General features: G+C 64.5%; 49 protein-coding genes and 1 pseudogene (2 of these 50 running past the window's edge). 21 read left to right on the top strand and 29 right to left on the bottom strand.

Going from position 1 to position 56,777, the window contains the following annotated elements:
* The 8 genes from ACRSCF_RS17435 to ACRSCF_RS17400 form a co-directional block, all read right to left on the bottom strand.
* Window positions 1–96: the start of a TolC family protein gene (locus tag ACRSCF_RS17435; protein WP_244386256.1), read on the bottom strand. Its footprint begins 1,158 nt before the window's first position; the window shows 96 of its 1,254 coding nt (coding positions 1–96); it begins with the start codon at window positions 94–96; the stop codon falls past the left edge of the window.
* Window positions 97–296: 200 nt separating this feature from the next.
* Window positions 297–2,387 carry a peptidase domain-containing ABC transporter gene (locus ACRSCF_RS17430; protein ID WP_244386254.1) on the bottom strand — a complete coding sequence of 697 codons (2,091 nt, stop codon included), beginning with the start codon at window positions 2,385–2,387 and terminating at the stop codon, window positions 297–299.
* Complete coding sequence (locus ACRSCF_RS17425; RefSeq protein ID WP_432675069.1) at window positions 2,384–3,646, bottom strand: S41 family peptidase; 1,263 nt, start codon at window positions 3,644–3,646, stop codon at window positions 2,384–2,386. The genes ACRSCF_RS17430 and ACRSCF_RS17425 overlap by 4 nt, the downstream gene beginning before the upstream one ends.
* Before the next feature lie 249 nt (window positions 3,647–3,895).
* Window positions 3,896–4,825 carry a cupin domain-containing protein gene (locus ACRSCF_RS17420; protein ID WP_082145292.1) on the bottom strand — a complete coding sequence of 310 codons (930 nt, stop codon included), beginning with the start codon at window positions 4,823–4,825 and terminating at the stop codon, window positions 3,896–3,898.
* Window positions 4,822–5,841: a radical SAM protein gene (locus tag ACRSCF_RS17415; protein WP_082145293.1), complete on the bottom strand. Its 1,020-nt coding sequence runs from the start codon at window positions 5,839–5,841 to the stop codon at window positions 4,822–4,824. The genes ACRSCF_RS17420 and ACRSCF_RS17415 overlap by 4 nt, the downstream gene beginning before the upstream one ends.
* A gap of 93 nt (window positions 5,842–5,934) precedes the next feature.
* Window positions 5,935–6,150, bottom strand: a complete 216-nt coding sequence (locus ACRSCF_RS17410; protein ID WP_152683555.1) for a hypothetical protein — start codon at window positions 6,148–6,150, stop codon at window positions 5,935–5,937.
* Between the two features lie 73 nt (window positions 6,151–6,223).
* Entirely contained in the window at window positions 6,224–7,498 is a 1,275-nt protein-coding gene (locus ACRSCF_RS17405) for an HlyD family efflux transporter periplasmic adaptor subunit (RefSeq protein ID WP_244386250.1), read from the bottom strand.
* Window positions 7,499–7,789: 291 nt separating this feature from the next.
* Window positions 7,790–8,476 carry a GntR family transcriptional regulator gene (locus ACRSCF_RS17400; protein ID WP_209800419.1) on the bottom strand — a complete coding sequence of 229 codons (687 nt, stop codon included), beginning with the start codon at window positions 8,474–8,476 and terminating at the stop codon, window positions 7,790–7,792.
* Window positions 8,477–8,704: 228 nt separating this feature from the next.
* On the opposite strand from ACRSCF_RS17400, the gene ACRSCF_RS17395 reads away from it, so the two are divergent.
* On the top strand, window positions 8,705–9,655 hold the full coding sequence (locus ACRSCF_RS17395) for a transglutaminase-like domain-containing protein (protein ID WP_061287799.1): 951 nt from the start codon (window positions 8,705–8,707) through the stop codon (window positions 9,653–9,655).
* A 54-nt stretch (window positions 9,656–9,709) separates the two neighbouring features.
* On the opposite strand, the gene ACRSCF_RS17390 is transcribed toward ACRSCF_RS17395, so the two are convergent.
* The 7 genes from ACRSCF_RS17390 to msrB form a co-directional block, all read right to left on the bottom strand.
* Window positions 9,710–11,869: a TonB-dependent siderophore receptor gene (locus tag ACRSCF_RS17390; protein ID WP_244386248.1), complete on the bottom strand. Its 2,160-nt coding sequence runs from the start codon at window positions 11,867–11,869 to the stop codon at window positions 9,710–9,712.
* Window positions 11,870–12,190: 321 nt separating this feature from the next.
* Window positions 12,191–12,877 (bottom strand): B3/B4 domain-containing protein, encoded by a 687-nt coding sequence (locus ACRSCF_RS17385; RefSeq protein WP_034364393.1) that lies wholly within the window; start codon window positions 12,875–12,877, stop codon window positions 12,191–12,193.
* Between the two features lie 84 nt (window positions 12,878–12,961).
* Window positions 12,962–13,789, bottom strand: coding sequence for an AraC family transcriptional regulator (locus ACRSCF_RS17380; RefSeq protein WP_244386246.1), 828 nt, complete (start codon window positions 13,787–13,789; stop codon window positions 12,962–12,964).
* Between the two features lie 13 nt (window positions 13,790–13,802).
* Entirely contained in the window at window positions 13,803–15,191 is a 1,389-nt protein-coding gene (gene chrA / locus ACRSCF_RS17375) for a chromate efflux transporter (RefSeq protein ID WP_244386244.1), read from the bottom strand.
* Between the two features lie 62 nt (window positions 15,192–15,253).
* Window positions 15,254–16,003 carry a peptide-methionine (S)-S-oxide reductase MsrA gene (gene msrA, locus ACRSCF_RS17370; protein WP_244386238.1) on the bottom strand — a complete coding sequence of 250 codons (750 nt, stop codon included), beginning with the start codon at window positions 16,001–16,003 and terminating at the stop codon, window positions 15,254–15,256.
* Between the two features lie 34 nt (window positions 16,004–16,037).
* Window positions 16,038–17,867 (bottom strand): cytochrome c biogenesis protein DipZ, encoded by a 1,830-nt coding sequence (locus tag ACRSCF_RS17365; RefSeq protein ID WP_034364395.1) that lies wholly within the window; start codon window positions 17,865–17,867, stop codon window positions 16,038–16,040.
* Between the two features lie 16 nt (window positions 17,868–17,883).
* Window positions 17,884–18,384: a peptide-methionine (R)-S-oxide reductase MsrB gene (msrB, locus tag ACRSCF_RS17360; protein WP_034364397.1), complete on the bottom strand. Its 501-nt coding sequence runs from the start codon at window positions 18,382–18,384 to the stop codon at window positions 17,884–17,886.
* Window positions 18,385–18,552: 168 nt separating this feature from the next.
* Between msrB and ACRSCF_RS17355 the strand changes: the two genes are divergently transcribed.
* From ACRSCF_RS17355 to ACRSCF_RS17330, 6 genes are all read left to right on the top strand, one after another.
* Window positions 18,553–19,269, top strand: a complete 717-nt coding sequence (locus ACRSCF_RS17355) for a response regulator transcription factor (protein WP_016448168.1) — start codon at window positions 18,553–18,555, stop codon at window positions 19,267–19,269.
* A 2-nt stretch (window positions 19,270–19,271) separates the two neighbouring features.
* Window positions 19,272–20,777, top strand: coding sequence for a sensor histidine kinase (locus ACRSCF_RS17350; protein ID WP_034364401.1), 1,506 nt, complete (start codon window positions 19,272–19,274; stop codon window positions 20,775–20,777).
* Window positions 20,778–20,864: 87 nt separating this feature from the next.
* Window positions 20,865–22,583: an FMN-binding glutamate synthase family protein gene (locus ACRSCF_RS17345; protein ID WP_034364403.1), complete on the top strand. Its 1,719-nt coding sequence runs from the start codon at window positions 20,865–20,867 to the stop codon at window positions 22,581–22,583.
* Window positions 22,584–22,671: 88 nt separating this feature from the next.
* A complete protein-coding gene (locus tag ACRSCF_RS17340; protein ID WP_016448165.1) occupies window positions 22,672–22,950 on the top strand; it encodes a hypothetical protein in 279 nt (92 codons plus the stop codon).
* 16 nt (window positions 22,951–22,966) lie between these two features.
* The gene (locus ACRSCF_RS17335) at window positions 22,967–24,640 is read left to right on the top strand and encodes a PepSY-associated TM helix domain-containing protein (RefSeq protein ID WP_432675068.1); all 1,674 of its coding nucleotides are present in this window, start codon (window positions 22,967–22,969) and stop codon (window positions 24,638–24,640) included.
* A complete protein-coding gene (locus ACRSCF_RS17330; RefSeq protein WP_034364405.1) occupies window positions 24,633–24,950 on the top strand; it encodes a DUF3325 domain-containing protein in 318 nt (105 codons plus the stop codon). Before ACRSCF_RS17335 ends, ACRSCF_RS17330 begins: the two co-directional genes overlap by 8 nt.
* Window positions 24,951–24,981: 31 nt before the next feature.
* Here the strand turns inward: ACRSCF_RS17330 and ACRSCF_RS17325 are convergent, their stop codons facing one another.
* Window positions 24,982–27,498 carry an Ig-like domain-containing protein gene (locus ACRSCF_RS17325; RefSeq protein WP_244386234.1) on the bottom strand — a complete coding sequence of 839 codons (2,517 nt, stop codon included), beginning with the start codon at window positions 27,496–27,498 and terminating at the stop codon, window positions 24,982–24,984.
* Between the two features lie 179 nt (window positions 27,499–27,677).
* Here ACRSCF_RS17325 and ACRSCF_RS17320 point away from each other — a divergent pair, with 179 nt between their 5' ends.
* From ACRSCF_RS17320 to ACRSCF_RS17305, 4 genes are read left to right on the top strand one after another with little or no spacing between them, the layout of a single operon-like run.
* Window positions 27,678–30,047: an ATP-binding protein gene (locus ACRSCF_RS17320; protein WP_244386232.1), complete on the top strand. Its 2,370-nt coding sequence runs from the start codon at window positions 27,678–27,680 to the stop codon at window positions 30,045–30,047.
* 4 nt (window positions 30,048–30,051) lie between these two features.
* Window positions 30,052–31,263 (top strand): EAL domain-containing response regulator, encoded by a 1,212-nt coding sequence (locus ACRSCF_RS17315; RefSeq protein WP_034364407.1) that lies wholly within the window; start codon window positions 30,052–30,054, stop codon window positions 31,261–31,263.
* 20 nt (window positions 31,264–31,283) lie between these two features.
* Window positions 31,284–34,556 carry a hybrid sensor histidine kinase/response regulator gene (locus tag ACRSCF_RS17310; RefSeq protein WP_034364408.1) on the top strand — a complete coding sequence of 1,091 codons (3,273 nt, stop codon included), beginning with the start codon at window positions 31,284–31,286 and terminating at the stop codon, window positions 34,554–34,556.
* Between the two features lie 18 nt (window positions 34,557–34,574).
* Entirely contained in the window at window positions 34,575–35,228 is a 654-nt protein-coding gene (locus ACRSCF_RS17305) for a response regulator transcription factor (RefSeq protein ID WP_016448158.1), read from the top strand.
* Between the two features lie 25 nt (window positions 35,229–35,253).
* Here ACRSCF_RS17305 and ACRSCF_RS17300 read toward each other — a convergent pair whose 3' ends face one another.
* Window positions 35,254–35,499: a hypothetical protein gene (locus tag ACRSCF_RS17300; protein WP_223275363.1), complete on the bottom strand. Its 246-nt coding sequence runs from the start codon at window positions 35,497–35,499 to the stop codon at window positions 35,254–35,256.
* A 372-nt stretch (window positions 35,500–35,871) separates the two neighbouring features.
* On the opposite strand from ACRSCF_RS17300, the gene ACRSCF_RS17295 reads away from it, so the two are divergent.
* The 3 genes and pseudogenes from ACRSCF_RS17295 (at window position 35,872) to ACRSCF_RS17285 (ending at window position 39,264) form a co-directional block, all read left to right on the top strand.
* The gene (locus ACRSCF_RS17295; protein WP_034364420.1) at window positions 35,872–38,022 is read left to right on the top strand and encodes a methyl-accepting chemotaxis protein; all 2,151 of its coding nucleotides are present in this window, start codon (window positions 35,872–35,874) and stop codon (window positions 38,020–38,022) included.
* 85 nt (window positions 38,023–38,107) lie between these two features.
* A pseudogene (locus ACRSCF_RS17290) lies at window positions 38,108–38,683 on the top strand (IS30 family transposase); the annotation flags it as partial.
* Between the two features lie 62 nt (window positions 38,684–38,745).
* Complete coding sequence (locus ACRSCF_RS17285) at window positions 38,746–39,264, top strand: hypothetical protein (RefSeq protein ID WP_017407927.1); 519 nt, start codon at window positions 38,746–38,748, stop codon at window positions 39,262–39,264.
* Window positions 39,265–39,504: 240 nt separating this feature from the next.
* Here ACRSCF_RS17285 and ACRSCF_RS17280 read toward each other — a convergent pair whose 3' ends face one another.
* The 3 genes from ACRSCF_RS17280 to ACRSCF_RS17270 form a co-directional block, all read right to left on the bottom strand.
* Window positions 39,505–40,317, bottom strand: a complete 813-nt coding sequence (locus ACRSCF_RS17280) for an AraC family transcriptional regulator (protein WP_244386230.1) — start codon at window positions 40,315–40,317, stop codon at window positions 39,505–39,507.
* Between the two features lie 15 nt (window positions 40,318–40,332).
* On the bottom strand, window positions 40,333–40,485 hold the full coding sequence (locus ACRSCF_RS17275) for a hypothetical protein (RefSeq protein WP_244386227.1): 153 nt from the start codon (window positions 40,483–40,485) through the stop codon (window positions 40,333–40,335).
* A gap of 91 nt (window positions 40,486–40,576) precedes the next feature.
* Complete coding sequence (locus tag ACRSCF_RS17270) at window positions 40,577–40,900, bottom strand: winged helix-turn-helix transcriptional regulator (protein WP_034367256.1); 324 nt, start codon at window positions 40,898–40,900, stop codon at window positions 40,577–40,579.
* Between the two features lie 149 nt (window positions 40,901–41,049).
* Here ACRSCF_RS17270 and gstA point away from each other — a divergent pair, with 149 nt between their 5' ends.
* Window positions 41,050–41,682: a glutathione transferase GstA gene (gene gstA / locus ACRSCF_RS17265; RefSeq protein ID WP_034367250.1), complete on the top strand. Its 633-nt coding sequence runs from the start codon at window positions 41,050–41,052 to the stop codon at window positions 41,680–41,682.
* A gap of 130 nt (window positions 41,683–41,812) precedes the next feature.
* Here the strand turns inward: gstA and ACRSCF_RS17260 are convergent, their stop codons facing one another.
* From ACRSCF_RS17260 to ACRSCF_RS17240, 5 genes are all read right to left on the bottom strand, one after another.
* A complete protein-coding gene (locus tag ACRSCF_RS17260) occupies window positions 41,813–42,823 on the bottom strand; it encodes a hypothetical protein (RefSeq protein ID WP_034367248.1) in 1,011 nt (336 codons plus the stop codon).
* A gap of 75 nt (window positions 42,824–42,898) precedes the next feature.
* Window positions 42,899–44,212, bottom strand: coding sequence for a hypothetical protein (locus ACRSCF_RS17255; protein WP_046240757.1), 1,314 nt, complete (start codon window positions 44,210–44,212; stop codon window positions 42,899–42,901).
* A 523-nt stretch (window positions 44,213–44,735) separates the two neighbouring features.
* Complete coding sequence (locus ACRSCF_RS17250) at window positions 44,736–45,227, bottom strand: response regulator transcription factor (RefSeq protein WP_034367246.1); 492 nt, start codon at window positions 45,225–45,227, stop codon at window positions 44,736–44,738.
* Window positions 45,228–45,604: 377 nt separating this feature from the next.
* Window positions 45,605–45,820 carry a hypothetical protein gene (locus ACRSCF_RS17245; RefSeq protein WP_158528295.1) on the bottom strand — a complete coding sequence of 72 codons (216 nt, stop codon included), beginning with the start codon at window positions 45,818–45,820 and terminating at the stop codon, window positions 45,605–45,607.
* A 97-nt stretch (window positions 45,821–45,917) separates the two neighbouring features.
* Window positions 45,918–46,472 carry a MarR family winged helix-turn-helix transcriptional regulator gene (locus ACRSCF_RS17240; protein ID WP_034367244.1) on the bottom strand — a complete coding sequence of 185 codons (555 nt, stop codon included), beginning with the start codon at window positions 46,470–46,472 and terminating at the stop codon, window positions 45,918–45,920.
* 117 nt (window positions 46,473–46,589) lie between these two features.
* Here ACRSCF_RS17240 and ACRSCF_RS17235 point away from each other — a divergent pair, with 117 nt between their 5' ends.
* Together ACRSCF_RS17235 and ACRSCF_RS17230 are read left to right on the top strand one after the other, a co-directional pair.
* Complete coding sequence (locus tag ACRSCF_RS17235; RefSeq protein ID WP_034367241.1) at window positions 46,590–47,441, top strand: EamA family transporter; 852 nt, start codon at window positions 46,590–46,592, stop codon at window positions 47,439–47,441.
* Between the two features lie 45 nt (window positions 47,442–47,486).
* Entirely contained in the window at window positions 47,487–48,122 is a 636-nt protein-coding gene (locus tag ACRSCF_RS17230) for a nitroreductase family protein (protein ID WP_016453668.1), read from the top strand.
* Between the two features lie 27 nt (window positions 48,123–48,149).
* Here the strand turns inward: ACRSCF_RS17230 and ACRSCF_RS17225 are convergent, their stop codons facing one another.
* Window positions 48,150–48,509: a hypothetical protein gene (locus tag ACRSCF_RS17225; RefSeq protein ID WP_016448140.1), complete on the bottom strand. Its 360-nt coding sequence runs from the start codon at window positions 48,507–48,509 to the stop codon at window positions 48,150–48,152.
* Between the two features lie 281 nt (window positions 48,510–48,790).
* On the opposite strand from ACRSCF_RS17225, the gene nikR reads away from it, so the two are divergent.
* From nikR to ACRSCF_RS17210, 3 genes are all read left to right on the top strand, one after another.
* On the top strand, window positions 48,791–49,249 hold the full coding sequence (gene nikR, locus ACRSCF_RS17220) for a nickel-responsive transcriptional regulator NikR (protein WP_016448139.1): 459 nt from the start codon (window positions 48,791–48,793) through the stop codon (window positions 49,247–49,249).
* An 89-nt stretch (window positions 49,250–49,338) separates the two neighbouring features.
* Window positions 49,339–51,402 carry a TonB-dependent receptor gene (locus ACRSCF_RS17215; protein ID WP_244386225.1) on the top strand — a complete coding sequence of 688 codons (2,064 nt, stop codon included), beginning with the start codon at window positions 49,339–49,341 and terminating at the stop codon, window positions 51,400–51,402.
* A gap of 26 nt (window positions 51,403–51,428) precedes the next feature.
* A complete protein-coding gene (locus ACRSCF_RS17210; protein WP_244386223.1) occupies window positions 51,429–52,136 on the top strand; it encodes a DUF4198 domain-containing protein in 708 nt (235 codons plus the stop codon).
* Window positions 52,137–52,194: 58 nt separating this feature from the next.
* Here ACRSCF_RS17210 and ACRSCF_RS17205 read toward each other — a convergent pair whose 3' ends face one another.
* Both ACRSCF_RS17205 and ACRSCF_RS17200 read right to left on the bottom strand, forming a co-directional pair.
* Complete coding sequence (locus ACRSCF_RS17205) at window positions 52,195–53,217, bottom strand: tripartite tricarboxylate transporter substrate binding protein (RefSeq protein WP_047328102.1); 1,023 nt, start codon at window positions 53,215–53,217, stop codon at window positions 52,195–52,197.
* Window positions 53,214–54,536 (bottom strand): arylsulfatase, encoded by a 1,323-nt coding sequence (locus ACRSCF_RS17200; protein WP_016448136.1) that lies wholly within the window; start codon window positions 54,534–54,536, stop codon window positions 53,214–53,216. Before ACRSCF_RS17200 ends, ACRSCF_RS17205 begins: the two co-directional genes overlap by 4 nt.
* A 150-nt stretch (window positions 54,537–54,686) precedes the next feature.
* Here ACRSCF_RS17200 and ACRSCF_RS17195 point away from each other — a divergent pair, with 150 nt between their 5' ends.
* A complete protein-coding gene (locus ACRSCF_RS17195) occupies window positions 54,687–55,583 on the top strand; it encodes a LysR family transcriptional regulator (protein ID WP_013802902.1) in 897 nt (298 codons plus the stop codon).
* 57 nt (window positions 55,584–55,640) lie between these two features.
* On the opposite strand, the gene ACRSCF_RS17190 is transcribed toward ACRSCF_RS17195, so the two are convergent.
* Window positions 55,641–56,777, bottom strand: the 3' portion of a protein-coding gene (locus tag ACRSCF_RS17190) for a D-amino acid dehydrogenase (protein WP_016448135.1). The gene runs 162 nt beyond the window's last position; only the last 1,137 of its 1,299 coding nucleotides appear in the window; its start codon lies beyond the right edge, outside the window; it ends in the stop codon at window positions 55,641–55,643.

The following is a 56,777-nucleotide window of genomic DNA, read 5'->3' as shown; positions in this document are numbered from 1 at the left end:
TGTTTGCGCGCGGGTTTGCGCCCATGCCAGACGCACGTTGGGGTCATTGCAAAGCATGCGCTCCACGGCCTCGGCGACAGGCAAAGGGTCGGGCATCGCAGCAAAGATGCAGGGTGTTGGCGATCCAGGCCGTGCGATGGCTGTTAGGGGCTGAACAACCCTCTCCTCAGCCTGAAAGATGTCCGTCGATGCCAGAGTGCACATCGGTACCACGCTCAGTAGCGCGGCCAGGCAGCCAGCTATACAGAGCAGCAAGCATCGCCATGGGCAGTTGCAGAGCAAGACGGGAGGTCGGCTCATGGAGCGGCTGCCTCCACGGCAATGGCGCTTGCATGCAATCGTGTGATGTCAATCACGCGCTCAGCCATGGCAATCGTGTCAGGACGATGTGCAATCGTGATACGTGTCACAGGCAGTCGGCCAATGGATTCGTTGACCTGCTGTTCGCGCTCCACATCCAGGTGGCTGGTGGCTTCGTCCAGAACCAGCACACAGGGTTCACGGTACAAGGCCCTGGCCAGCAGAAGGCGTTGCTTTTGGCCTCCGGACAAGGTGTTGCCCATGTCCCCATTGAGCGTGTCGTAACCCATCGGCATGGCAAGAATATCGTCATGGATGAAAGCTGCCCGTGCTGCAGCTTGGACCCGCCCCATGTCGATCACGCCATCCAGTCCCGCAATATTTTCCTTGAGGCTTGCAGAGAACAACTGATCGTCCTGCATCACGACGCCAATGCGCCGCCTCCAGTTCGACAAGCCAAGGTAGCTCAGCGGCTGCCCATCTACCCGAACGGTTCCCGAGGTCGGCTCCAGCAAGCCCAAGATGATCTTGGCCAGTGTCGTCTTGCCGCATCCGGTCGGGCCAACGATGGCTACATGTTCCCCTGCATGCAGCTTCAGGTCGATATCCTTCAACACCCATGGACCGCCTTCGGCGTACCGGAAGCTCACCTTGTCCAGATGGATTTCAGGCGGTGCCCAGCCTCTGGAGTCGAACTGCTCAGGTAAAGTGCCTGCGGTCTTTTCAGGCTCGGTCAGCACGATGTCGGACAGCCTCTCCACATGCAGCCGCAGCATGCGCATCGACATCATGTTGTCGATGAACCGCTGCATCCTGGAGGAAAACTCATTTTTGTAGGCAATGAAGGCCATCAACATGCCAACCGTCAATGCGCCCTCGATGGTCATGTACGCACCTGCCGCAAGCACGGCCACGGTTTCCAAGCCAAACAGCAAGCTGTAGCTCGACCCGAAGGTCAGCGTCATACGGTTGCTGAGCATGCGCCTGTTGGACGCCTGCACCATGCGGTTGGCCCAGTCGGATGCGCGATGTGCCTCCAAGCCCGCGATCTTGACGCTCTGCATGGCGCGCAGACTTTCCAGAAAATGGCTTTGTGCTGTTGCTTCATGAACCAGCGCTTCGTCGCTGAGCCGATGAAATGCCCCATGTGTGGACAGGCGTATGGCCGCATAGGCCACGATGGTGAACACGGCCACAGCAGCCAGCAGTGGGCTGTAGATCAACATCACGACCCCGGTGATGATGGCAAACAGGGCATCAAGCACGATATCCACCAGCTTGCCAGTCACGGTCTGCTGGATATTGTTGGCAGACTGGAAGCGCGACAGCACATCGCCGGTATGGCGGACTTCGTACCAATGCATCGGAAGCTTGAACAGGTGCCGCGCGATGCGCGAAGACCATTGGATGCCGAGCTGATACGTAGCAACGATCCCCAGCCAGCCGCGTGTCCACTCCAGCACCGTGCGCACTACAGTCAACAGTACAAAGCCGATGGCGATGACTCCTATGAGATCGAGCTCGCCAGAAACGACGGGACCGTCCATCAACCACTGCGTGAACAAAGGCAGGATGAGGGCCACCACTTGCAGGGCAGCAGCCAGCACGAACAATTGGAGCAGGCTGCGCCTGAGCCCTGTGATGGGGCCGATCAAATCCCGCCAGCCGATGGGCGGTTTTGGTTTGATCTGCTGAAAGGCCGGTGTCGGCCACATTTCCAGGGCGATTCCCGTGAAATGCTCGCTGGCCTCGGCCAGCGGCAAGGTGCGCAGGCCTTTGGCGGGGTCGTGAATGGTGATCTTGCGCCGGGAAACTTTGGTCAACACCACGAAATGGGTCAGATCCCAATGCAGGATGCAGGGCACGGGAAGCTTTGGCAGGCCTTTGAGATTCAGGCGCACCGCCCTGGCACCCAGACCAAGCATCTCCCCCATGTGAATGAGATCACGCAGGCTGGTTCCACGAATCGATACGGAAAATCGCGTGCGCAATTCGTTCATGGAAAACTCGTGCTTGTGGTGTGCGGCGATGTAGCCCACACAGGCCAGCCCACATTCACTCAACGTGGTTTGCAGGTAGAGGCTCACGGTGTTCCGATATTCTTGGCGACGAGGAGTATGGATTGCAAAACCCAGGCCTGCAACGCCTTCGTGTCATTGATGTCTTGGTGATATTTGATCTGCGGAATATATGGAACGTTGTCTTGACGTCGTCTACCGACCCATACTTTCAAAGGAATCCATATTTTCAGGCCGCTGGAAAGTACTGCTGAACCAATGTCCATATATCGTGTGTCCGCGTCTGTTGTACTTCCTACGTGCAACGCGCCGGGCACGCTCATAACCTCATCCACAAAATCCAGACAGGCACTGAAACAATATGAATCCGTAATCAAAATAAGCTTGCCTTGGAATGGTGGCCAGCCTTGCGGGATTTCTGTGTCATCTTCGCTTGTTATGTCAGCTTGCTCCACAAAATTTTCACCGCGTTGGGTGGCGACCTCCATGGATTCACGCAAGTCATTGAGCCATTTGTAAATTTGACTATCCTTGCCTTCAATCTTTAGAGCTGATTCTCTATGGCCATCTATGGTCGCCATCGATATAGGGGATATGCGCCAATATGCTTTTGAATTCTGATACGATGGTGCTGATTTTTTCAATGCTGCGGACAATATGGCAGATCCCACCATGGAGTTTCCACCATTATTTCCTCGTGTATCCAGAATGATGGCATCTGCGTTATCAATCGATTGAATATTATTAAGAAAATGGTCGAAATCGATATGCTCTTCAGTATTCAATTTGAAATTGGAGGCGTGAATCCAATAAATGCCTTTTTTGATCTGGTGCATACCCTGAGGAGGAGGAAGGGGGCGTTTGATTTTCAGGTTTTTGGGCTGTTTTTTCCATATTAAGGGGATTTCTTGATATTTCCCGCTGAGTTTCTGAAAAAGGCATTTCGTGGGGCGAAGAGTTTCCCAAAGAGGGCTATTGGCTTGCTCGATAGTTATGTATCTCGCCAGTTTATTAAGTGTGTTTTCTAGATGTATTCTCCTGTCTACAAAAGGTGCCACCTTGTTGTGTAGTATTTCATGAATCGAAATGCTGTCGCAGGATATTACTTCATCGCCTATCTGCGGTAAATCCACTGACCAGTCGATGGCTCGTGATGCTACCAAATACCGGCCATTGCTGTGTTCCATATGCCAGCCGGCCCAGGAAAGAGGATCTTTTTGATCAGCATATGTCCCAACTGATAAATGCTCATCCATGAATCCGGTGAGATAGAATTTCAATGCTGAGAAGGCTTGTTGTTCTGATTCGCTACGCTCGGCTAACAACATGGATTCTTTGTAGCCGACAAAATCCAGCCAATTATTGAATTCATGATTTGATGTGTCCAGTTTTGCCGGATGGGTTTCGCTTAATATTTCATGAATTCGCTTGATATCCTGGACAGCAGTATCACTCCAGTTTTTGTTTGATATGTTGAGGTCTTCCTTGTTTTTTTTCTGAATAAAATGCGCAGCCCTGAAGAAAAAAGCAAAAGAAAATATAGGTGATGAGAAGCGGAATTCGGTAGAATGTGGTACTCATGGGATTGGATGGGGTTCGAGAGGTTTGTCCAAGGAAGACAGGGAATTGAGAGAAAACGGTATTCTGGGTTTTATCCTTTTTACGCTTATTTCATCCATGAAATTTGAGAAAACTTCCGGATTATTGAGCTGATCCGTGAGAACTTGGCAAGCACGCGAAATTATGTCAGTGGTCACTGCATCTGGTCTGAGGCTGCGTCTTAGTTCTTCGTGGTTTCTGAGATTTTTTTCCAAAAACCAAGCTAAATAATTCAAAATATTGGGTGGGTATATTCCAACCGCTATATGAAGTGTTTCACCAACAGGCAGTACTTCATGCCACCAGCCTCTCGGGAGATATAGCAGATCACCCGCCTCTAACATGCCGTCAAAAATGGGCTCTGCAGGGCATGCGGCTTCAAACGACTTGGATGTATGTCCAGGTAGAGGAAATTGATAGGTCGGTGGATAAATGCGCCAATGTTTTTTTCCGATCAGTTGAATAGCCATTACGTCATGCGTGTCCCAGTGCGCGCCAAAGCTTCCTTCGCCTGAGAAAGCCAGGTATGCATTTGCCGTGGTATCTGCATCGGTGAAGCTGGCCACTTCCTCGCACAGTTTGCGAATCAACTCCTGCCTGACATCGATGCGATTCAGGATGGCGGTTGAGCCGGCTTCCAGCAGGGATTGTACGGCTTGAGTATTGAGTCGTTGTATGGTGCGGCTGCCTGATTTTAATTCTTCTATGTACTTCTCTGGTGGCACTACGCCATTTTTGTAGAGATGCATAAAGGGAGGCGCGATATCACTGTAATAGAGGGCCGAATCAATATCGGACCAATTCATTAGTTCGGGATCTACCGCGCCGCGTGCCAAGTGCATCTGGCGGTCTGCAACACATTCGTTGAATGTTTCTTTGGTGATGTCAAAAGTGATGAGGTTTTTCATGCAATCCTTACTATCGGAATAGTTTTGGAATTTCTGGCTTGTCCGATATTCGCGGCGGGACAACTCAGTGTTTTTAGATCACCTGTTGTATAGCCCCGCATCCAATCTCCCATCAAGTGACGATCAAGATGAATTTGTCCGTCGGGTGTGAGTTTTCCGACGGTATTGCGGTCGTTAGAAAGCAGGACCGTGCATTTTTGTACCCTACCATCTGCGCGTATCACCAGAGAGTTGGGCCTGCTGGCATAGCAGATGTAAATTTTTTTATCCGAGCTAAGCTCATGACTGGATTTTTTTCCATAAAGCAAATGCTCCAACTCTTTTTGGCGAGCTTGCCGATCTTGTTTATTAAGTGGATGGATGTTTTTACTGTTGGGGCCACCCAAGTTTTCTATGGGTTTTAGGAAGACCGAAAACCTGCTGTCATGCAGAAAATCAAGGCGCAGCATTTGCGCGAGTTCCTTGACTGATTCATGATTCTCCACAGAAAGGTGAACGCGCAGAAGCACTGATAGAGATAGATCACTGTCGCGTATCGCCATCAGATTGGAAATAATACGATCAAATGTCCCGTCGCCCGATGCCAATTTTCTTGTGTTGTTGTGCACGGCACCGAACCCATCCAGGGATATTTGATAGCCGTTTTGCCCAAGATCGTGTAAGCGCCTGACAGTTTTCATGTCCAGTAGATATCCGTTTGTGGTTATATTCCCACCAAAGTGAACACCATGTTTTTTGCATAGGCTCTGAGCGAATGTGCTGATGTCATACATGATGCCTTTCGCCGCCAAAGGCTCACCGCCAAACCACTGCAAATTTAATTGCTTAAGGTTTTTTATTCTGTTTGCCAGCAGATTTTTGATTGAATCAATGATTTGTTGGCTCATTTTTCCAATTGAGAAGTCCTCGTAGCAGTAGGTGCATCGAAAATTACATTGCTCTGTGGGTAGTAATGTGATTTCCAAATATCTCGGATCTACCGAGGAGATGAGTTGGTGATGAGTTTCGTGCGACATAATGGATTTTAAGTGAGTTTTCAATAGGGTTTAATTGATTCGTGGATTTAAAAGCCGAGTTTGCATTCGGCCTTTGTGAAAAATGGAAGTTAGTTAGATATTTGAATCATCGTCCTCATACGGTCCGTATTTTTTGCAGCCATTGTTGCGTTCACAGTCTTTGTTTACTTCGCATTTATTGGTAATGATGAATCCACCACTGATAAGATCAAGAGCGTCATCAGTCAATACTTCCTTGATTTCGTAATCTCCAAATTCGTCAAATTTCAGAGCATCAACGGCTAATGTGAGGGGATTGCTGGTTTTCATTTTTTACCTTTGAAGATTTTCCTGTATGCCATGGTTTGAATTGGCATGAAGTCTAGGGATAAGAGATTTTCGATTAAAGGTGCCGCATGGTACCGCCAATGATTGGCGCCAATATCCACTCGATCAGCCGACGCTTATCCTGCTGAATGTCTGCTTCGAGTGCGATTCCAGGGAAAAGATTTGTCTTCTTTCCGTGGGTGATGATGAATTGATTTTTGATTTTTACGGTGACACGGTACATTCCCTCCTGTTTGAGTGTGTTGGGAAAAATGGCGAGGTCTTCTGGTTGTAGTGGACTATTGGAAACTTCCATTACCGTTCCTTCGTGCATGCCGTAGGTTTGATAAGGGTAGGGCTCGTACCTCAATAGGACCGACTGCCCGGACTGGACGAAACCCAGTGCTTTGGAGGGAGCGAACAGATGCGCCATCAGGGGAGCATTCTCAGGAACGATGACAGCCAATGCCTGGGAAGATACTGACTGACCACGATTGGCATTGATGGCCGTCACGCGGCCTGAGATGGGCGCTGTAATCGCAAAGCCATCGCGAGACGCGATTTCCGTGGTTTCAAGTTCCAGGCTTGCGAGATCACGATCAATCTCAGCAAGTTGCCCAGCTACCTTGATGGGAGCCTGATGAATTTCACTCAAGAGATTTGCGGAGCTTCTGGTTAACTGCGAACGGCTGCGTTGAGCGCCCAGCAGTTGTGTTTCAAGTGAAGATAGTTGTTCTTCTTTGTCTTGAAGCTCCAAGTGTGAAATGTATTTTTTTTCTGCCAGCTCTCGGTGATTCGCGACTATTTTCGAGAGAGCCTGGATCCTCCGAGCATAAAGGTCCAGCTCTTGTTGATTGCGCTGGATTTCCTCGTTGATATTGTCGTGCTGCCTGCGCAAACCTGCTTCATTGGTCATGCCCAGTTGCTGTGTCGTCGTTCTGAGTCGCTTCAGGCTTTCTTGACGCTGGGCCAGCGAGGCAAGGCGTAAATCCGAGATTTTTGTGGTTTGCTGGTTGCCTGTCTGTGAGCGTTCATCCGCCATTACAAAAAGGACATCGCCCTGTTTTACCCGCTGGCCTTCCTGGATACGTAGCTCCGACACGATGCCGTTGACAGGCGCCATGACCTTTATCGCGCCATCCGCTGGAACCAGGATGCCACTTACAGTAGCGCGTGGCCTGTAGCTGCCAAGGAAGAGATAAAGCGTACAGAAAAAAGTGATGGAAAAAGCCAAACTAACCAGTAGCCAGCTGTGGTTTGAGCGTGCCAGCAGCATAGGGCCGTGCTCCTGTTGCTCAAATCGTTGCAGTGCTTCCTTGCGGAAAATGCTTGTGCGTTGTTTCTCATTCATCGTGTTCGCAGTCATTGGCACCGTTAGCGCAATACCTATGGCTGCTGATTAAGCACACGATAAAAATAGAAAATCAATCAGATCATTCTGAATTATTTCGCTAACTAACCGATTTCCCAGAAAATTCCTAGGAATAGAATTGGATGAATGAATGCAAAGCGCTTTGGACCCAGGCCCTCACGGGTGCGCTTGCTGGCAGGCGCGACTGTCCCGCTGGATGTAGCCTTGCCGCAGTGGTGAGATAGAAGAGCTGGCGAATGCGGTGCCGGGTGGCCGATTTGGCCTTTTGCTTCAGCGAGCCTTGCTGGAAACGCTCGCCTCGGCGCGCAGCATGGCCAGCACGGCATCGCGCTTGTGGTGCAGGTGGGTGACCAGCAGCTCGCGCAGGGCCGTGGCGTCGCGTGCGCCCAGGGCATCGATCATGGCCTCGTGCTCCTTGACGGCCTGCTTCCACTTGGCCGTGTCCAGGTTGGTGCGAAAGCGCAGCGACTGCACGCGGTTGTTGATGCGCTGGAAGGTCTCCGTCAGCACGGGGTTCTTGGCGGCGCTGTTCAGCGCCGCGTGGATGGCGGCGTTGAGCCGGTAGTAGGCAGACACGTCGGCGCGCGCCACGCTGGCCATCATCTCGTAGTGCAGGGCGCGGATTTCGGCGAATTCCTGGTCGGTGATGCGCTGGGCGGCCAGTTCGCCTGACAGGCCCTCGATGCCTGCCAGCACTTCGAAGGCGTGCATGACATCGGACTCGCTCAGCTTGACGGCGATGGCGCCGCGGTTGGGCAGCAGGTCGGCCAGGCCTTCGGCGGCCAGCAGCTTGATGGCCTCGCGCAGCGGCGTGCGCGAGACGCCGAGCTGCTCGCACAGCTCGCGCTCGTTGAGCTTGGCGCCCGGGGCGATGCGCCCCTCGATGAGCATGGACCGCAAACGGTCCGCCACCTGCTCGTGCAGCGCCGCCCGCGATATCTCGATGATCTCCGCCATCTAGCGGTCTCCTTGGCTGTTCCTGGCTGGTGGATGCCCCCGCCACAGGTATTGCGCCATGCGGGGCGGCGCCGATGTTAGCCGAGTTTGCATCCCCTGCGGGCCGCCGGGCGGGCGCACGCGCTGTCCCTGCCAAGCACTACAGGCTTTTCAGCAGGGGCCTACGGCCGGCGGAGACTCTTGATCCCACCATGGATGCCGATCCGACAGACCAACCAGGGAAAAACAATGGCCCAACCAGGAATCAGGCTGCAGATCCAGGTGGATCTTGCCTATGACATCCGCGATCCGGCCGGGGCCGACTTCGTGTTCAACATCCATGCGGCCCACACCTCGCACCAGACAGTGGAGAACGAGCGGCTGGTGCTCAGCCAGCCCGTGGAGCCCGACATTGCCACCGAGCCCGCCACCTCCACGCGCTTCATGCGCCTGCATGCCAACCCCGGCCCCCTGCACCTGACCTACACGGCCACCGTCTGCATCGCGCACCACCGCGAGGATCCGGCGGCGCTGGGCGAGGTTCCGGTGCGCTGCATCCCGCTGGAGGTCCTCCCCTACATCTACCCCAGCCGCTACTGCCAGTCCGACCGGCTGATGCAGCTGGCCTTCCGCAATTTCGGCCACCTGGCGCCCGGCTATTCGCGCGTGCTGGCCATACAGCAGTGGGTGCAGGAGCTGGTGACCTTCGCTTCGGCCACCAGCAACTCGTCGACCTCGGCCGTCGATACCCTGGTGGAGCAGGTGGGCGTGTGCCGCGATTTCACGCACCTGATGATCGCCCTGTGCCGCGCGCTGAACATTCCCGCCCGCATCGCCACCGGCACGGACTACGGTGCCGACCCTGCGCTGGGCCCGCCCGATTTCCATGCCTACGTGGAAGCCTACCTGGGCGACAGGTGGTACCTGTTCGATGCATCGGGCACGGCCATTCCCATGGGCTTCATGCGCTTTGGCACGGGCCGTGACGCGGCCGACGTGGCCTTTGCCACCATCTTCGGCAACGTGGTGGCCATGGCCCCCATGATCCAGACACAGGCCCTGGAAGACGAGCGCAGCCAGCTGCCCCGGCAGTGCAGCGAGGCGCTGTCGACCACTGCGCCTTCGCCCGCCGTGCTGTCGGGCTGCGCATCGTTTGGCAGCACGGCGGACCGAAGGAGCTTCAGGCAGCTGCCTGCCTGAGCTGCCTGCGCTGCGTGAAATGCCTGGGCTGTGCAAGGCGCGCTGCGGCGGTCCTCAGAAGCGGTGCGTTCCCGTCACCGCAAAGGTGCGCCGCTGGCCGTAGAAGCAGTCGCCGCGTGCCAGGCACTGCGTGATCTGCACCTTGTCGGTCAGGTTGACCACGTTGAAGGCCAGGCGCCATGGGCCGGCGTCATAGGACACCATGGCATCCAGCAGGGTGGCCGAAGGCGTGTCCACCAGGCTGGTGCCCGTCCACTGCGAACCCGTGTAGCGCACGCCTGCACCCAGGCTCCAGCCGCCGCGTCCTTCGCTGGCAAAGCGGTGGGTCAGCCAGGCCGACGCCGTGTGGCGCGGCACGCTGGTCACGCGCTGGCCCTGATCGCCGCCATTGCTGCGCGAGATGATGGCGTCGGTGTACGCATAGGCCAGGGTGGCGTCCCAGTGGCGGGCCAGGCTGGCGGTCAGCTCGGCCTCGAAGCCGTTGACCTTGACCTCGCCGATCTGCAGGCTGTTGAGCGGGTTGGCGGGGTCGGTGGTCTTGCGGTTCTTCTCGCGCAGCGTGTAGACGGCGGCGAAGGCCGACAGGCCCTGGCCCGGCGGCTGCCATTTCACGCCGGCTTCCCATTGCTCGCCGCGCTGCGCCTTGTAGGGCGTGCCGTAGACGTTCACGCCGCCCAGCGGCTGGAAGGACTCGGAGTAGCCCAGGTAGGGCGCCCAGCCACCATCCATCTGGTAGGTGGCGCCTGCGCGCTTGGTCCAGGCCTTCTCGTCCACGGCGGAGGCGGGACGGCCTTCGGTGTCCGTCTGCGCGCTGTCGTGGCGCAGGCCCAGGGTGGCGGTCCAGCGGCCCCACTTGATCTGGTCCTGGGCGTAGAAGCCCAATTGCTTTTGCGACACGCCCGGCTGGCGCACCAGCTGCGAGGCCGTGGGCGGCGTGAAGTTGCCGTAGACGGGGTTGTAGACGTCAAACGGCGCGGTCAGTCCGCGCCAGGTGGACTGGCTGGTGCTGTTGCGCTGTGCGTCCATGCCGGCCAGCACGGTGTGCTCGGCCGTGCCCCAGCGCAGCCGGCCTTCGAGCTGCGTGTCGATCACCAGCATGCGCCCGCCGTTGACCTGCCAGGAGGCATCGCGGTAGACGCTGCGGTTGTCGGGGTTGAAGACCGGGCGCGCAGGGCGGCCCTGGCCGGGGATGGCGGTGAAGCTGGTGTAGATGGAGCGGTAGTCCACGTCGCTGATGGTGCGCCGCAGGTTCTGGCGCACGGTCCAGTCCGCGTTCAGGCGGTGGCTGAACAGGTAGCCCCAGGATTTGTTCTCTGTGTCGAAAGAGTCCCAGCCGGGCTCGCCGATGAAGGTGCTGGTGGGAATCTGGCCGTAGGGGCTGGGCAGGCGCGTGCCCTGCCAGGGGAAGAAGCCGATCAGCGAGCCGCTCTTGTCCTTCTGGTAGAGCGCCTGCAGCGTGAGCGAGGTATCGGCGCTGGGCCGCCACGTCAGGCTGGGCGCGATGACCAGGCGGTCGTCGTTCACATGGTCCACCTGGGTGCCGCTTTCCCGGCCCACGGCCACCAGCCGGTACAGCCACTGGCCGTCTTCGGTGACGGCGCCGGTCAGGTCGGTGGCGATCTGCTTGCGCCCGTAGCTGCCCACCTGCACCTGCACCTCGCGCAGCGCCTCGGCCTGCGGGCGCTTGCTGGTGAGGTTGAGCACGCCGCCCACGCTGCCCTGGCCGTAGAGCACGGAAGAGGGTCCGCGCAGGAATTCCACGCGCTCCAGCGTATAGGGATCGGGCCGGCTGGTGTTGTAGGTGCCGTAGGTGCGCAGCAGACCGTCCTGGTACTGGCTCACGTTGCCGCCGCGTGCCGAGAAGCTGTCCACCCGGCTGTCAAAGTAGTTGGACACCACGCCGGCGCTGTAGGCGGTGGTCTGGCGCAGCGTCTGCACGCCCTGCGCCTCGAACTGGTCGCGCGTGACCACGCTGATGGCCTGGGGCGTCTCTATCAGCGGCGTGTCGGTCTTGGTGGCCGAGATGGCGCGCTTGGCGGTGAAGCCCACCACAGGGCCGGTGGGATTTTCCTTCTCGGTGCCTGCGTTCACGGTGACCGGGGCGAGCGTGGCCTCGGGGACCTTGTCAGGCTGGGCCTGTGCGTGGGCTGCGCCGCACAGGGCAAGCAGGGCGGCATGCGCAACTGCCGTGCGCGAGAGTCTTTGGGTAAGCATGGTCAATGGTCGAGAGCTGGGAAACCTGTGCCGTGGGGCGTGCTCTGGGTGCGTCGGCGCTGCTGCCGGCCCTGGGGCCAGCAGCGCAGCCTGTCATGGCGGGTGCGGATTCTAGAATGACAATGGGAATGATTTCTTTTTCTTTTCATTTGTATGTAGCATGCAACGCATTGTTATCAATTTGATAGCGTAGAAGCTTGTTCTGAAGGGACCTGTGGGTCGATGTGCAGGGCGGTGTGATACGCGTACGGTCTTGCTTGCGGGAAGTCCGCGCAGCGTGATAGTCCTCTTCGCGCCGGGGCGCCAACCGCCCCGGTCGCCTCAGGCCTGGGCGGCCTGCAAGGGGTTGCCTGGGTGTGAAACGGCCTCGGGCCACAGCCGACCGGCCGCCGCCTGCAACGCTTGCACCAACTGCTGCGTATCCGTCTTGCCGGTGGCGTGCAGCGCTTCGGTCACGATCAGCGCGTTGACGGTGGATTCGCGCACTGCCGAGTGGCCGCTTTGGCGGTTGCACCAGCGCCGGGCGTGGGCGCGGCCAGCCGTGTCGGCAAAGATGATTTCGCCGGGCTCGGGATATTCGATCTCGCCCGAGAAGGTCTCGTAGACCTCGCTGCCGGTTGCGGGGCGCACCTGCAGGCAGCCGCTGATGCGGTCCAGGTCGAAGACGGCCACGGGAATGGCAAAGGCCACCGAGGCCGCATTGCACAGGTCCACCAGCGGATGCAGGCCGGGAAGATCACCCTCCTTGCGCAGGCGGCGCAGCAGGGCCTCGGCGGCGCAGCGGTATTGCGTGGGCTTGAGGCCCATCCTGGCAAAGCCGCGCCGCCAGGCCTGAATGGATGGCATCTCGCTTTCCGGGGTGCAGGCCAGGTTCTGCCTGGCCTGTGCCATGAAGGGGGCGATCACGGCGTGTGCGGGCACGTCGGGCGACAGGCCGCGCAGCAGCAAGGTCTGCGTGGCCAGTTCAGGAAAGTCGCGGGGGATGGAGGGTGCGTAGGAGAACGGCAAGATCGGGCCTTGTGATTGGAGAGGGGATGTGATCCCCATCCTCGCCAGGCCGGTTTGCGTGGTCTTGAAGGAAATTGCAGCGCGTCACGCAGCGCAGGCGCTTGCTGCCCTGGCATAGAAGCCGGGCGCCATGCCGAAGCTGCGCACGAACAGGCGCGTCATATGGCTCTGGTCGGCAAAGCCGCTGTGCGCGGCGGCCTCGGCCAGCGGCATGCCGCTGGCGATGAGCCCGCGCGCCTGGTGCAGGCGCCGCTGCAGCAGATAGGCATGGGGCGTCATGCCTGTGGCGCGCGCAAAGGCGCGCAGGAACTGGTAGCGGCTCAGGCCCGCCTCTTGGGCCAGGGCGCCCAGGGTCAGGGGCGCGCCGGGATCGTCGTCCATCCGGGCGCGGGCCAGGGTGATGGGGGCCGGTGCGCGGGGCGCCGGGGCAGGGCGCTGCAGCATGCCGCCCAGCAGCTGCAGCAGGGCTTCGTCCAGGTCCAGGGCGTCCGCTGGCTCGCCGCTGCCGGTCATCCTGCGGTACAGGGTCTGAAAACACGCGGCCAGGCCCGGGTCGCGCACGGCGGGCTGGCGGAACTCGAAGCCGGCCGCCGGCCCTGCGCCATCCATGTCCGCCATGAGCCCGGCCACGACCCAGGGCTCCAGGTATAGCATGCGCCAGGCGCGACCGCCGTCGCCCAGGGGCATGCCGTCATGCAGCTCGCCGGGGTTGACCATGATGAGGTCACCAGCCCCGGCCTCGTAGAGACCTCGTCCGCTGGCGGACTTCTGCGCGCCACGCTCGATCAGGCCGATGCCGTACTGCTCGTGGGTATGTCGCCCAAAGTGCCTCGCCGTGTCGGCGGCCACGGCCTCCACGCCTGCGGTGCGGCAGCGCAGCCAGCTGAAATGCCCATCCGTGGTCGAAACCATGCCGCAGCCTTTCCTACCCACCCTGGCGTGCCAGCGTGATCGCCAGGCCGGCCAGCCCCGCGCCCACCACCACGGGGATCACGCCGACCTTCCAGCGCAGCAGCGCGGCCGCCGCAGCCAGGCCCAGCAGTGCGGACGGCCAGTCGAAGGGACCCGCCCAGCCCTGTGGCCACAGCACGTGCCAGGCAAAGAACACGGCCAGGTTGGCGATGACGCCCACCACGGCGGCCGTGATGCCCGTCAGCGGCGCGGTGAAGCCCAGCCTGCCATGGGTGGACTCGATGAAGGGGCCGCCCAGCAGGATGAAGGCGAAGGACGGCAAAAAGGTGAAGAAGGTCACGACCAGGGCGGCGGCGGCGCCGGCAGGCAGCAGCGCATCGGGGCCGAACACCTGCGTGCTCCAGCCGCCCAGGAAGCCCACGAAGGACACCACCATGATCAGCGGCCCCGGCGTGGTCTCGCCCAGGGCCAGCCCGTCCATCATCTGCGTGGCCGTGAGCCAGTGGTAGTGGTCCACGGCGCCCTGGTAGAGGTAGGGCAGCACGGCATAGGCGCCGCCAAAGGTCAGCAGTGCCGCCTTGGTGAAGAACCAGCCCATCTGGGTGAGCGCGCCCTGCCAGCCGAAGGCGGCGGTCAGCAGGCCCAGCGCCAGCGCCCACAGCCCCAGGCTGGCCGCCAGCACCTGGTTAAAAAAACGCCAGCTGAACCGTGCATGGGCCGGTACGGGCGTGTCATCGTCGATGACGGCCGGGCCGTGGCTGCCGCCACCGTGGCCGTGCCCGCCTGCAGGGGCGAAGTGGCGCGGCGCCAGCCTGCCCCCCAGGTAGCCCAGTGCGCCGGCCGCCAGCACGATCAGCGGAAACGGCAGCTTCAGCGCGAAGATGGCCACGAAGGCCGCCGCGGCAATGCCCCACAGCCAGCCGTTGCGCAAGGTGCGCGAGCCCACGCGCCAGGCCGCCTGCACCACCAGCGCCGTCACGGCCGGCTTGATGCCGTAGAAGATGCCGGCAATGGCCGGCACATGGCCGAAGGCCACATAGATCCAGGACAGGCCGATCAGCAGCACCAGCGAGGGCAGCACGAACAGCCCGCCGGCCACGATGCCGCCCCAGGTGCGGTGCAGCAGCCAGCCGATATAGGTGGCCAGCTGCTGCGCCTCGGGGCCGGGCAGCAGCATGCAGTAGTTGAGCGCATGCAGGAATCGGCCCTCCGATATCCAGCGCCGCCGCTCCACCAGGTCCTCATGCATGATGGCGATCTGCCCGGCCGGCCCGCCAAAGCTGATGCAGCCCAGCTTCAGCCAGTAGCGCAGGGCTTCGGCGCGGGTGGGGGCCACAGGGGCCACAGGGGCCGCGGGAAGGGGCGCGGGCGGGTTGGGTGCGGTCTGCAGGCTGGAGGGCATGCCGCAAATGTCTCATACGGCAGCCGCCCCCGATGCCTGAAGGCACCCGCGCTGCGCAGGCGCTACATCTGCCGCGCGGCCTGCTTGACCAGCACCGGCTCGGCCCGGTAGCTGTCCGGGAACAGGCGCTTGAGCTGCTCCACCTTGGGCAGGTCGTTGATGACGATGTAGGGATGGCGCGGGTTCTCGGTCATGAAGTCCTGGTGGTAGTTCTCGGCAGGGAAGAAGCTGGGCTTGTCCTCCAGCCGGGTCACGATGGGCTTGCCGAAGACCTTGGCGGCATCGAGCTGGGCCACATAGGCCTGGGCGGTCCTGAGCTGCGCGGCGTCGGTGGCGAAGATGGCCGAGCGGTACTGCGGGCCCGTGTCCGGCCCCTGGCGGTTGAGCTGGGTCGGGTCATGGGCCACGGAAAAGTAGATCTGCAGCAGTTGCCCGTAGCTGACCTGGGCCGGGTCATAGGTGATCTCGACCGACTCCGCATGCCCGGTGCGGCCGCTGCTCACCGCCGAATACGAGGCCTGGGCCGCCGTGCCGCCGCTGTAGCCCGAGACGGCGCGCTGCACGCCCTTGACATGCTGGAACACGCCCTGCACTCCCCAGAAGCAGCCGCCCGCAAAGATGGCTTTCTGCGGCCCCTGGCCCGTGGCCGGCATGTCCTGCGCGGGTGGCGGAATGCGCACGGCCTGCTCGGCCGCCTGCAGGTCGCTGCCCTGCCACAGCAGGGCGCCGCCCAGCAGCACGGCGCTGCCGGTCAGCAGTTGGAGAAGGCCGCGGCGGCGGGGTGCGGCGGCGAGGGGGGAATCGTTGGTCATGGTGTCTCTCCGGTGAAAGTGAAGCGGCCAGGGATCAGCCAAAGGTGAAGGCATAGGCGGAGATGCCGGGGTCCAGGAATTCGATGCTGAAGGTGCGCTCGGCTGCGCCGCCGTCCTGGCGCACCAGCTGGTACAGGCGCTGCGCGGTCACGCTGCCGCTGCCGTCGGCGGCCACGTCCATGCCGCGCGAGGCGCCGGGCGCCTTGCCGTCGATCAGTACCTTGAAGCGCACGGGCTTGCCATCGCTGCCGGGGCCCAGCACCAGGTGCAGGTCGCGTGCCTGGAAGCGGTAGGTGATGCGGCCGGTGGCGCCGTCCAGCGTGGCGCTTTCCGGGCCCACCGTCCATTGGCCGCTCAGGCCCCAGGCGTTGAGCGGCAGGCGCTCGGGCGTGGCATAGGCGGTGGCCTGGTCGTGCACGGCGGCAGGCGTGGCGGCAAATTGCTCGGCGCGCTCATAGCCCAGGTAGGTCTCGTGCGAGCGCACGGCTGCCATGTCGGCTGCCTGCTGCACGCCCTGGGCCTGCACGTCGATCAGGCCCAGGTCCACCTGCTTCGATCCGGCTTCCTGCAGCAGTTGCTGGATCACGCGCTCGGACTCGGCATAGCCGCCTTCGCCAAAGTGGTGGTGCCGGATGCGGCCCTGGGCATCGATGAAGTAGTGCGCCGGCCAGTACTGGTTGTTGAAGGCGCGCCAGATCTTGTAGCCGTTGTCCACGGCCACGGGGTAGCTGATGCCCAGGTCCTTGACGGCCTTTTCCACGTTGGACAGCTTGCGCTCGAAGGCGAACTCCGGCGCATGCACGCCCACCACCACCAGGCCCTGGTCGCGGTACTTCTCGGCCCAGGCCTTCACATAGGGCAGGGTGCGCAGGCAGTTGATGCAGGAATAGGTCCAGAAATCCACCAGCACCACCTTGCCGCGCAGTTGTTCGGCCGTCAGCGGGGTGGAGTTGAGCCAGTCGGTGGCGCCGTCCAGCGCAGGGGCCAGCCCTTCGTCCGGCAGGGCGGCGCGGGACGGGCCGCCGGCCATGCGCATGGCGCCGCCTGCGGCCATCATGGCCGGGCCAGCACCGGAGCCCCTGTCCACGGCGGCCATCATTGCGGGACCGGCCTGCATGGCCATGGCACCACCCTCGGGCCTGCCGCTCAGGCGGTCCACCAGCCTTTGCTCCAGGCCGCCGGTGGAGGCCGTGGACACTTGCGCCAGCACGCCCGTGTCCAGCCCCAGCGCAATCGCGCCCACACCGGCCAGCATGGCCGCGCCCAGCCCGCGCCGCACCCATTCGCCCGCGCCCAGCATGCGCTTGAGCGCCGCAAACACCTTGCCGCCCAGCAGCAGGGCCGCCGCCATGGAGGTGGCCGCACCGGCCGCATAGGCCAGCAGCAGCAGGCTGGAGGTGGTGTTGGCGCCCTGCAGTGCGGCGCCCGTGAGGATCAGGCCCAGGATAGGGCCCGCGCAGGGCGCCCACAGCAGGCCCGTGGCCACGCCCAGCAGCAGCGAGGCGCCGGGGCGGGCACCGCCGTCCGTGCCCTGGGCACGCTCGGACAGGCGCGAGCCTGCCGCCACCAGCGGCCGCGTCAGCCGCTCGGACAGGCCGGGCCACAGCAGGGTCAGCGCAAACACGGCGACCAGGCCCAGGGCCAGCCAGCGGCCGTATTCATTGGCGGCCACCACCCAGCCGCCGCCCACGGCGGCCAGCGAGGCCACCAGGGCGAAGGTCAGCGCCATGCCCGCCAGCAGCGGCAGGCCGCTTTTGGCGAAGGGCTGGTCGGCGCGTGCAAAGACGAAGGGCAGCACCGGCAGGATGCAGGGGCTGACGATGGTCAGCACCCCGCCCAGATAGGCCAGGACGATCAGCAGCATGGCGTGGCTCCCGGGTTCAGGCAGGCTGGGGCGTGAACGTCAGGGACAGCCCGTTCATGCAGTAGCGCAGGCCCGTGGGCCTGGGGCCGTCGTCGAAGACATGGCCCAGGTGGCCGCCGCAGCGGCGGCAATGCACCTCGGTGCGCAGCATGCCGTAGGTGCGGTCCTGGCGCGTGGCCACGGCCTTGTCCAGCGGCTGCCAGAAGCTGGGCCAGCCCGTGCCGCTGTCGAACTTGGTCTTGGACGAGAACAGGGGCAGCGCGCAGCCTGCGCAGGCAAAGGTGCCCGCGCGGTGCTCCTTGTTCAGCGGGCTGGAGCCTGCACGCTCCGTGCCTTCCTTGCGCAGGATCCGGTACTGCTCGGGCGTGAGCCGGGCACGCCACTCGGCGTCGCTGTAGCTCACCTCGAAGATTTCGCTGGAGGCGGCCGCTGGCGCGCGGCGCGGGAACAGGCTGGCCGCCAGCACGGCGGTGGTGCCGGCGCCTGCAGTCCACAGAAGATGGCGTCTGGTGGTCATGGTGTGCTCCTGAAGGTTGCGTGCGTCTGAAAACGATGCGATGCCAGTCAGGTTAGGGCGCCGGCCTCCCGAAGTCCTCACGCAGAGTTCAAAGATTCGTGATAACTCCCGGCCCCGGTATTGCGCACAATGGCAGCCACTCCCGCCACTTCCAGGAAACCGCATCCGATGACCGCCACGCGCCGCGTACTTCTCGTCGAGGACGACGCCCATATCGCCGACCTGCTCACGCTGCACCTGCGCGACGAAGGCCTGGAAGTCATGCACTGCGCGCGCGGCGACGACGGCCTGCGCCAACTGGAGCGCGGCGGTTGGGACGCGCTGGTGCTGGACATCATGCTGCCCGGCGTGGACGGCCTGGAGATCTGCCGCCGCGCCCGCGCCATGGCGCGCTACACGCCCATCATCATCATCAGCGCGCGCTCCAGCGAGGTGCAGCGCATCCTGGGCCTGGAGATCGGCGCCGACGACTACCTGGCCAAGCCGTTTTCGGTGCTGGAGCTGGTGGCGCGCGTCAAGGCGCTGCTGCGCCGCGTGGAGGCGCTGGCCCAGAACGCGCGGCTGGAGTCCGGCAGCCTGTCCATTGACGGCCTGGCCATGGACCCCGTGGCGCGCGATGCCCGGCTTCATGGTGCCCGGCTGGACCTGACCCCGCGCGAGTTCGACCTGCTGTACTTCTTTGCGCGCCAGCCCGGCAAGGTGTTCTCGCGCATGGACCTGCTCAATGCCGTCTGGGGCTACCAGCACGAGGGCTACGAGCACACCGTCAACACCCACATCAACCGCCTGCGCGCCAAGATCGAGGCCGACCCGGCCCAGCCCGCGCGCATCCTCACCGTCTGGGGGCGCGGCTACAAGTTCGCCGAAGCGGGCGAGGGCGCATGACCATGAAACTGCGCCTGACACTGACCCAGCGCCTTTCCCTGGTCTTTGCCGTGCTGCTGCTGGTGTGCAGCGGCACCTCGGCCTGGATGCAGCTGCGCGCCAGCCGCATGCACGAGCTGGAAGTGGTGCAGGGCCTGTCGCGCGACGTGGCCGAAAGCATTGCGCGCGACGCCCAGCTGACCGACGCCAACGGCCTCATGCCCGGCGCCGTGCGCAGCTTCTTCAACCAGCTCATGCTGGTCAACCCCAGCGTGGAGGTCTACCTGCTGGACGCCGACGGCCGCATTGCCGGCCATGCCGCCCCCGACGGCCGCGTGCGCCGCGAGCGCGTGGACCTGGCCCCCGTGCACCGGCTGCTGGAAGGCGGCACCCTGCCCATCCTGGGTGACGACCCGCGCAGCACCGAAGGGCGCAAGGTCTTCAGCGCGGCGCCGCTGCGCGTCAACGGCAAGGAAGTGGGCTTCATCTACGTGGTGCTGCAGGGCGAGGCGCATGACCAGCTGGTGGCGCAGGGCTCGGCCAACTCGGTGCTCAGCACGGCGCTGTGGTCCATCGGCCTGGTGGCGCTGCTGTGCCTGGTGGCCGGCCTGGTGGCCTTTGCGCTGATCACGCGGCCGCTGCGCCGGCTCACCGAAGAGGTGGCCGGCTTCGACATCCATGGCACCCCCCCGGACCTGCCGGCCCCCCAGCCCGGCGCCGCGCAGGACAGCCGCGACGAGATCGCCGTGCTGGACGCGGCCTACCGCCGCATGGTGGCGCGCATCGGCGAGCAGTGGCGCGCCCTCACGCGCCAGGACCAGGAGCGGCGCGAGCTCATCGCCAACGTCTCGCACGACCTGCGCACGCCGCTGTCGTCCCTGCACGGCTACCTGGAAACGCTGCTGCTCAAGGACGCCGTGCTCGACACCACCGAACGCCGCCGCTACCTGGGCATTGCCCTGGCACAGAGCCAGAAGGTGGGCGAGCTGGCGCAAAGCCTGTTCGAGCTGGCGCGCCTGGAATACGGCTTTGTCCAGCCCGAGCCGGAGCCGTTTTCCATGCCCGACCTGGTGCAGGACGTGTTCCAGAAATTCGAGCTGCGTGCCGAGGCGCGACAGGTGGCGCTGCGGGCCGACTTCCCAGCCCGCCTGCCCGTCGTCCAGGCCGACCTGGGGATGATCGAGCGCGTGCTGGGCAACCTGCTGGACAACGCGCTGCGCCACACCCCCGAAGGCGGCAGCATCCAGGTGGCGCTGGCGGCGGCGGGCAACGCCGTCGAAGTCACCGTGGCCGACACCGGCCCCGGCATCCCGGCCGATCTGCGCGAAGGCCTGTTCGAGCGCCCCTTCACCGTGGGCGGCGCCCGCCGCGGCGGCGGCCTGGGCCTGCGCATCGTCCACCGCATGCTGGAGCTGCACGGCTGCCGCATCGAACTGGTGGACCCGCCGGGGCAGGGGGCGAGCTTCCGGTTCGTGCTGCCTGCGGCCGCGCAGGCAACGGGCGCCGGCGCCCGGCCGCGCCAGGGCTGACGCGGATCGTGGGTTAACCTTGTGCACAGCGCGCCCTCGAAGGCGCGGCATGCACAAGATCGTCAACTCGTTCCGAGGACCCACGCCATGTCAACGTCTGCCTCTCCCGTTCATCGCCTGCCCGCATGGGTGCCGCTGCGCTACACCACGTTCTGCCTGAGCCTGGTCGGCAGCGCGGGGCTGCTGGTGGCGGCGCTGGTGTGGGGAGGGCTGTGGTGGTGGCTGGGCTTTGGCGTGTGCGCCGCGCTGGCGCTGCTGGGCGTGCGCGACATGACCCAGGTGCGCCATTCGGTGCTGCGCAACTACCCCATCATCGGCCACCTGCGGTTTCTGCTGGAGTTCATCCGGCCCGAGATGCGCCAGTACTTCATCGAGTCCGACCATGAGGCGCTGCCGTTCTCGCGCGCCCAGCGCTCCCTGGTCTACCAGCGCGCCAAGGGCGACCCGGACAGCCGCCCGCTGGGCACGCAGCTCAATGTCACGGCCCAGGGCTATGAATGGGTGAACCATTCCATGCAGCCCACCAGGCTGGCCTCGCATGATTTCCGCATCACCATCGGCTGCGCCGATGAAGGTGCCTCGCCCTGCACCCAGCCCTACAGCGCCAGCATCTTCAACATCTCGGCCATGAGCTTTGGCGCGCTGTCGGCCAATGCCATCCTGGCGCTGAACAAGGGCGCGAAGATGGGCGGCTTTGCGCACGACACGGGCGAGGGCTCCATCAGCCAGCACCACCGCGTGCACGGCGGCGACCTGATCTGGGAGGTGGCCTCGGGCTACTTCGGCTGCCGCAACGACGATGGCACGTTCAGCGAAGAGAAATTCATCGCCAATGCCACCGACCCGCAGGTCAAGCTCATCGAGATCAAGCTCAGCCAGGGCGCCAAGCCCGGCCACGGCGGCATGCTGCTGGGCGCCAAGGTCACCCCCGAGATCGCCGCCGCGCGCGGCGTGCCCGTGGGCGTGGACTGCATCAGCCCCTCCAGCCACAGCGCCTTCAGGACGCCGGTGGAGATGATGCATTTCATCGCCCGCCTGCGCGAGAAGTCGGGCGGCAAGCCCACGGGCTTCAAGTTCTGCGTGGGCCATCCCTGGGAGTGGTTCGCCATCGTCAAGGCCATGCAGGAGACGGACATCACGCCGGACTTCATCGTGGTCGATGGCGCCGAGGGCGGCACGGGCGCGGCGCCGGTGGAGTTCACCGACCACGTGGGCGTGCCGCTGCAGGAAGGCCTGCTGCTGGTGCACAACACGCTGATCGGCGTGGGCCTGCGCCACCGCATCAAGATCGGTGCGGCCGGCAAGGTGATCACGGCCTTCGACATCGCGCGCATGATGGCGCTGGGCGCCGACTGGTGCAACGCCGGGCGCGGCTTCATGATGGCCCTGGGCTGCATCCAGGCGCAGAACTGCCACACCGGCCACTGCCCCACGGGCGTGGCCACGCAGGACGCGGCGCGCCAGAAGGCCCTGGTCGTGCCCGACAAGGCCACGCGCGTGGCCAACTTCCATGACAAGACCCTGCATGCGCTGCAGGAGCTGGTGCAGGCGGCGGGCCTGGAGCACCCCTGCGACATCACGGCCCACCACATCGTGCGGCGCATCTCCGACACCGAGGTGCGCCAGCTCGCCAACCTGGTGCTGCGCGTGGAGCCCGGCGCGCTGCTGGGGCCGCTGGACAAGCAGCACAACGTGTTCAAGCTCTACTGGCCAGGGGCGCGCGCGGATACCTTCCAGTTCGTGCCGCCCACGCTCAAGCCTTCGGCACCGCAGGCCAAGGCGCAGGCGGCAGGCCAGCCCGCATAGGGACACCACGGCCGATCACGGGTTTTGACGGCGCTCGGGGATAATGCGCCCCGAGCACTTTGGTCCACGACTGTATTTTTCTTTGTAAATGAAAACTATTTTGGTTCGCATTGCAGCTGCCGTCTTCGGCGGCTATGCCTTCACCTGGGGCTTCATCGCCCTGGGCGTGGCGCTGATGTTTGCCGCCGGAATGGAGTTCCACGATGCCGAGCATCTGGGCTACATCCTCGGCTTCCTGGTGTTTCTGACGGTGTTCCTCTGGGCCTTTGCGGCGCAGAGCCTCCCGCGCGTCTGGGCCGTGCTGGCCGGCGGCGGCATTGTCATGACCGGTTGCGCATCGCTGCTCCAGCAGATGCTGCTGCCCTGAATCCGGAGAACGCCTCATGTTCCAGAACTTCCGCCTCTCCATGGCCTGGCTGCACACCTGGTTCGGGCTTGCGCTCGGCTTCGTGCTCATGGCCGCCTTCTTCTTCGGCGCGCTGTCGGTGTTCGACCGCGAGATCGACCGCTGGGCCATCCCGGCCTCGCGCTTCGAGCCCACGCCCATGTCCTCGTACGACCAGATCCTCAAGCCGGTCTTCGAGTCCATGCAGCCCAACGCCCAGGCGCGCGATGCCATGCGCGGCGAGGTCAACGGCCCGCTGCCCGAGCGCTTCGACACGCCCCAGCGCTGGGGCGCCTACACCACCCACCGCGATCCCGTGCTGGGCCTGTTCGCCGGCTACGAGGTGGCCAACGCCAAGAAGCCCGAGACCCTGATCTGGGCCATGCGCACCATCGACCCGCGCAATGGCGAGTCCCTGCCGGACGACCACCTCAAGATCGGCAGCCAGTTCTTCTACCCGCTGCACTACAGCCTGACGCTCAACTGGATGAACCTCGGCTACTGGATCGTGGGCTTTGCCGCGCTCATCATGCTGGCGGCCCTGGTCAGCGGCGTGGTCATGCACCGCAAGATCTTCCGCGAGCTGTTCACCTTCCGTCCGAAGAAGGCCACGCAGCGCAGCGTGCTGGATCTGCACAACCTTACCGGCGTGGTGGCGCTGCCCTTCCACTTCTTCTTCGCCTTCACGGGCCTGGTGATCTTTGCGGGCATCTACTTCCCCATCACCCATACCCAGCTGGAGCCCCTGCACGAGTTGCACGAGAAGATGGAGGCCGAGGAAACCGGCCTGCCGCACGACCGCGCCGGCGTGGCCGCACCCATGGCCTCGGTGGACGCCATGGTGGCCGAGGCGCAGCGCCGCTGGGCCGCCAAGGGCATGGCCGGCGACGTGGGCTTCCTGTCCGTCACCCATGTGGGCGATGCCAACGGCTACGTCAGCGTCTACCGCGCCGGCACCGACCGCATCGCGCTCACGGGCGAGGGCATCCACTTCAAGGCCAGCACGGGCGCCCTGCTGCGCGAAGATCCTCCGCGCACGGCCGTGGACAGCATCAACACCTTCCTCACCGGCCTGCACCTGCAGCACTTCCGCCACTGGCTGCTGCGCTGGCTGTACGTGCTGGGCGGCCTGGCCGGCTGCGTGTGCATTGCCACCGGCTTTGTCTTCTTCGTGGAAAAGCGCAAGAAGCAGCACGCCAGACAGGGCGTGCAGGGCGCGCGCGTGGTCGATGCCCTGGCTGTCACCACGGTCACCGGCATGCTGGTGGCCACGCTGGGCATGCTGATCGCCAACCGCCTGCTGCCCGAGGCCATGCCCCAGGGCTGGCCGGGCCGGGGCGACATGGAGCGCTATTTCTTCTGGGCCGCCTGGCTGCTGGCCATGGCGCATGCCTTTGTGCGCAGCGCCCCCGTGGCCCGGGGCCTGCCCAACCCCGCCTGGCGCGAGCAGTGCTGGGCCGTGGCCGCCATGGCCGTCACGGCCGTGCTGCTGAACTGGCTGACCACGGGCGACCACCTGCTCAAGACCCTGGGCGCGGGCTACTGGCCGGTGGCTGGCGTGGACCTGTTCATGCTGGCCAGCGCCGTGCTGGCCGTGGTGGTGGCACGCAAGCTCAAGAGCCGCGTGGCCACCGCCACGCCTGCACGCACGGCGGAGGTGGCCCATGTCTGAGGGACTGATGGACGCACTGCTGCTGGCCGCCGCCTTTGCCGCCTCGCTGGCCGGCATGGGCTGGTTTGCGCTGGCCAAGGACGTGCACTGGGAGCAGGTGCATGGCGACATGCCCCAGCCCGATGGCAAGGTCAGGCTGCTGCGCTGGCTGGGCGCCGCAGGCCTGGCCGCCTCGCTGGGCCTGTGCCTGGCGGTGGACCATGCCTCCATGGCCTCCCTGGTCTGGATCATGACGCTGGCAGCCGCCGCCCTGGCCATTGCCTTCACCCTGACCTGGCGGCCGAGCTGGCTGCGCTGGCTGCCGGCCTGACGTTTGCGCGGGACCTGCGCCCGCTGCGGGCTCAGGCCTGCCTTTTCCTCATCCTGCGGCTGGCCAGATAGGCCATGCCGCACAGCAGCGCCAGCATGCCACCCTGGCCCAGGCCGGGAACGGCCTGGACATTTCCGGGGCCGGCACCGGGTCCTGGGTCCGTGCCCGGACCGGGGTCGGGATCGGTGCCCGGGCCGGGGTCGGGAGGATCGGCAGCGATCACCTCGATGGACACGGATGCCGGTGCGGCAGCGCTCTGGTGCCCGTCGGATACCGTGAAGGCGAAGGTATCGGGCCCGGAGTAGCCGGCCGCCGGCGTGTAGACCAGCGTACCCGTCTGGGGATCGAAGCCGCTGATGACGCCATGGGCGGGGCCGGCGGTGATCTCGAAGCGCAACGGGTCCGACTCGAAGTCCGTGCCAGCGAGGGTGATGGACAGCGCCGTATCCTGCGGGGTCGTGACGGCTTGCGGCAGGGCCACGGGGGCGGCGTTGGCCGCCATCGCATTGGAAAAGCGCGAGGTGTCACCGGTGGAAATCCGGGTGGCGGTCGCCGTGACAGCGGCCTGGTCGCCCGGGGGCATGGCGCCCTTGAACACCAAGGGCGCATGGCCGGAGGCATCGGTGGTCACGGTCTGCGAGCCGAGCAGAACCTTGCCGGCGGCGCGCTCCACCAGCCCGTCGGGCAGCCTGGGCGTCGAGAAATACTCGATGCGCATGCTCTCGTTGGCGACGCTGTCCAGCGTGCCGGACAGGCCCTCGGGCGTCACCGTGAGCAGCACCGGCTCGGCAGGATCTCCGTTGGCCAGGCTGGTTCGTGCGATGCCTCCCTCGGTATTGCCGTAGATGGCATTGCCGAGCATGGAGACGCCCTTGACTTCGTCCCCCCGCAATCCCACGCCGAACAGCCTGTTGTGCGCAATCACGTTGGCATGTGCCGCGTCGTCACCGCCGACCAGGGTGTCATGGGCCTTCTGGAAAAAGGAAACGCCTTCACCGTTGGGCAGGGCGGTTCCCTGGGGACTGACGCCCACGTAGTTGCCCTGCACGAGGTTGTTCTTGCTGGCGCCCTGGAACTGTATGCCGGACGCCTTGCTGCCACCGACGATGTTTGCGCGCACGGTCACCTCGTCCGAATCCTTGATGACGATGCCCCATTGATTGGGCAGCATGGTGCTGGCATCCAGGCTGGTTCCCACGATATTCCCGGCAATCAGGGTATTCGGGTTGCGTGCGCCGTAGTTTCCATTCAATTCAATGGCCGTTTCCTTGTTTCCGGCAACCAGGTTGCCGTCCTCAGGGCCTGTGCCAATGCGATGTCCGCCCTCCGACGAAAAGAATACGGCAATGCCTGGCCCATTGTTGGGAATCATGGCCGTGCCGGCTGCATTGGTTCCGACTCGGTTGCGGGTCACCAGCGTGTGGGCGCCGGAAATGGAAATCGCGGAGGAGCCGCCTGTTTGCCTGACATTGCCGGAGACGAGGTTGCTGTCGATCAGCGTGCCGGTAAAGTCTGATGCCACGCTGATGCCGTTTCCCTGGTTTCCCAGGGCCACATTGCCGGTGATATCGGTGCCTATGTAGTTTCCCTGAATGATGTTTCCTGTACCCGCGCCTGGCCAGGAAAGCCATATTCCGGAATTCTCCGCCGCGGAAATGACATTTCGCCCGCCAATATCCAGATTCCCGATGCGGTTGCGGTTGCCGGAGTGGACAAGGATGTTGCTGCGATTGCCCATGGCAACCGTTCCCGATGCGTCAACGCCTATATGGCAGCCCAGCACGGTGTTGCCGTCGCCGGTCACCGCCAGGGCCGTATTGAAGCCGCCTATCGCCAGGCCGCGCACCGTGATGGCGCCTGCCAGCTCGAGCCCTATGCCGAACTCGGGGCTGCCTGACTGCAGCGTGATCAGGGGGCGGCGTGGCAAGTGGTCCTCATAGCCGGGCTGCGTGCTGGCGTCCACGGTGAGCGATGTGGCCGGTGCAATGGGCTGCATGAGCCTGCCATTCCAGTTGCTTTGGGCGACGATGGTCTGCTCTCCCCCCGCACCGATGCGGAACTCGATGCGGTTGTCGCCGCCTTGGTTGCGGTTGGCGTTGGCGTAGGTGATGGCATCGCGCAGGGTGCAGGGGCCCAGGCCGGTGCTGGCGCACGGGCCGGTTGCGTCGGCGGCGCTGTCCACCACGACGGTCCATGCGTGGGCCGTGGCGATGCAGCCTTGCGACAGCAATGCCAGGGCGAGCAGGCGCAGGGGCCTGCGTGCCGCCGTGGGAGTGAATCGTTGCCTGTATATGCTCATTGCCTTTTTACTTTCCCTGAAATGGACTGCCGAAACGCCTTGCGGGCATTGATTGCGCAATTGCTGGACAGGGCGCTGCAATTTCGCATGTGCGGCGTCTGTGTGGAATATCCCGGGGCCTGACCCAAGAAAATGAAGCAGCCCTTGTTGATGAATCAAGCCGGCAATGATCCCCGGGGCATCCGAGTTTGGGTCTAAGAATTTTCTTAAATCATCAAGACTGCTGAAATCGCTGAAGAGATCGGACAAGGTCTTTGATGACGAAGCGAGGCGGGCGATATTCCCGGGTGAAGCGGCGTGCACGGGTTTGCAGGATTAAGAAAATTCTTAGCCCTGTTTCTTCATCCGATTCCTATGATTTGGCAATGCGCCAGTTTCAAGACCTTCTGTTTTCTTCCCGCTCGACTCGGCACGGGTGGTGCCCGTCCATGGCACTGTGCGATTGGATGGCGTCGCTGCGTGATTGGACGGTATTTGCACTGGCAATCATGGCCATGCTGGCCTGCGCCTTGCACAGCGGCAGGGACGATGCCGCCCCGGCGCCGCCATCCCGCAGCCGCGCGCATGTGCCTGTGGGGGACATGCAGCTGTTTTTCATGGACCGGTATTTCCTGCTGCTGGACGCTGCCGTGGGCGCGACCCGCGCGGCCGTCCATTCCCAGGCCGGTCTGGCATGGCCGTGGCGCACCAGCGCACCGCAGGACCACCTCGTGCCGCTGTATTCGCTGATGCATGTGGGCCGGGGCCTTCCCGAATCGCTGCTGCTGCGCAAATCCGTGAACAACGCCGCATGGCTTGCAGACCGCTGGGAGCCCGTGCGGCAACTGGTCAGGGCCCACGCCTGGCTGCTGCTGTGGTCCGTGTCGCTGGGACTTGCCTTCATGGCTGCAATTGCATGGTGCGTGGGCCGGCTGCGACGCGGCGTGCCGGCTTCGGCCTGGAGCCGGGCAGGGGCCTGCGCCGCCGGTGACGCGCTCTGCCGAAAGCTGCTGGACACGGCACCCGTGGGCCTGGCGCTGGTGCGGTGCAGCGATCGCAGCCTGCTGCTGTCCAATGCGCTGGCCCGGCAGTGGGTGTGCAGTGATGCTTCCTGGTTCGAGCAGGCCGTGGCCGGGGGCACGCAGCAGGGCCCGCGTGAGCTGGCGCTGGGGGACGGGCGATGGGTGGAGGTCCGCACCACGCCCACGACCCACGGGGGCGAACCGGTGGTTTTCTGCCTGGTCAGCGATGTGACGGCGCTCAGGCAGGCGCAGGCAGCGCTGGTCGATGCCAAGCAGCGCGCCGAATCGGTGAGCCAGGCCAAGACGCAGTTTCTGGCCACCATGAGCCACGAAATACGCACACCGCTCTTTGGCATCCTGGGAACGCTGGAGCTGCTGGCCCTGTCCAGGGTTCCTTCCGAACAGACCCGCTACCTGGGGGCCATGCAGCAGGCATCGGCCTCCTTGCTGCGCATCGTCAACGACAGCCTGGATCTGTCGGCCATCGAGGCGGGCCGGCTGCAGCTGGAGGCCCAGGCGTTCTCGGCCACCGAATTGCTCGACAGCGTGGCCGCAGGCCTGCTGTCGCGTGCCGAGCAAAAGGGCCTGCAGCTGTATGCCGTCTCCGATGTGAAAACGCCGCCCCTGCTGGTGGGCGATGCCTTGCGGCTGCGGCAGATCCTGGACAACCTGGTGGGCAATGCCATCAAGTTCACGTTCTCCGGCCATGTGGCCCTGCGCCTGCAGGTCATGGGCGACAGCGAGGAAGGCACCGACCTGCGGTTCCAGGTGCAGGACACGGGCATCGGCATCGACCCGGAGCAGCAGCCCTTCCTGTTCGACCCGTACTTCCGTGCCCATGCGGCCACCCAGCAGCAGGTCCAGGGCGCGGGCCTGGGGCTGTCCATCTGCCTGCGCCTCAGCCAGGAGATGGGCGGGCGGCTGACGGCCGCCAGCCAGCCTGGACTGGGGACCTGCGTGTCATTCGAGCTGCGCCTGCCGCGCGAGAGCGCGGCAGGCTATGAGGCAGTGCCCAGTCTGTTGCCGCACACCGTCTACGTGGATGGCGCCATTCCGGAAGTCGTGCACAACCTGTGCGCCTGGCTGCGGCATTGGGGCGCCATGGCCCAGCCCTACCGGGACCAGGTGCAGGGTCCCAATGAACAGGCCGTGCTGGTGCAAGCCTGGCCGCGGTCGCTGCGCCGTCCGCAATGGACGGGCAAATGCGTTCTGGCGCTGGCGCCGGGCGAGAGCCCCCGCGAGACCGTGCAGGCCTGCGTGTGGGAGGCCAGCGCGCCTGGCGTGCCGGCAGTGGGCCATGCGCTGGGCCTGGCCCAGCAGGGCATTGCGCCGGGTGCGCGCCCCGACCTGTATGCCGCCGCCGCCCAGGTCCACGAGCCCCTGGGGCTGAGGGTGCTCATCGTCGAGGACAACCCCATCAACAGGATCATCCTGCGAGAGCAGCTGCAGTTGCTGGGCTGCGAGGTCCAGCAGGCCAGCAATGGACAGGACGCGCTGTCCCTGTCCGGCCTGCTCGAATTCGATGCCGTTCTCACCGATCTGCACATGCCGTTGCTGGACGGCCCGGCCCTGGCGCGTGCGCTCAGAAAGCGCGGGTATGTCCGCCCGATCGTCGGGCTGACGGCCAATGCGCAGCCGCAGACCCAGACCCAGACGCAGGCGCAAGAGCAATCGCAAGTGCAGGGGCAGGGGCAGGGCGACGGACTGCCGGCCGGCTTCGACAGCCTGCTGTGCAAGCCATTCACGTTGGCGGTGCTGCGCACCACCTTGAACAACATCAAGCAAGGCAGGACCTGAACCCATGCTGGCCCCATTCAAAGTACTCATCCTGGACGACCATCCCCTGTGCTGCGAGCACGCGCGCAGCCTGCTCATGGAGGCGGGACTCACGGACACGCACATGGCCTGCAACGCGCGGGAGGCCCTGGAGAAGCTGGGCGACGGCGGATTCCATCTCGTCATCACCGACCTGAAGATGCCTGACATGGACGGCCTGCAGTTCATCGATGAATTGAGCCGGCGCGACCTGCATCCCATGCTCGTGATATCCACCTCCTGCTCGCGCCGGCTGATGAACAGCGTCAGTCTCATGGCCAAGGAGTCCGGCTTTTCCGTCATCGGGATGTTCCAGAAGCCGTTCGGCACGGACCATGTCCAGGCGCTGGTCAGCCAACTCAGGTCCGTCCATGCAAACGAGGGGAAAACCGCTGCCGGCATCAGGGAGCGGCCGATTTTCGCCAAGGCCCACCTGGTGCAGGCGCTGCAGGAGAAAACCATACAGGCCTGGTTCCAGCCCAAGAAATCCCTGCTCACGGGCCACATCGTCGGCGTGGAAGCGCTGGCGCGCTGGAACGATCCGCAGTTCGGCTTCATGATGCCGGGCTCGTTCATGTCCGCCATCCGGTTCCATGGGCTGGACCATGCCTTGCTGGTGCGGATGATGGAAGATGCCATGTCGGCGCACCTGGCCTGGCGCAGTGCCGGACATGTCGTGCCTGTGTCCGTCAACCTGCCGGTACCGCTGCTGGACGATATCGGCCTGCCGGACGAGTTGCACGGCATGGCGGCCCGGTGCGGCATTGCTGCGGAGAACATCACGTTCGAGCTGCTGGAGGACCAGGCCGTCGGCATACCCGCCAACTACTACATGAGCGCGAGCCGGTTGCGCCTCAAGGGCTTCGGCCTGGCCCAGGATGACTACGGGCGCGGATACAGCTCGATGTACAGCCTCATCTCCACGCCCTTCACCGAATTGAAGATCGACCGGGCCTTCGTGGCCGGTGCGGCAGGTGACGAGGTGCGGACTGCGGCCTTGACGTCGTCGGTGCAACTGGGGCGGCAGCTGGGCCTGACGGTGACGGCGGAAGGCGTGGAGACCACCCAGGACCTGGAGTTGCTGCGCAGCATCGGCTGCGATTGCGTGCAGGGATATCTGTTGTCCGCCGCGGTGCCCGCCAGCGAATTTGCCCTTATGCTGGCATCCGAACCCCGACACCAAGGCAACCCCACCTGACCCAAGCACGCAAGGCGTCCATGCCCGACTCCCCGTTCAGCAAGATCACACGCACCACACGCTGGCAGAACCGGGTACTGTTTGGAGTGCTTCCCCTTGCGATCTTCCTCATCGCCGTGCTGCTGTGGGGTTCGGAGAGGATCTTCGAGCAGGAGCAGGGCCGCCTGGCCTTGAACTTCTCCGCCATCGTCGGCTCGCTGCAGGAGCAGGAGATCTTTCTTCGGCGGCTCAAGGGCCGCAACGAGTCCTGGAAAGCGCTGCCGGACCAGAGGATAGCCACCATCGTCGACGTGCCCGCTCCTGCGCAGGCGGACTACCGCATGTTCCGTGGCCGCGAGGCCATCGGCGGCATTCCCTTTTCATTGCAATGCTCTGCGCGCGTGGCCTGCGACACGCTCCCGGACCGGCTTTTCTCGCTGGGCAGCTCCCTGGCCGCAGGCTATTCCTCCTTCTGGGCAGGCTCCTACTTCCCGGCAGCCGCTGCCTTCTTCACCAAGGAGGACGGGGCGATCAGCATCGGCGTGCCGGCCATCGACGTGCCCATCGGCAACGAGAGTGTCACGCAGGAAATGTTCGACAGCACGATTGCCGCCGTCAAGGCGCATCTGCGGTCCAGGGCCGCCGATGCCCGGCCGGGCGCCGGCTCCACGGCGCCGACGCAGGAAATCGTCTGGTTCCGGTCGCCCCAGTTCCCGGAAAAGATGATCGGCATGGTCGCCGCCGGCTTTTCAAGCCATATCGAAGCCGGCGACGAAGCCGCCACAAGCCCGATCTACGCCGCCATCCTTTTCAGCCGCCAGCGCATCAGCGCCATAGAAAGAACCATCCATACGCTGCCCAGGCATCTTTTCTGGCTGGAGCACCGGGACTTCGGCGTGCTCATGGGCACCGGCCCCGTCCCGCAGGTGGACGACACGGGGATGCAGTACACGCGCAATGGCCTGATCCTCAAGACCGAGGATGCCTCCGGCCGGTGGACCGGCTACTACCAGGTGGACTACGCCACCTTTTTCCAGGGCAGGCTGTTCGCCCCTTCTGCCGGCCTGGTGCTGGCCCTGCTGCTGAGCCTGCTGGCCGGCGTGGCCTATACCCGGTGGTTCAACCGCAAGGTGATTGCGCCCGCGCAGGAGGCGCAGCGGGTCATCGTCGAGAGCAATGAATTCAACAGGACGCTGATCGAAACCGCTCCCGTGGCCATCTGCCTTGTGGCCTACGGCAGCGGGAAAATCATCTTCAGCAACTCGCTGGTGCAGGAGTGGCTGCACTCGGCCGATGGCTACCTGCGTCCCGGCTCGCCGGAGAACAAGGCGGCACTGGAGGAGATTGTCCATGCCCGGGCCGCAGGCACCATGGAGCGCCTGGTCACCGAGCAGGGCAGGACGCTTCATGTGGCCTATGCGCCCACGCGCTACCTCGGCCAGGATGTGACGCTGTGCATTTTTGCCGACGTCAGCGCGCGCGCGGAGATCGAGAGCAACCTGGAGCGGGCCAGAATCGCGGCGGACGAGGCCAACGAGGCCAAGTCCACCTTTCTGGCGACCATGAGCCACGAAATCCGCACGCCGCTGTATGGCGCGCTGGGCACGCTGGAGCTGCTGGGCATGACCGAGCTCACCCAGCTGCAGAGCAAATACGTGGACCGTATCGAAGCGTCCTCGTCCATCTTGCTGCAGATCATCAGCGACATCCTGGACACCAGCAAGATCGAGGCCGGCCAGCTGCAGCTGGAAAAGGCACCGTTCAATCCCCGGGAGCTGGTGCAAAACTGCACCAGTTCCTACGCCGCCATGGCGCAGCAAAACGGCCTGCTGCTGTTTTCCTGCGTGGACGCGCAGGTGCCCGAGTCGGTGCTGGGCGACGCGGTGCGCATCCGCCAGATCCTGGGCAATCTCATCAGCAACGCCATCAAGTTCACGGAGGCCGGCCATGTGATCGTCCGCCTGCGCAGCATGCCGGGCCCGGCCTCGCAGGCCCGGCTGGTGTTCGAGGTCTGCGACACGGGCGTGGGCATAGAGAAATCCCTGCATGGCGAGCTTTTCACGCCCTTTTATCTCGTCAAGAACAGCAGCCGCACCGCCCGTGGAGCGGGCCTGGGCCTGTCCATCTGCTGGAGCCTGGCCCGGATGATGTCCAGCTCCATCGAGGTCTGGAGCGAGCCCGGCCTGGGCAGCAGGTTCTGGTTCGAGCTGGGGCTGGAGACCGTCGCGCAGGAGCAGGGGCCGGAGCAGGAGGAGGCTCCCGCGCTGCAGGGCGCCCGGATCGCGGTGCGCACCCCCCACCCGGAACTGACGGACAACATCTGCGCCTGGCTGCGGCGCTGGGGCGGCCAGGCCCGCGCGGCGGCAGCCGCCCCGGTGGCGGCCCATGACGATGAGCTGCTGCTGGACGTCCTGCTGCCGGCGGACAGCCCCGCGCCGCAGTGGAAGGGGCGGCACCTGAACCTGTCCTCGCCGGACAACCGGGGCATCGACGGGCACAACGTCCTGAGCATCGGCCAGGGCATTGCGCAGGTGCTTGGCGGTGCGCAGCGCGCTGCCAGCGCCGGCACCGATCTGCCCCTGTTCGACCTGCGCGTGCTGGTCGCCGAGGACAATCCCGTCAACCAGGTGACGCTGCGCGGCCAGCTCGAGAGCCTGGGCTGCGAAGTCACGGTCGCCGACGACGGGGAGGAGGCGCTGGCGCTGTGGGACATCAGCCCGCACGACCTGGTGCTGACGGATGTGAACATGCCCTACCTCAACGGCTACGAACTCGCCGAGCGGCTGCGTTCGGAGGGGGTTGCCTGCCCCATCGTCGGCGTGACCGCCAATGCCATGCTGGACGAGGAAAACCGCTGCCTGAACGCCGGCATGAATGCCTGGCTGGTCAAGCCCATCCAGTTGCGCACGCTGGTCCGCACCCTGGAGAAGTTCGCGCCGAGAAAACGCCTGCGTCCGGCGCCTGCCCAGGCCGGCGCTGCGGCGGCGGACATTCCCCCGCCCCCGGCCCTGTCGGAGCCCAACGTTTTGCAGACGCACAGGCAGGTCTTCGTGCAGTGCATGAACGACGACATAGAAATGCTGGCCCGCGGCCTGCAGGAGCGCCGGCCCGACCTGGCCGCCCAGGCCCTGCACCGCATGCGCGGGGCCTTGCTGCTGGCCAGGATGCAGGAGCTTGCCGCCCGCACCCAGGCGCTGGAAGAGCGGCTCCTGAACGGCGCCCCGGAGCCCGGCCTGCAGGCCGCGCTGTCAGTCCTGCTGGACGACCTCCTGGCCGACCTTCGCGCCATGATGGCGCAATTGCCCCAGCCCTAACCCTTTGCTTGCGATCCCATGAAACTGAAACTGCGCATTGCTGTCGTGGACGACCACGCCGTGGTCCTGCTTGGCGTCAAGGACTTCCTGGAGCAGGACCCCAATCTCCAGGTCGTGGCCACGTTCGATACCCCGTCGTCCTTGATGGAATACGCCAGATCGAACCCCCTGGACGTGGTTCTGACCGACTACTCCATGCCGGGCGATGACCTCTACGGAGACGGCCTGCGCTACGTGGACTACCTGATACGCCATTTCCCGCACATCAAGGTGCTGGTGCTGACGACCGTCTCCAATCCCATGATCATCTCGGCCCTGTATGACGCGGGCGTCGCCGGCGTGCTGCTCAAGGAAGACCCGCTCAGCCAGATCATGGCGGCGCTGCAATGCGTGCGCCTCAACACGCGCTACTACTCGCCCTCGTTCCAGGCAGGCACGCCCAGGCAGGAGAGGACGGTTTTCCTGAGCGAACGCGCCAACAACCTCTCGCCGCGCGAATTCGAAGTCCTCAGGCATTTCGCCAAGGGGGAATCCATCACGGAAATCGCCGCACGCCTGAGGCGCAGCGTCAAGACCGTCAGCCTCCAGAAGAACTCCGCCATGCGCAAGCTGAACGTGGACAGCAACCAGGACCTGGCCGCCTTCTGCGCCGAGCACCATCTGTTCGACTGACCGGCCTGCGGGCTGCACCAGCCGGTCAACCTTCCAGCGCCTGGCCTTGCGCCTGGCTGCCGCCCTCGGCGTCCACCTCGCCCAGGCGATAGTGCGGTTCGGACGGCATCAGGCGAAACCCCAGAAGTGCCCCGCGCCGGCTTGTCTTCATCGCCAGGGGCGCCTGGCAATGCACGCAGCCATAGTTCACGAAATTGGCATCCTGCTCCAGCGAGTAAAAGCGGAACCTCAGTCCGGGGTGGGGCTTGGACAGGGATGTATTGCTCAGCAATTCGTAGCATGGGTCGCACAGTTTCTGGATTGTTTTCGGCTGCATTTCTGGAAATAAAACGGATCGATATACCGCTGTCCAGTCTTGCCAGAACCTGCGCAACCCAGGTTAAGACGATTCTTATCGTCGGCTGTCATATCCGTTGCAATGAATGCCGCCGCCGGCGGCAATCCGGCAGTTTCCGCTGCTGTTGCAACACTTGGTTACTTCCTTGACCCATCTCAAATCCCCCAGGCGGCGGCGCCGATACGCTTCGGCCCATGAATCGCCACGGCTTGACTTGGGTCAGCCTGGCCTGGCACGCAGGCATTCCATGCCGATACCGCGTGCGCACACAACAGCGGCGCCCTACGCCGCACAGGAGATGCATCAATGCACATCGGCCAACGTTTCTGGCGCCGCCAAGGGCTGGGCACCAAACTGTCCATCACCAATTTCGTCTGGGTCGCCTCCATCCTGGGCCTGCTGGTCCTGGGCATTGCCTGGGATGTCAGCAAGTCCCTGCAGTCCAGGATGAACAGCGACATGCAGCAGGGCATACGGACGCTGTACAACTTCATCGAGTCCAACGACAAGGAGCTGCGCCAGCGCACCCAGTTCCTGGCCGACAGCCTGGCGCACAGCCTGCAGGGCTCGCTCAGCCTGGACACCGGCGGCAGCGAGCCGGTGCTGAGCCTGGACGGCCAGCCGCTCAACGGCAACGATGCGCAGCTGCAGGCCTTCACGCGCAGCACCGGCGCCGTGGCCACCGTGTTCGCGGCCCAGGGGCAGGGCGACTTCGTGCGCATTGCCACCACCCTGAAGAACGACAAGGATGACAAGGGCGGGGCCGTGCTGGGCAGCCGCCTGGACCGCGCCCACCCCGCCTACGCCGCCATCCAGGCCGGCCAAAGCTACATGGGCCTGGCCCATCTGTTCGGCCGCCAGTACATGACGCACTACCGCCCGCTCAAGGACGCGGCGGGCGCCACCGTGGGCATTGCCTTCGTGGGCCAGGACTTCTCGCAACTGCTGGAGCACTTCAAGGACTCCATCCGCGCGCTCAAGGTCGGCCAGACCGGCTACTACTTCGTGCTCAACGCCGAAGACGGCCCCCAGCGCGGCCAGCTGGTGGTGCATCCCGCCATGGAGGGCAAGAACATCAGCGAGTCCAGGGACGGCAACGGCCGCTTCTTCATCCGCGACATGCTGGACCGCAAGCAGGGCAGCATCGCCTATCCCTGGACCAACCCGGGCGAGGAGCAGCCCCGCGACAAGCTGGTCGTCTTCAGCCACTACGCGCCCTGGAACTGGGTCATCGCCACCAGCGCCTACGTGGACGAATTCGTCTCCGAGACCCGCAGCCTGATCCTGCAGTTCGCCCTCATGGGCCTGGGCGCCGTGCTGCTGCTGTCGGCCGCGTGGTTCTGGCTCATCCGCCGCATGATCGTGCGCCCGCTCAAGCAGGCCAGCCACATGGCCTACGCCATTGCCGATGGCGACCTCACCTTGCGCGTGCACAGCGACCGCCATGACGAAATCGGCCACCTGCTGGAGGCCATGAACACCACCAGCACGGGCCTGACCCGCGTGGTCGGCAGCGTGAACGAACAGGCCCACAGCGTGGCCCTGGCCAGCGCGGAAATCGCCCAGGGCAACCAGGACCTGGCCGCCCGCACCGAAAGCGAAGCCAGCGCGCTGGAGCAGACCGCCGCCGCCATGGAAGAGCTGGGCTCCACCGTGGCCCACAACGCGGACCACGCGCAATCGGCCGACCGCATCACGCGCGAGGCCCAGCGCGTCGTCACCGAAGGCGGGCAGGCCGTGCGCAAGGTCGTGCAGACCATGCAGGGCATAGACGCCAGCAGCAAGAAGATCGCCGACATCATCGGCGTCATCGACGGCATTGCCTTCCAGACCAATATCCTCGCCCTCAACGCCGCGGTGGAAGCGGCCCGGGCGGGCGAGCACGGCCGCGGCTTTGCCGTGGTGGCCGAGGAAGTGCGCGCCCTGGCAGGCCGCAGCGCCGAGGCCGCCAAGGAAATCAAGCAGCTCATCAGCCACAGCGTCGCCGAAATCCACACCGGCAACCAGGAGGCCGCGTTTGCCGGGGAAACCATGGAACAGGCCATGGAGGAAATCCGCAAGGTCACCCAGCTCATCTCGGACATCAGCCACGCCAGCGCCGAGCAAAACAGCGGCGTCGCCCAGGTGGCCGAGGCCATCACCCACATCGACCAGACCACGCAGAAGAACGCCGCCCTGGTCGAGGAAATGGCCGGCGCCGCCGCAGGCCTGCGCCACCAGTCCGATCAACTGGTGCGCGTGGTCTCGGTCTTCCGGTTGCAGGGCGGCAGCAATGCCCAGGCACAGGCGGCGCCCCGTGCACCGTCGCTGGCGCCCGGCGCGGCCAAGGCATCTGTGCCCCAAGCCGCCCCGCCTGCCGTTGCCAAGCCTGCCGCGTCGGCTGTCTCGGCAAAACCGGCTGCCGCCAAGCCCATCGCCATGGCCTCCACGGCCGATGACGACTGGGACAGTTTCTAGGCGCCGCGCCCGCCTCAGTCGTGCCGCGCCATCAGGTCACGGCGGCGGCGCTCGTAGTAGTGCCGCTGGCACTCGGCCGCCTCCTACCAGAGGCATGCGTCGTTCACGGCACTACACGCAAAAGACCAGTATCCATGGCCGAATCGTCGGTGCCGTCCCCATCAGCGAACGTCCGGCCTGTATAGAAGATCGGGCCGTGCCAGGGCATTGGGAAGGAGACTTGCTGTTCGGCGATGCTCATAGCCAGATCGCGACCTTGGTGGAGCGACACACGCGCTATGTGATGCTGGTCAAGCTGGTGGACAAAGACTCGTACACCGTGGCTGCGGCCCTAGCCAGACATGCCAGGAGCCTGCCGCATGAGCTCTACCGCTCCTTGACCTGGGATCGCGGCTCGGAAATGGCGGGGCACAAGCGCTTCACGTTGGCGACCGACATCCAGGTCTACTTCTGCGACCCGCACCATCCATGGCAACGGGGCACCAACGAGAACACGAACGGGTTACTCAGGCAGTACCTTCCCAAAGGCCTGGATCTGTCGGGCTACTCACAGGAGAGCTTGGATGCGATTGCAAGGCAGTTGAACCAGCGTCCCAGGAAGACGCTGGGGTTCAGAACACCTGCTGAAATGTTTGATGAGTGTGTTGCGTTGACCGGTTGAATCCACCGCCAGAAGCGGACACCGGGCGTCGGCCCAGAATCGAGTTTCAAGGGACAGTAAAAATGCAGGCAACGGTTTGGGAGACATTTCTCTTTGTCGCCCCGCTCCCCATCATTGGAGTAACGATTTTCCTACTATCTGTTCGGAGGAAAAGGCAAAAGCGCGCGGCCGCGAAGTCGGCTCACAATGCAGAGGCGTTGGCCACTATTCCCATCGGAAAGGAACTCAGCGAGCGGACTGCTGAACTTCTCCAGCAGGGACTACAACTCTGTTATCGCCATCGCGACTACTGCGGCATGGGCCTTCGGGAGTTCGATGGCACCTTTGTATACGGCACAGTGGTGGACGGGCATTTGCTCACGCCCAGAGAATCGCAGAAGGAACTCGCTGCCTACCCAAACCACAGGGACGAGCGAACAGAATTTCAGAGTGCGGAGCTTTTCATCACGTGGCTCTCGCAGCAGTGCGACGCCTCGCTTGCCGGCGATGGCAATCAGCGGCTAACGCGAACTCGACTCTTGAAGGCACATGACTTCTGCCGCAACAACCCACAGGAACGCTGGCCGTACTACGCCGGGTAAATGGGCGACTGCTTTCGAGCAAAACCTACGCCCGTTTTGGGTCGACAGCTGGCTGACGCGAACGATCACTGACGGGGAGTTCAGCGCTATCCCGCTGATCCCCCGAGCCCGCCGTCAGGCGACAGACTGCTCACGCTGCAAAGCCGACACCTGACGGCAAAGGTCCAACGCCTGCAGCGGGTAGTGGATTCAACCAGCCAACCCAACACATTCGTCAAACCTCAACCGGCTTGAGTCGCTTTACAGCGCCCGCACCGGAATGCAGATGTCGCAGCAGAACTCCCCGGTCTCGGCATCCATTGCGGTGGCCGCAGAAAACATCTCAAAGCAAGGCCGGTCGTCGCATTGCATGCCGCTGGACGGCATCCATTCGCGCGTCAGCCACATCCAGGCGTTGGCCAAGCCCTCGGGTTTTCCTTTGAACCTTGCCACGGCGTAACGGCCGCCCGGCAGGGCTTGGGTGTCCACCTGGCCGCTGGCGACGAAATGCGCGGGGACTTCCACGCAGGCGTCATAGCGGCATTTGCTGGCGGGTGTGAGAGAGGGGTCGTCATAGCCTATGCCGTAGCACGTTTGATCGCTGAGGCCATTGGAGTGCATCCACGGCGCAATGGTGCCTCGCCAGAATTGGCCTATGGCTGGGCCATAGGGGCCGATCAAGCGTTGATAGGCGACATGTGCTTTGGGTAGATCAATGATGCGGACGTCCATGGCGATTTCTTCCTTCAGGTGACAAGAGCCCTGAGGTTCGCCGAACGCGCATGGGTCTGTCTGATGGAGATTGCCGAATACCTGATCAGGATTGCTCTGCTGGCTGCCTTGCGGCTGCCCGATGGCGGCCGCCTGGGTTTTCAGCCTCTCAAGCGTGGTGGAGCGCCAGGCCGATGGCGTGCAGCCAAACTTGAGCTTGAAGGCGCGCGCAAACGCTTCGCCCGATTGGAAGCCGGTGGCCAAGGCGGTTTCAAGCACGGTTTCCTTGCTGCCGCAGGACAGCCGGAACGCCGCTTTCTCGAGCCGTCGGCGCTGCGCATAGCTGCCCAGCGTTTCTCCCATCCATGCCGCAAAAATTCAGTGAAAGTGGAAGCGCGAGAAATTGGCGATGTCGGCCAGATGCGCACCATCCAGAGGCTGATCCAGGTGGGCATCGATGTAGTTGAGCACGCGATTGATCCGTCGCGCGTACTTGGCGCGGGATGCCTGCTCGGAAGGCTTGTTCGTCATGGTCGTTGTTCTGGAAATCACCGTGCATGCGGCGATGGTGCCTGCCTGTCAGCAGGGGACGGATGGAGACAACCAGCCGGCGCAGTGCTCGTCAGTCCGGCGCCTTGCCTTTCACCCACAACCCAAACTCCTTCATCACTTCCACCACGGGCTTGAGCCGCTCCCCATCCTGGGTCAGCTCGTACTCCACCTTGATCGGCGCCGTGGGGTAGACCGTGCGCTTGACCAGGCCCGCTTCCTCCAGCGCGCGAAGGTCCAGGGTGAGGGAGCGTTGGGAGATGCCGGGCATGTCGCGGCGCAGGTCGTTAAAGCGCCGGGGGCCGTCGATGAGGTAGGAGGCGATGAGCAGCCTCCAGCGGCCGCCCAGCAGGCGCATGGCTTCTTCCACGGAGCAGCCGGAGATGTTGGATTTCATAGCACATTCATCATAGGCAGGTGGCAGGTATATTTTTTTAACCTATGGGCAGTTTTTTTGCCTTCTTCCAGATTTATCCCTGGTGCATGACATTGGCCAGGGGCTGTGCCTGAACGCGCAGCCCCTTGTTCCATCACCAGAGAAATTCCATGAAGCTGTATTACTTGCCGGGCGCCTGTTCGCTGGCGGCGCACATTGTCCTGAACGAGCTGGGGCTTGATTTCCAACTGGTCCGGGTGGACCACAAGACCCACCAGACGGAAGACGGCAGGGACTTCCGTGCGCTCAGCCCGTTCGGCTATGTCCCCCTGCTGGAATTGAACGACGGCAGCCTGCTGCGGGAAGGGCCCGCCGTCCTGCAGTATCTTGCGGACCTGGGGCCTGCGTCGCTTCTGGCGCCGGCCCATGGCAGCCTGGAGCGCTATCGGCTGCTGGAGTGGCTGGCCTTTCTGAATTCGGAGATCCACAAGGGCTTCATCCCGCTGCTGTATGCGGTGGCGGCGGGAAAGTACGGCGTGGAGACGGCCAAGCCCAAGCTGGAGCAGCGGTATGCCTGGGTGAATGCGCAACTGGCCGGCAAGCGCTACCTGATGGGCGACGGCTTCACCGTGGCCGATGCCTATCTGTTCGCGCTCACGCAGTGGGGGCAGGCGTCGTGGCTGGAGTCGGTCTACAAGACGAGCATTCGCTTCGATGGCCTGGAGCATCTTGCCGGCTGGTATGCGCGGATGCGGGAGCGGCCTGCCGTGCGCCAGGCGCTGCAGGCGGAAGGTTTGCGATAGGGCCGGTGGCCGCCACGCATGCGGCCACCACGTACTTTGCTGCTTCATTGCAAGCAGCCCGCGCCTGCGGCCTTGAGGGTGCCCAATGCAGATCGTCTGACGTGAAGTGACGTGGTGTGGACGTGACGGATCACGCCAAGGTTTCAAGGCTCACGGCCACGATGACGGGGTCAGGATCGGTGTTCACGAGGCGCAAGGCCTGGTTTGGCTGTCCGTCTCCGCGTGCGCGCTGAACCGTCACACCCATGGCCTGCACGGTGTCCGCCTCGTCCAGCGTCTGGCGCAGCGAGGCGGGGATAGGCGCTGCGGCAGTGAAGTCGAAGCGGGGTTTCAACGCGACGTAGAAAGTTGACACACGGCACGCCATCAGGCCGCCAGGCCCGAAGAATACGCCTGCATCCGGCACCAGGCCGCGACCCAGCGCCACCATCGAGGCGTCGTACCAGCTGCCGGGGTAGATCGGCACTTGGTCCCAGCATTCAGAGGTGATCGTCACCGTCTCCAGCGAAGCGGCGGGTAGCGCAAGGACGCGGCCGGAAGCGTCCAGGGCCTGCAGGGAAGCCGGAGCCTGCGGCCCTGCGCCGGATGTGTCGTTGAGATTCAAGCGCAAGGTGCCGGGGTTTGCGATCGTGCCGACAGCCACTGCTGCGCTCCACTCCGACGAACTCTTGGGCAGTGTCCAGATCGGTTTCCACTGGAGGTAGCCGGTCTCGTACACCTTGGTCCATCCCACCGGAGTGGGCGAGTATGCAGGTTCGCCTGGAGGCGTTGCCATCTTCTGCATGGCGCCTGCAAGCATCGACTGATAGGGAAATTTGCAGGCTTCGAGTACCTGCAGAAAGGTCTTGTATCCCTGCGAAAAGCTGCGCCCCGACGCTTGGTACAGCGCGCCATTGGCAGCGGACTGGGGCACCGTATCTGCAAAGAGAAACTGCGCGTCGGCCATGGTGCCGGTCACTGGATCCGGCCAGTTCCACGCGGTCACCGGCATCAGCATCTGCCCCCGCACCAGCGGCGCCGAAATGGATGCCGAGCGCTTGAACACCATGCCGGTTTTCGGCCCGCTCGATACGCTTGGAGCCCTTGGGGGCGGAGGCACCAGATCAGCCAGGCCGCCGAGGAACTGATGGATCACGTTCATGAACGCTGTCTCCGGTTGACGGGGGTGGGCGGGCAGGACCGGCCGCGGCGTCCCGCCCACCCGCTGGTCTTCAGGTCAGTGGATGCCCGGGAAGTCGACGATCACGCCGATGATTTGCGGGTTCACCGAGGTGCTGCTTCCCTTGAAGGTATTGGCCTGTGCGGTGCTCTTGGTGTACTCGGACTGGTGACCGCCCGTGCCACCGAAGGTGAAGGGCCCGATGCGCACACCCGCGCTGGCCTCGAAGGCCTGCTTGTTCTGCTGGTAGGTGTTGGCGCTCATCGTGATCTCGAACGAAGGCTTGTAGACGACCAGCAGCTCGGACACCCGTGCCGCGACGATGCCGTTCGGGCCGAACAGGGAGCTCGATCCCGGGCCGCCGTTGGCCACCCACGGGGCGACGATGGTGTAGCCCTGGCCGCCCGGCCCCTGCTGTGCCTTGGCCAATTCGCTCATGAAGCCGCCCGGGTACCAGTCGCCCGGATTCACCTTCACGCGCGTGGAGGACTCGCAGCTGATCTTCACTGCCGAGCTCGAGTCCTGGTTGAACAGGTCGGACTTGCTCCAGCCGCCCGATGCGTTGACGCTCCAGAAGAAGTTGCCAACGCTGGTCGAGCCCTTGGCAAACGAGGACTTGAAGTCGCTGCTCGATTGCGAAGATTTCATCGCGATCGAGAACGCGCCTGCACTGCCATTGCTGAGCGCTGCGCGCCAGTCCGCGCCCGTCGTGTCGATGTGGAAGTCCGGCTGCCAGCGCAGGATGCCCGAGCCATCCGGCACCTTGGTCCAGCCTGCCGGTGCGTTGTTTGAGGCAGGGTCGCCCGACGGAATCTGCATCATGTCGATGGCGCGCTGCAGATCGCTGGGCATGCTGGCCCGCTCCAGCTCCATCTTCATCTTGACCGCCTGGTTGTAGGCGTTGGTGGCCGCCTGGATGGCGGCAACGTAGGCAGCAGCCTCCGGCGCGTTGTTGAGCCAGGTGTTGATGTCAGGGTAGCGGGCTGCGAATATCAAGCCGCCGTTCTGCTTTGAACTCAGGTAGAACTGGTTCATGTCGCTGTTGGCCTTGGCCATCGCATTGCTTTTCTGGACGCACAGGTTGGCCAGCTCCGCCTGATTGGCCTGCTGCTCGGGGCTGACCTTGAATGTCACGTGACCAAAGATCTGACGAACGGCGTCGAAGAGCGTCGCATCGAGGCTGCCGTACTGGCCGATCGCGGACCACTGCGGCATGCCGCTGACGATCTGATAGGCGGCCGGGTCCCATTGCCCGGTCGGAGCCGTGCCCCAGCTGAAGTCCTTGGGGGTGCCAAGCAACTGGAAATTCGGGGTGCCGAGATTATCGACAAGGGCGTTGTACAACTGGCTGAACATGGCTTGATCTGACATGGCGTGCAATTCCTGAAATTGAATGGATAGGGAGCGACATGAGGTTTGAAGTCATGAACGCTTTTCTTTGCCAATGAGAATGATTGCCCGGTATTGGGCCTAAGGCATGGGGTGCTTGGGAGAAATCTCAGGGGGTGACCGCGAAGAATGATTCATGGCGGGATACTCCTTTGAGTTGCGTGCAAGGATCCGACACGTGGGTGCCGGGAAGATGCCTCGACGGATGCGGACCGTAGAGACGAAGAAACTAAAAGGCGAAGAGACTAAAAGGCGAAGAGATATGAGCTTCTGCAGTCGTTCAAGGCTCGCGCCGATATTCCATGTCAACCGCGCAAACCTCAAATGCAATGGTGCCTGCTGAAGCCGCCATAAGGAGATTGCTCACCCTCCGGTTGATCCAAAGTCGCGAAAGTCAATGTCCGAGATTCGTTGTGCTCATCATGCCCAATTGCACCAGGAGGGTGGAATACTTCCAATGTCGTATTCGGTGGGTACGGACAGGCGATGCACGCTGGCCTGGATATCAGGTGTCGCCGCCATTGCGAGTTGCCGTTGGCGCGAATGTCTGCAACTGGGCCGTGCTTGTCAGGCCCAGTTTGCGCAGAATGTTTTCGCGATGCTTGCGCACGGTCAAGTCGCTGAGGTAAAGCGAACGTGCGATCTCCTTGCTGGTGTGTCCCGCCAGCACGTGCGCCAACACCTCCTGCTCGCGAGGAGACAGAGGGAGCGGTGAGCGGGCAGCGCTCAACCAGCCTTGCCGCCTGGCATGCGTGACGAGTTCTACGGCATTGCGCAGGCCCAGCCGTGTACACATATTGCTGCGGTGCTTGCGTACCGTGTGTTCGCTGATGCCCAGCGTGTGCGCAATGTCCTTGCAACCAAGGCCTTTGGCCATCGCTTCGAGTACATCGATTTCACGCGCAGTGAGTGCAGACGCGATGACTTCATCTGCTGTTGGATGCTCAGCATCGAGATGGCATTCGCCATTTGCCAAAGCTATTTCCGATATGTCCATGGTATGTCTCCAATTTTTTATATACCGATGCCATAGGGCCATTCCACGCCGAAGCCTCGGCGAGACTGCTTTGCACAGTGCCGTTTGAAAGATTGAATAACTCGCTAAAGCGCCTGTTTACCGACTGAATAAACTGGCGTCATGCCATTCGTGTAGAAATTGTGCGGTAAAGGATCAGCCGAAGAAGCCTGAACATTGGACGATTGAAAATCGCGCGCATTCAGCCTGCGGCAGCCTTTTGTATCCAAGGCGGGAGATTAGTAAACCATTATCAAGATGGTGTGGTGCGTTGAGGGAGTATCAAAGTCGTTTGAGAATCTGTTATCGCCATTTCACCGTTGGAATGGACATCTTAGTGGAAATCTCTGGCGAAATCATTACATCTGGCTACAAAAGTTCGACACCAAGGTTTTTGCAGCAGATTGTGGGAAAGCCAATGGTCTTCTGTGGGTCGCGCTTGTGTGATCAGGATTTTCTGGCATTGCGCAGCCGAGTCCGGGATGCGGGCTGTAGCGCGGGTCTTGAGACATGCGGGTAAGCAATTGCTGCCATGGCGCATCGAGAAGCGGCTGGGTGCCTGCGATGTGCTTCAAGGGAAGCGCCTCTTTTGCCAAAAGCGTTCCCGGGTCATGACGAAGGGCGTGAGCACCACGACCGTCGCCAGTTCCAACGACCTGGACATACGCCAGTTCAGGGGGCAGGGCGGGTGCCCTCGTCAGGCCCGCCCTCCAGCACGCGCAGCAGCAGGGACAGCCGCTGGTCCAGCGCGGCCAGTTCGGCGGCAGGCATGGGCGCCAGCATGGCGCGCTCGTTGTCCAGGTGCGCTTCCACGGCGCGGTCTATCAGTTCCAACCCCTGGTCGGTGAGCTGCACCAGCATGCTGCGCGCGTCCTGCGGGTTGGGCAGGCGCTGTACCAGGCCGCGCGTCTCCAGGCTTTTCATGCGGTGGGTCATGGTGCCCGAGGTGACCATGAGCGTGGAGAACAGGGCCGTGGGCGTGAGGCAGAAGGGCGCGCCCGAGCGGCGCAGCGTGGCCAGCACGTCGAACTCCCACATGGTCATGCCGAAGCGTGCAAAGCATTCCTCCAGCCGTTGCTCCAGCAGGGCAGCGCAGCGCTTGATGCGGCCTATGGGGCCCATGGGGCTGGGGTCCAGGTCCGGGCGTTCGCGGCGCCATTGGGCCAGGATGGTGTCGACATGGTCGGGCAGGCGTTGAGAGGAGGGTTGGGAGGGGGGCTGGGTCATTTGTCTTGATTTTAAGATAAATCGTGCATAATGGGTTTGTCTTGAATTGAAGATAAATCCATGTCCTCCTCCTCATCGTCCTGTGCCTCCACGGCTCCTGCTGCAGCCAGCGCTGCCATGTCATGGCGCGACATCCTGCTGACCGCGCTGGCGCCCGCCATCTGGGGCTCCACCTACATCGTCACTTCCGAACTGCTGCCGCCGGACCGGCCGTTCACGGCCGCGCTGATCCGCGTGCTGCCGGCCGGGTTGCTGCTGGTGCTGTTCACGCGGCGGCTGCCAGCGGGTTCGGGCTGGTGGCGGCTGGCGGTGCTGGGCGCGCTGAACATCGGCGTGTTCCAGGCGCTGTTGTTTGTGGCGGCCTACCGTCTGCCGGGCGGGCTGGCGGCCGTGCTGGGCGCCGTGCAGCCGCTGCTGGTGATGGCCCTGGCCTGGGGGGTGGACGGGCGCTCCCCCGCGCGGCTGACGCTGTGGGCCGCCGTGGCGGGCATTGCGGGTATGGCAGTGTTGCTGCTGTCGCCGCAGACGGTGTTCGAGCCCGTGGGCATGGCGGCGGCGCTGGCCGGCGCGGTGTGCATGGCGGCCGGCACGTGGCTGACGCGGCGCTGGCGCGTGGACTTGCCGGTGCTGGCGCTGACGGGCTGGCAACTGCTGTTTGGCGGACTGATGCTGCTGCCGCTGGCCTGGTGGGTGGATGCGCCGCTGCCCGCGCTGTCTCTCACCCAGCTGGGCGCCTATGCCTACCTGTGCCTGGCCGGCGCGCTGCTGGCCTATGTGCTGTGGTTTCGGGGCATCGGGCGCCTGCCTTCGGTGGCCGTGTCGTCATTGGGCTTGTTGAGCCCGCTCACGGCCGTGGTCCTGGGCTGGGCGCTGCTGTCGCAGTCCATGACGGGCATGTCCTTCCTGGGCCTGCTGGTGGTGCTGGCCAGCGTGCTGGTGGTGCAGTGGTCTGCTTCGCGCGGCGCCTGAGTTTCTGGCATCGAGGTTCCTCTTTTTTCCCACCGAGCGTTTCACATGACTTCTTCCGAACTTTCCTCCATGCCCATCGGGCAGGCCATCGCTTCGCGCATTTCCGCAGACCGTTTCGAGCCGGGCCGCCCGCTGGCCGATGAGACGCTGGCCGCGCTGGTGGCCCAGGCCTCGCTGTCCCCGTCGGCCTACAACCTGCAGAACTGGCGCTTCATTGCCGTGCGCACACCCGAGGCCAAGGCGCGCCTGAAAGCCGCCGCCTATGGGCAGCAGAAGGTGGAGGACGCCTCTGCCGTCTTCATCGTCTGCGGCACGCTGGCCGCCCATGCGCGGCTGGCGGAGTTTTTGCAGCCCAGCGTGGACAGCGGCGTGATGAGCCAGCGCACGGCCGATGGCTGGGTGGCGCAGGCCCATGCCGCGCATGCGGACAACCTGCAGCTGCAGCGCGACGAGGCCGTGCGCTCGGCCTCGCTGGCGGCCATGACGCTGATGCTGTCCGCCCAGGGCCTGGGGCTGGCCAGCTGCCCCATGGTGGGATTCGATGCGGAACTGCTGGCAGCGGGCTTTGGCCTGCAGGCCCACGAACTGCCCGTGATGCTGGTGGCCGTGGGCCACGCGGCCGGCACGCTGCGCCCGCAGAAGGCGCGCAGGCCGCTGGCCGACATCCTGGCCTACGCCTGAGCGTGGGATGGGTTGGCGGGTGCAGGCTCAGCTGGCAGGCTGCAGCTGCATGCCCAGGCGCGAGAACAGGATCTGCCGGCCGTCGCCCTGCAGGCGCTGTATCACCATGCCACCATCGCGGTGCAGGTAGATGCGCAGGGCGCTGCCGTTGCCGGGATCGTGGTCCAGGTAGCAGGGGTCCTTGTCCAGGTCCTTCCAGCCATGGGGCTCGACCAGCCGGCGGCCGGCGATGCGGCGCAGCTCGGACTCGGGCGCCGCGAAATAGGTGTGGGTCTGCAGCCACAGCGTGCGCAGCTGTTCGAAGGCCTGGTCGCGAGAAGAACAGGCGGGCGCAGCCTCCAGCAGGGACAGCAGCATGTCCAGAAGCTGATCGAATGAATACTGCATGCCGCGCCCCTTTCAGCGATCGACGGTGCGCACCGCGCATCCTCGATCAGCGTAACCGGATATGGCGCGAATGTGAACAAAGCATGACCGTGGTGGTTTGTCGCTATTGCCAGTCCGTACCGACAGTGATTGGCGCGGCTGTTGCATGTGGGGCATGTGAGGCATGTGGGGCAAGGGCCTGGATGGCCGGACAATGGCCGGCAGATCCGGCGTGATGCCTGTCTTTTGCGCCTGCCCCGCTGTTGCCGCCATCTTCCTGTTTCCCTTTACTTGTGCTGCCCATGGAACGCTTCACCATCTCCATCGACGACGACCTGGCCCGTGATTTCGACGGCTGGATCGCCGCGCGCGGCTACGACAACCGCTCCGAAGCCATACGCGACGTGCTGCGTGCCCACCTGGCCCAGGTGCGCGAGCGCGAGGACGCCGACGGCCTGTGCGTGGCCAACCTGTCCTATGTCTACAACCACCACGAGCGCGATCTGTCCGAGCGCCTGGCCAGTCTGCAGCACGACCACCATGAGCTGCACATGGCCACCACGCACGTGCACCTGGACCACGAGCAGTGCATTGAAACCGTCATGCTGCGCGGCCCGGCCAGCGCCGTGCGGCGCTTTGCCGACACCATCACGGCCGAGCGCGGCGTGCACCACGGCCAGCTCAACGTGGTGATGGTTCGCAGGGCAGAGCCTGGCGGGCACGATCACGCGCACCACCATCCGCATTCGCACGACGATTGAGCCAGCCCGGGGCCGGGCGCCTTGCGCAGGCCCTGTCATGCAGGTCGGTATGAAGTTTGCTTTTTTCTTCATACAACTCCTGGAAACGCATGACACATCCCCTGAATTCCCCTTCCCGGCGCCTTGCCGTGCACCAGATTGCAGCAGCTGGCCTGCTGGGCCTGGGTTGCATTCCCCATGTCGGTGCACAGCAGGCGGGCGACGCCACGGCCAGCCTGCAGGCTGTCGAGGTCAAGGGCCAGACCGCGCGCGGCGCCTCGGCCGCCTACACCACCAGCGTGATCGAGGCCGAGGACATCGCCAACGCCCATGCCAGCCATCCGCAGGAGCTGCTGCGCCAGGTGCCGGGCATGAATGTGCAGAACTACCAGCTGTCCGGCGTGGGTGACGCCATCGTCATGCGCGGCTTCGGCGGGGGCGGGCACGGCGGCGACGTGGGCGTGGTGCTGGACGGCATTCCACTGAACGAGGCCATGTCGCATGCCGACGGCTATGTGGACCTGGGCGTCATCGTGCCGCTGGAGATGGAGCGCATCAGCATCTACAAGGGGCCGGTGTCGGCGCTGTACGGCAACTTCAACCGCGCAGGGCTGATGGCGATAGAGACGCGCAAGCAGGGCGACTACACCCCCTACCGCGAGGCCGACGTGAGCCTGGCCTCGCACGGCACGCTGGACGCTCAGGCGGCGCTGGGGCTGAAGCCGGGCGATGGCGAGTTCCTGAACCTGGCGGCCCAGCACTACCGCACGGACGGTTTCCGCGCGCAGTCGCAAATGCAGCGCAGCACCGCATCCCTGCGCTGGAGCAAGCGGCTCTCGTCGCAGCTGGAAGTGGCGCTGTCGGCACGGCTGCACCACGGCGAGGGCGACTCGCCTTCGTACCTGACGGCGGGGCAGTTCGCACGCGATCCGCGCGGCATCGATCCGCGCGCCATGAACGATGGCACGCGCAAGAACTTCGCCACGCTGCGCGCCGATGTGCAGTACGCGCTCTCGCCACGGCTGACCTGGCTGGGCTATGCCTACACCACGCAGCAAAGCTTCACGCGCTGGTTCAGCCGGCCCATCGACGCACTGCAGTGGCGCCAGCGCGAGGAAAGCTATGACCGCGCCGTCTACGGCGCAGGAACCAGCCTCAATGGCCGCCATGCCACGGCGCTGACCCCGATCAACTGGGTGGCAGGGCTGGAGGCCGTGCGCGAATCCACCGACTACCAGTTCTACGACGGCCTGCAGTGGCGCGAGCGCACGGGCGCTGCCCTGGATGACCGCAATTCCAGGCTCAACACCCTCTCGGCCTTTGCCGAGGTGGATGCACCCGTTCACCGCCTGCTGCAGCTGTCCGCCGGCCTGCGCTTGGATCGCTTCACGGGCGGCTGCCGTCCCAACGGCCCTGAGGCGGGCAGCGACCCCTGCGGCCCGCTGGCGCGCACCTCGCATGCCAGCCCCAAGCTGGGCCTGCGCTCGCAGGTGGCGCCGGGTGTGCTGCTGCGTGCCAGCTGGTCCGAAGGATTTGCGCTGGCCAGCGATTTCGCCAAGTACGCGCTGGGCGCCGCGCAGCTCGATCCCAACATCTTCCGCCAGACTGAAGTGGGCGCGCAGATCAAGCCCATGCCGGGCCTGGTGCTGGATGTGGCCGCCTATAGGCTGCAGTCCTCGGGCGAGATCCGCAGCGTGGCGCCCGGCGTCTATGAGAACTTCGGCGCAACGCGCCGCACGGGCGTGGAGGCCAGCGCGCTGTGGGCCGTGCGCAAGAACCTGGACCTGCAACTGGCCTGGGGCAGCGCCCATTCGCGCGTGACCGAGAACGGCAACCCGGCCCTGGTCGGCAACCAGGTGGCCGGCGTGCCCCGGCAGACGGCCACCGTGGGCCTGGCCTGGCGCCCGCTGGCGCAGTGGGAGGGCACGCTCACCTGGCGCCGCGTGGGCCGCTATGCCGTCACCGCCGACAACAGTGTCTTCTATGGCGGCTACGCCACCTGGGACCTGGGCCTGAGCTGGCGCCTGCCTTCGGCGCGCAGCCGCATCTACGCCGTGGTCTCCAACCTGGGGGACAAGGCCTATGCCACGTCGGCCTCGGTCATCCGCGGTGTGCCGCTGTTCGCGCCCGGCGCGCCGCGCACGCTCAAGGTCGGCGTGCAGACGCAGTTTTGAGGAAACCCCAAATGAGAAACAGGTACATGACAGCCCGCCATCCCTTCGCCGCCGCAGCGTTCGCTGCGCTGCTGGCCTGCGCACCGCTGGCCCAGGCCCACAACGTCTGGCTGGAGCCCGACGCCGACGGCGCCTACACCGTGCAATTCGGCGGCCATGAGGGCAAGCTGGAGAACTTTGCGGCCGGCAAGCTCAAGAGCGTTGAGGCCTATGACACGCGCGGCCGCCGCATCGACGTGGCCGTGCAGCCCGTGCCCGGCGGCGCCCGCGCCACGCCGGCCCGCAAGGCCGCGCTGCTGGCCGCGCATTTCGACAACGGATTTTTCAGCCGCGTGGGCGAGGGGCCGATGATTGAAAAGCCCATGACCGAGAACCCCGGTGCCACCAGCGGCGTGCATGCGCTCAAGTTCCACAAGACCATCCTCGAATGGGGCCCGGTCACACGCGAGAAGCTGGGGCAGACCCTGGAGATCATCGCCAAGACCCGCCGCTCCCCCCACGCGGGCGAGCCCCAGCAATTCCAGGTGCTGCTGGGCGGCCAGCCCCGGGCCGGCGTGCGCGTGTCGCTGGGAGAAAAGGGCGAGCCCCTGGAGACCGATGCCGACGGCCTGGTGACCGTGCTGCCGCGTGCCGGGCTCAACCAGCTGCTGGCCATCGTGCGGCTGCCTGTCTCCGGCGACGCGCGCACCACCAGCCTCAGCTACGAGTACCTGCTGGGGTTCTCGGCGCATTGAAAGGGGCTGGTGGCCCGGTCCGGCGTGGCCCGGCCTGGCGTGGCCCGGCGCTGTGGGGTCAGTCCAGCGCCAGGCGCCGGTCTGCAGCCAGCTTCTTCCACTTGGCGTTGTCCTGGGACATGAAGCGCTGGATCTCGGACAGGGACATGGGCGTGGCCACGGCCCCGGCGGCCTGCAGCGTGGGGCGCAGCTCGGGCGACTGTATGGCCTGGTTGATCCATTGGTTGAGCTGGGCCAGCCGCTCGGGGGGCGTGCCGGATGGCACGGCCACGGCATACCACTGGGTGGCCTCGTAGCCGGGCACGCCGGCCTCGCGCATGGTCGGTACATCAGGCAGGCTGTCTATGCGCGTGGCGCTGGTCACGGCATAGGCCTTCAGCCGGCCCGACTGGATGTGCGGCAGCACGGGCGTCACGCCCAGCATGGCCAGGGGGATCTGCCCGCCCACCACATCGGTCACGGCCTGGCCGCCGCCCTTGTACGGCACATGCACCATGCTGGTGGCCGCCAGGGCGTTGAGCAGTTCGCCCGCCAGATGCTGGGAGGTGCCCGTGCCCGAACTGGCGTAGCTCCATTGGCCCGGTTTGGCTTTCATGGCGGCTACCAGTTCGCCCAGGCTGCCGGCCGCACCCGGGGCAGGGCCCACCAGCACCATGGCGCCCCGGGCCATCACGGCCACGGCGGTCAGCTCGCGGCCCACCTCGGGCTGGCGTGGGCCGGACAGCTGCGGTCCGGGCACGGAGACCAGGGTCAGGCCATCGGCAGGCGCCTTGGCTGCCGCCTGCAGGCTGATCGCGCCCGAGGCGCCCGGCCGGTTCTCCACCACCACGCTGACACCGGCCCTGGCCTCCAGTTGCCGGGCCACATGGCGGGTCAGCACGTCCAGGCTGCCGCCGGGCGCAAAGCCCACGATCCAGGTGATGGGCTTGCCCTGCGGCGCGTGCGCCGCCGGCTCGGCCGCGCGGGCCGTGGGCAGTGCAAGGGCCAGCAGGGCTGCGGCGGCCAGGGGGCGCAGTGCATGGCGGCGGGTGGTCGGCAGGCGGCCGCTGGCCTGCGGGGCGGGTAGGGGTGCGCAGGTCATTGGTCGGGGGCGCCGGGCGCGGTGTTGGGGTGTGCCTTGCAGCTTTCGTTGAAGCGCTGGACCATGGTCAGCATGGGGTTGAGCACCCAGGTGTTGAAGATCAGCACGTCATGCTCCTCCTTGGGATCGCGCACGATGTTGAACAGGTAGGGTGACTCCAGCTTGCCCTTGCTCTCGTTGACCTCGGGCTCCCAGTAGAAATGCAGCTTCCAGTCGCGCCACTTCGCGGCCCGCAGCTGGTCCTTGATGTAGAAGAGAAAGCCCTCGCGCGCGGACCGGGGCTCGCCCAGCAGGAAGGCCGTCTGGTCCAGGCCGTCGATGGGCCGGTCCTGTGGCATGGCGGCGCCCGCCACCGCCGCCAGGGTGGAGAAGATGTCGGTCACGTGCATGATTTCATTGCTGGTGCGCCCGGCCTGGATGCGGCCCGGCCAGCGTGCGATGAAGGGCACGCGCAGGCTGCCCTCCATGGCCGTGTGGTAGGTGCCGCGCCAGGGGCCGGCCGTGCCGCGGTAGGGCTGGCGGAACTCGGGGCCGTTGTCGCTGCAGAAGATGAACAGGGTGTCCTCGCGCAGGCCGAGCCGGTCGATCTCGTCCGAGATCTGGCCCACGCGATGGTCCATCTCCACCATGGAGTCGGCAAAGTCGCCCTGGCCGGTGCGGCCCGCGAAATCCGCATGCGGCAGCGTGGGAAAGTGCAGGTGCACCAGGGGCAGGTACAGAAAGAAGCGGCGGTCCCGGGCGTGGTTGCGGCGCATGAAGTCCAGCGAGCGCTCCACCAGCTCGGCATCGATGTTGCGCCGCGATTCTAGGTCGTAGACCTTGACATCGTCCGAGGGCGCGCCCGCGCGGCCTTCCATGATGTGGGGCAGGGGCGCCACCAGGGGGTCGTAGCCCGTGGTCGCGGTGAACTGGCTTTCGTCCGTGGTGCGGGGAATGCCGTACCACTCGTCGAAACCCCGGTCCGAGGGATAACGCCCCGGAATGTCCCCCAGATGCCATTTGCCGAAATGCGCCGTGGCATATCCCTGGGCCGACAGCAGCTGGGCCAGCGTGGTCTCGCCGCGCGTCAGGCCCTGTGGCAGCCCGGCCGGCACCGATTGCAGGGCACCCGTGCGGATGGGATGGCGCCCCGTCATCAGGGCCGAGCGCGTGGGCACGCAGTCGCTTTCCACGTTGAAGTTCTGCAGCAGCAGTCCCTCGCAGGCCAGCTGGTCGATGCGCGGAGTGGGCGCGCCGCGCAGCGCACCGCCGCCGTAGCAGCCCAGCTCGCCCCAGCCCAGGTTGTCCGCGACGATGAGCACGATATTTGGTGGGTTCATGATGTGGCTCAAAAAGTTTCCATGCCAAAACTCTAGCCACAAGCCCTGTCTTGGTGATAACCAAACCAGCGAAAATCGATGCACATCTGGAATGGCTTTGCTCGGCAAGGTAGCAAGCTTTCTCGTTTTTCTTCGTTGACAAGGAATGGCATGACGGGATTTGCCTATAACGAGCTGGCCTGCTTTCTGGCCGTGGCCGAGCATGGCCATTTCGGGCGTGCGGCCGCTGCCCTGCAACTGACCCAGCCGGCCGTCTCCAAGATCGTGCGCCGCGTGGAGCAGGGGGTGGGAGCGGCCCTGTTCACGCGCGGAACGCATGGCGTGGCGCTGACCAGCAGCGGCCAGCTGTTCATGGAGCCTGCGCGTCAACTGGTGCTGCGGCATGAGGAGACGATGCGCGCCGCCAGCGACATCCAGGCCCAGCATGTGGGCCTGATCCGCCTGGGCTTCACGCAGGCCACCTCGGAAAGCCGCGCCACCCGGGCCGTGGCCGAGTTGCTGCGCCGCCGCCCCGGCCTGCGCGTGCGGCTGACCGTGGGTAAGTCCGACGACTTGGAGCGCGCGCTGCTCGACGGCAGCCTGGACTTGGCCGTGGTGCCGTCCTACCCGGGCCATGCCACGCGCTGCGCCCAGGTGGTCATTGGCGAGGACGAGCTATGGGCCGCCGCACGGCCGCGCCACCCGCTGTTCCAGCTGGCGCTGGAGCAGGGCCTGAGGTTCGGGCATTTGCAGGGCTACTCCTGGGCCTTGCCGGCACCGGGCGCCGCCGTGCGCAAGGTGGTGGACGAGGCCTTCGCGGCCCAGGGCCTGGGCGCGCCCACCGTGGCCCTGGAGATCCAGCACAACACCGAGGCCACCATCGACATCGTGGGCCAGACCGATCTGCTGTGCTACGTGCCCAGCCATGTGCTGCGCAGCAATCCCGAGCGCCTGCAGTCCCTGCCCATCCCCGAGCTGCGCACGCGCCGCAGCTGGCTTCTCATCAGCCACCCCAAGGCCCATTGGTCGCCGCTGATGTCCGCGCTGCGGGACCTGACGCTGGGGTAGCGGCCCGTAACGCAGGGCCGGTGCAGGCTGGCCTCAGATGTTCAAGGTGTCTTGCGCTCAGGCAGAGACTGGCGTGGAGCTGCCCCCCAGGTGCCGGGCCGGCCGGTGCGTGTAGCGGTCCAGGGCCAGGCCGTCGGTGCTGATTTCGGGGCTGCGGCCGGTGATCAGGTCGGCGATCAGCCGGCCCGAGCCGCAGGCCATGGTCCAGCCCAGCGTGCCGTGGCCGGTGTTCAGGAACAGGTTGGAGTAGCGCGTGGCGCCGATGATGGGCGTGCCGTCCGGCGTCATGGGCCGCAGCCCGGTCCAGAAGCTGGCGCGCGCCACATCGCCGCCCGGGAACAGGTCGTTGACCACCAGCTCCAGCGTGGCGCGGCGGCGCGGGTCCAGGCGCAGGTCGAAGCCGCCCAGCTCGGCCATGCCGCCCACGCGGATGCGGTCGTCAAAACGGGTGACGGCAATCTTGTAGGTCTCGTCCAGCACGGTGGACTGCGGCGCCAGCGCCGGGTTGCCCAGCGGCACGGTGAGCGAATAGCCCTTGACGGGGTAGACGGGCAGGTCCAGCCCCAGCGGCTCCAGCGCCTGGCGCGAGTAGCTGCCGAAGGCCATCACGTAGCGGTCGGCGGTCAGCAGTTCGCCATTGACGCGCACGCCGGCAATGCGGCCGCCTTCGACCACCAGGCCATCCACGTTCTGGTTGAAGCGCAACTCCACGCCCAGGCCGGTGGCGATGCGGGCCAATTCATTGGTGAAGCGGTGGCAGTCGCCGGTCTCGTCCTTGGGCAGGCGCAGGCCGCCGGTCAGCCGGTCGCGCGCCTGGGCCAGCGCGGGTTCCACCTGGGCCAGCTGGTCGCGGTCCAGCAGTTCATAGGGCACGGCGCATTCGCGCAGCACGGCCACATCGCGCTCCACGGCGTCCAGCTGGGCCTGGGTGCGGAACAGCTGCAGCGTTCCGCCCGTGCGCTGCTCGTAGGCGATGCCGGTGTCGGCGCGCAACTGCTGCAGGCAGCTGCGGCTGTACTCGGCCACGCGCATCATGCGTTCCTTGTTGACGGCGTAGCGCTGGGCAGAGCAGTTGCGCAGCATCTGCGCCATCCAGCGCAGCTGGAACAGGCTGCCGTCCAGGCGCACGGCCAGCGGCGCGTGTTCCTGCAGCATCCACTTCAGGGCCTTGAGCGGAATGCCGGGCGCCGCCCA

It is taken from the genome of Delftia sp. 11MD (assembly GCF_050907895.1).
GTDB classification, from domain to species: domain Bacteria; phylum Pseudomonadota; class Gammaproteobacteria; order Burkholderiales; family Burkholderiaceae_C; genus Comamonas; species Comamonas tsuruhatensis.
Note: the sequence above shows the minus strand (reverse complement) of the source record. Positions and strands in the feature narration are given on the sequence as shown.

Bases quoted from the DNA above. Each gene is read 5' to 3' on its own strand.
- ACRSCF_RS17425 (WP_432675069.1), bottom strand. From the start codon at position 3,646: ATGTTGTTAGCCGAGCGTAGCGAATCAGAACAACAAGCCTTCTCAGCA.
- ACRSCF_RS17420 (WP_082145292.1), bottom strand. From the start codon at position 4,825: ATGAAAAACCTCATCACTTTTGACATCACCAAAGAAACATTCAACGAA.
- ACRSCF_RS17415 (WP_082145293.1), bottom strand. From the start codon at position 5,841: ATGTCGCACGAAACTCATCACCAACTCATCTCCTCGGTAGATCCGAGA.
- ACRSCF_RS17410 (WP_152683555.1), bottom strand. From the start codon at position 6,150: ATGAAAACCAGCAATCCCCTCACATTAGCCGTTGATGCTCTGAAATTT.
- ACRSCF_RS17405 (WP_244386250.1), bottom strand. From the start codon at position 7,498: ATGAATGAGAAACAACGCACAAGCATTTTCCGCAAGGAAGCACTGCAA.
- ACRSCF_RS17400 (WP_209800419.1), bottom strand. From the start codon at position 8,476: ATGGCGGAGATCATCGAGATATCGCGGGCGGCGCTGCACGAGCAGGTG.
- ACRSCF_RS17395 (WP_061287799.1), top strand. From the start codon at position 8,705: ATGGCCCAACCAGGAATCAGGCTGCAGATCCAGGTGGATCTTGCCTAT.
- ACRSCF_RS17390 (WP_244386248.1), bottom strand. From the start codon at position 11,869: ATGCTTACCCAAAGACTCTCGCGCACGGCAGTTGCGCATGCCGCCCTG.
- ACRSCF_RS17380 (WP_244386246.1), bottom strand. From the start codon at position 13,789: ATGGTTTCGACCACGGATGGGCATTTCAGCTGGCTGCGCTGCCGCACC.
- chrA (WP_244386244.1), bottom strand. From the start codon at position 15,191: ATGCCCTCCAGCCTGCAGACCGCACCCAACCCGCCCGCGCCCCTTCCC.
- msrA (WP_244386238.1), bottom strand. From the start codon at position 16,003: ATGACCAACGATTCCCCCCTCGCCGCCGCACCCCGCCGCCGCGGCCTT.
- ACRSCF_RS17365 (WP_034364395.1), bottom strand. From the start codon at position 17,867: ATGCTGCTGATCGTCCTGGCCTATCTGGGCGGGGTGCTGACCATCGTC.
- msrB (WP_034364397.1), bottom strand. From the start codon at position 18,384: ATGACCACCAGACGCCATCTTCTGTGGACTGCAGGCGCCGGCACCACC.
- ACRSCF_RS17355 (WP_016448168.1), top strand. From the start codon at position 18,553: ATGACCGCCACGCGCCGCGTACTTCTCGTCGAGGACGACGCCCATATC.
- ACRSCF_RS17350 (WP_034364401.1), top strand. From the start codon at position 19,272: ATGAAACTGCGCCTGACACTGACCCAGCGCCTTTCCCTGGTCTTTGCC.
- ACRSCF_RS17345 (WP_034364403.1), top strand. From the start codon at position 20,865: ATGTCAACGTCTGCCTCTCCCGTTCATCGCCTGCCCGCATGGGTGCCG.
- ACRSCF_RS17340 (WP_016448165.1), top strand. From the start codon at position 22,672: ATGAAAACTATTTTGGTTCGCATTGCAGCTGCCGTCTTCGGCGGCTAT.
- ACRSCF_RS17335 (WP_432675068.1), top strand. From the start codon at position 22,967: ATGTTCCAGAACTTCCGCCTCTCCATGGCCTGGCTGCACACCTGGTTC.
- ACRSCF_RS17330 (WP_034364405.1), top strand. From the start codon at position 24,633: ATGTCTGAGGGACTGATGGACGCACTGCTGCTGGCCGCCGCCTTTGCC.
- ACRSCF_RS17320 (WP_244386232.1), top strand. From the start codon at position 27,678: ATGGCACTGTGCGATTGGATGGCGTCGCTGCGTGATTGGACGGTATTT.
- ACRSCF_RS17315 (WP_034364407.1), top strand. From the start codon at position 30,052: ATGCTGGCCCCATTCAAAGTACTCATCCTGGACGACCATCCCCTGTGC.
- ACRSCF_RS17310 (WP_034364408.1), top strand. From the start codon at position 31,284: ATGCCCGACTCCCCGTTCAGCAAGATCACACGCACCACACGCTGGCAG.
- ACRSCF_RS17305 (WP_016448158.1), top strand. From the start codon at position 34,575: ATGAAACTGAAACTGCGCATTGCTGTCGTGGACGACCACGCCGTGGTC.
- ACRSCF_RS17295 (WP_034364420.1), top strand. From the start codon at position 35,872: ATGCACATCGGCCAACGTTTCTGGCGCCGCCAAGGGCTGGGCACCAAA.
- ACRSCF_RS17285 (WP_017407927.1), top strand. From the start codon at position 38,746: ATGCAGGCAACGGTTTGGGAGACATTTCTCTTTGTCGCCCCGCTCCCC.
- ACRSCF_RS17280 (WP_244386230.1), bottom strand. From the start codon at position 40,317: ATGGGAGAAACGCTGGGCAGCTATGCGCAGCGCCGACGGCTCGAGAAA.
- ACRSCF_RS17275 (WP_244386227.1), bottom strand. From the start codon at position 40,485: ATGACGAACAAGCCTTCCGAGCAGGCATCCCGCGCCAAGTACGCGCGA.
- ACRSCF_RS17270 (WP_034367256.1), bottom strand. From the start codon at position 40,900: ATGAAATCCAACATCTCCGGCTGCTCCGTGGAAGAAGCCATGCGCCTG.
- gstA (WP_034367250.1), top strand. From the start codon at position 41,050: ATGAAGCTGTATTACTTGCCGGGCGCCTGTTCGCTGGCGGCGCACATT.
- ACRSCF_RS17260 (WP_034367248.1), bottom strand. From the start codon at position 42,823: ATGAACGTGATCCATCAGTTCCTCGGCGGCCTGGCTGATCTGGTGCCT.
- ACRSCF_RS17255 (WP_046240757.1), bottom strand. From the start codon at position 44,212: ATGTCAGATCAAGCCATGTTCAGCCAGTTGTACAACGCCCTTGTCGAT.
- ACRSCF_RS17250 (WP_034367246.1), bottom strand. From the start codon at position 45,227: ATGGACATATCGGAAATAGCTTTGGCAAATGGCGAATGCCATCTCGAT.
- ACRSCF_RS17240 (WP_034367244.1), bottom strand. From the start codon at position 46,472: ATGACCCAGCCCCCCTCCCAACCCTCCTCTCAACGCCTGCCCGACCAT.
- ACRSCF_RS17235 (WP_034367241.1), top strand. From the start codon at position 46,590: ATGTCATGGCGCGACATCCTGCTGACCGCGCTGGCGCCCGCCATCTGG.
- ACRSCF_RS17230 (WP_016453668.1), top strand. From the start codon at position 47,487: ATGACTTCTTCCGAACTTTCCTCCATGCCCATCGGGCAGGCCATCGCT.
- ACRSCF_RS17225 (WP_016448140.1), bottom strand. From the start codon at position 48,509: ATGCAGTATTCATTCGATCAGCTTCTGGACATGCTGCTGTCCCTGCTG.
- nikR (WP_016448139.1), top strand. From the start codon at position 48,791: ATGGAACGCTTCACCATCTCCATCGACGACGACCTGGCCCGTGATTTC.
- ACRSCF_RS17215 (WP_244386225.1), top strand. From the start codon at position 49,339: ATGACACATCCCCTGAATTCCCCTTCCCGGCGCCTTGCCGTGCACCAG.
- ACRSCF_RS17210 (WP_244386223.1), top strand. From the start codon at position 51,429: ATGACAGCCCGCCATCCCTTCGCCGCCGCAGCGTTCGCTGCGCTGCTG.
- ACRSCF_RS17205 (WP_047328102.1), bottom strand. From the start codon at position 53,217: ATGACCTGCGCACCCCTACCCGCCCCGCAGGCCAGCGGCCGCCTGCCG.
- ACRSCF_RS17200 (WP_016448136.1), bottom strand. From the start codon at position 54,536: ATGAACCCACCAAATATCGTGCTCATCGTCGCGGACAACCTGGGCTGG.
- ACRSCF_RS17195 (WP_013802902.1), top strand. From the start codon at position 54,687: ATGACGGGATTTGCCTATAACGAGCTGGCCTGCTTTCTGGCCGTGGCC.